This window comes from Acinetobacter sp. 1294596 (assembly GCF_000582925.1).
GTDB classification, from domain to species: domain Bacteria; phylum Pseudomonadota; class Gammaproteobacteria; order Pseudomonadales; family Moraxellaceae; genus Acinetobacter; species Acinetobacter radioresistens.
The window spans coordinates 1-57,671 of the sequence record NZ_JFCC01000004.1; the positions used below are offsets into that span (position 1 = coordinate 1).

General features: G+C 41.5%; 53 protein-coding genes and 1 riboswitch (1 of these 54 running past the window's edge). Of the genes, 39 read left to right on the top strand and 14 right to left on the bottom strand.

Annotated elements, in window-relative coordinates; genetic code table 11:
- Window positions 1-934 precede the first annotated feature (934 nt).
- Window positions 935-1,050, top strand: a riboswitch (guanidine-I (ykkC/yxkD leader).
- 30 nt (window positions 1,051-1,080) lie between these two features.
- The 10 genes from J502_RS02825 to J502_RS02865 all read left to right on the top strand — a co-directional run bounded on the left by J502_RS02825 (window position 1,081) and on the right by J502_RS02865 (window position 12,386).
- On the top strand, window positions 1,081-1,818 hold the full coding sequence (locus J502_RS02825; RefSeq protein ID WP_034683045.1) for an urea amidolyase associated protein UAAP1: 738 nt from the start codon (window positions 1,081-1,083) through the stop codon (window positions 1,816-1,818).
- A 15-nt stretch (window positions 1,819-1,833) separates the two neighbouring features.
- Window positions 1,834-2,484 (top strand): urea amidolyase associated protein UAAP2, encoded by a 651-nt coding sequence (locus tag J502_RS02830; protein WP_005015287.1) that lies wholly within the window; start codon window positions 1,834-1,836, stop codon window positions 2,482-2,484.
- A 3-nt stretch (window positions 2,485-2,487) separates the two neighbouring features.
- Window positions 2,488-6,093, top strand: coding sequence for an urea carboxylase (uca, locus tag J502_RS02835; protein WP_005015285.1), 3,606 nt, complete (start codon window positions 2,488-2,490; stop codon window positions 6,091-6,093).
- A gap of 91 nt (window positions 6,094-6,184) precedes the next feature.
- Window positions 6,185-7,447, top strand: coding sequence for an AAA family ATPase (locus J502_RS02840; protein ID WP_034683047.1), 1,263 nt, complete (start codon window positions 6,185-6,187; stop codon window positions 7,445-7,447).
- A gap of 3 nt (window positions 7,448-7,450) precedes the next feature.
- On the top strand, window positions 7,451-8,203 hold the full coding sequence (locus J502_RS02845; RefSeq protein WP_034683050.1) for an HNH endonuclease family protein: 753 nt from the start codon (window positions 7,451-7,453) through the stop codon (window positions 8,201-8,203).
- Window positions 8,204-8,213: 10 nt separating this feature from the next.
- Window positions 8,214-8,489: a type II toxin-antitoxin system Phd/YefM family antitoxin gene (locus J502_RS02850; RefSeq protein WP_034683053.1), complete on the top strand. Its 276-nt coding sequence runs from the start codon at window positions 8,214-8,216 to the stop codon at window positions 8,487-8,489.
- A 490-nt stretch (window positions 8,490-8,979) separates the two neighbouring features.
- The gene (locus tag J502_RS17195; protein WP_276528689.1) at window positions 8,980-9,111 is read left to right on the top strand and encodes a hypothetical protein; all 132 of its coding nucleotides are present in this window, start codon (window positions 8,980-8,982) and stop codon (window positions 9,109-9,111) included.
- The gene (locus tag J502_RS02855; protein WP_034683054.1) at window positions 9,104-9,547 is read left to right on the top strand and encodes a CopG family ribbon-helix-helix protein; all 444 of its coding nucleotides are present in this window, start codon (window positions 9,104-9,106) and stop codon (window positions 9,545-9,547) included. The genes J502_RS17195 and J502_RS02855 overlap by 8 nt, the downstream gene beginning before the upstream one ends.
- Window positions 9,548-9,558: 11 nt before the next feature.
- Complete coding sequence (gene atzF / locus J502_RS02860) at window positions 9,559-11,367, top strand: allophanate hydrolase (RefSeq protein ID WP_034683057.1); 1,809 nt, start codon at window positions 9,559-9,561, stop codon at window positions 11,365-11,367.
- Window positions 11,364-12,386: an ABC transporter substrate-binding protein gene (locus tag J502_RS02865; protein WP_034683059.1), complete on the top strand. Its 1,023-nt coding sequence runs from the start codon at window positions 11,364-11,366 to the stop codon at window positions 12,384-12,386. Before atzF ends, J502_RS02865 begins: the two co-directional genes overlap by 4 nt.
- Before the next feature lie 87 nt (window positions 12,387-12,473).
- Here J502_RS02865 and J502_RS02870 read toward each other — a convergent pair whose 3' ends face one another.
- From J502_RS02870 to J502_RS02890, 5 genes are all read right to left on the bottom strand, one after another.
- Window positions 12,474-12,803, bottom strand: coding sequence for a DMT family transporter (locus J502_RS02870; protein WP_034683061.1), 330 nt, complete (start codon window positions 12,801-12,803; stop codon window positions 12,474-12,476).
- A gap of 8 nt (window positions 12,804-12,811) precedes the next feature.
- A complete protein-coding gene (locus tag J502_RS02875) occupies window positions 12,812-13,693 on the bottom strand; it encodes a hypothetical protein (protein WP_034683063.1) in 882 nt (293 codons plus the stop codon).
- Window positions 13,690-14,697, bottom strand: coding sequence for an isopenicillin N synthase family dioxygenase (locus J502_RS02880; protein WP_034683066.1), 1,008 nt, complete (start codon window positions 14,695-14,697; stop codon window positions 13,690-13,692). The genes J502_RS02875 and J502_RS02880 overlap by 4 nt, the downstream gene beginning before the upstream one ends.
- Window positions 14,698-14,774: 77 nt before the next feature.
- Complete coding sequence (locus tag J502_RS02885) at window positions 14,775-15,656, bottom strand: ABC transporter ATP-binding protein (RefSeq protein ID WP_034683069.1); 882 nt, start codon at window positions 15,654-15,656, stop codon at window positions 14,775-14,777.
- A complete protein-coding gene (locus J502_RS02890) occupies window positions 15,656-16,600 on the bottom strand; it encodes an ABC transporter permease (RefSeq protein WP_034683072.1) in 945 nt (314 codons plus the stop codon). Before J502_RS02890 ends, J502_RS02885 begins: the two co-directional genes overlap by 1 nt.
- Before the next feature lie 627 nt (window positions 16,601-17,227).
- Between J502_RS02890 and J502_RS02895 the strand changes: the two genes are divergently transcribed.
- The 4 genes from J502_RS02895 to J502_RS02910 all read left to right on the top strand — a co-directional run bounded on the left by J502_RS02895 (window position 17,228) and on the right by J502_RS02910 (window position 21,883).
- Window positions 17,228-18,577, top strand: a complete 1,350-nt coding sequence (locus J502_RS02895) for a spinster family MFS transporter (protein ID WP_005015253.1) — start codon at window positions 17,228-17,230, stop codon at window positions 18,575-18,577.
- A gap of 85 nt (window positions 18,578-18,662) precedes the next feature.
- Complete coding sequence (locus tag J502_RS02900; protein ID WP_005025139.1) at window positions 18,663-19,676, top strand: AraC family transcriptional regulator; 1,014 nt, start codon at window positions 18,663-18,665, stop codon at window positions 19,674-19,676.
- 79 nt (window positions 19,677-19,755) lie between these two features.
- Window positions 19,756-20,862, top strand: coding sequence for an NAD/NADP-dependent octopine/nopaline dehydrogenase family protein (locus J502_RS02905; RefSeq protein ID WP_034683074.1), 1,107 nt, complete (start codon window positions 19,756-19,758; stop codon window positions 20,860-20,862).
- Window position 20,863: 1 nt separating this feature from the next.
- Window positions 20,864-21,883 carry a 3-hydroxybutyryl-CoA dehydrogenase gene (locus J502_RS02910; RefSeq protein WP_005015245.1) on the top strand — a complete coding sequence of 340 codons (1,020 nt, stop codon included), beginning with the start codon at window positions 20,864-20,866 and terminating at the stop codon, window positions 21,881-21,883.
- Here the strand turns inward: J502_RS02910 and J502_RS02915 are convergent.
- Window positions 21,876-22,343 carry a MarR family winged helix-turn-helix transcriptional regulator gene (locus J502_RS02915; protein WP_005015243.1) on the bottom strand — a complete coding sequence of 156 codons (468 nt, stop codon included), beginning with the start codon at window positions 22,341-22,343 and terminating at the stop codon, window positions 21,876-21,878. The genes J502_RS02910 and J502_RS02915 overlap by 8 nt on opposite strands.
- Before the next feature lie 147 nt (window positions 22,344-22,490).
- Here J502_RS02915 and J502_RS02920 point away from each other — a divergent pair, with 147 nt between their 5' ends.
- The 10 genes from J502_RS02920 (at window position 22,491) to J502_RS02965 (ending at window position 30,365) form a co-directional block, all read left to right on the top strand.
- Complete coding sequence (locus J502_RS02920) at window positions 22,491-23,603, top strand: amidase (protein ID WP_017400901.1); 1,113 nt, start codon at window positions 22,491-22,493, stop codon at window positions 23,601-23,603.
- Between the two features lie 18 nt (window positions 23,604-23,621).
- Window positions 23,622-24,791, top strand: coding sequence for an acyl-CoA dehydrogenase family protein (locus tag J502_RS02925; protein WP_005025150.1), 1,170 nt, complete (start codon window positions 23,622-23,624; stop codon window positions 24,789-24,791).
- 33 nt (window positions 24,792-24,824) lie between these two features.
- Complete coding sequence (locus tag J502_RS02930; protein WP_005015237.1) at window positions 24,825-25,184, top strand: hypothetical protein; 360 nt, start codon at window positions 24,825-24,827, stop codon at window positions 25,182-25,184.
- 12 nt (window positions 25,185-25,196) lie between these two features.
- A complete protein-coding gene (locus J502_RS02935; RefSeq protein WP_034683077.1) occupies window positions 25,197-25,724 on the top strand; it encodes a nuclear transport factor 2 family protein in 528 nt (175 codons plus the stop codon).
- A 30-nt stretch (window positions 25,725-25,754) separates the two neighbouring features.
- Window positions 25,755-27,032 (top strand): aromatic ring-hydroxylating oxygenase subunit alpha, encoded by a 1,278-nt coding sequence (locus J502_RS02940; protein ID WP_017400904.1) that lies wholly within the window; start codon window positions 25,755-25,757, stop codon window positions 27,030-27,032.
- 10 nt (window positions 27,033-27,042) lie between these two features.
- Complete coding sequence (locus tag J502_RS02945) at window positions 27,043-27,528, top strand: aromatic-ring-hydroxylating dioxygenase subunit beta (protein WP_017400905.1); 486 nt, start codon at window positions 27,043-27,045, stop codon at window positions 27,526-27,528.
- A gap of 10 nt (window positions 27,529-27,538) precedes the next feature.
- Window positions 27,539-28,276 carry an SDR family NAD(P)-dependent oxidoreductase gene (locus J502_RS02950; protein WP_034670464.1) on the top strand — a complete coding sequence of 246 codons (738 nt, stop codon included), beginning with the start codon at window positions 27,539-27,541 and terminating at the stop codon, window positions 28,274-28,276.
- 32 nt (window positions 28,277-28,308) lie between these two features.
- The gene (locus J502_RS02955) at window positions 28,309-29,262 is read left to right on the top strand and encodes a PDR/VanB family oxidoreductase (protein WP_034683080.1); all 954 of its coding nucleotides are present in this window, start codon (window positions 28,309-28,311) and stop codon (window positions 29,260-29,262) included.
- Window positions 29,263-29,279: 17 nt separating this feature from the next.
- Window positions 29,280-29,783, top strand: coding sequence for a flavin reductase (locus J502_RS02960; protein ID WP_005015221.1), 504 nt, complete (start codon window positions 29,280-29,282; stop codon window positions 29,781-29,783).
- Window positions 29,784-29,978: 195 nt separating this feature from the next.
- The gene (locus J502_RS02965; RefSeq protein WP_005404892.1) at window positions 29,979-30,365 is read left to right on the top strand and encodes an aldehyde dehydrogenase family protein; all 387 of its coding nucleotides are present in this window, start codon (window positions 29,979-29,981) and stop codon (window positions 30,363-30,365) included.
- 124 nt (window positions 30,366-30,489) lie between these two features.
- On the opposite strand, the gene J502_RS02970 is transcribed toward J502_RS02965, so the two are convergent.
- Genes J502_RS02970 through tssH form a run of 6 tightly spaced genes read right to left on the bottom strand, consistent with a single transcriptional unit; the run spans window position 30,490 to window position 38,090 of the window.
- The gene (locus J502_RS02970) at window positions 30,490-31,449 is read right to left on the bottom strand and encodes a M15 family metallopeptidase (RefSeq protein ID WP_005404247.1); all 960 of its coding nucleotides are present in this window, start codon (window positions 31,447-31,449) and stop codon (window positions 30,490-30,492) included.
- 5 nt (window positions 31,450-31,454) lie between these two features.
- A complete protein-coding gene (locus tag J502_RS02975; RefSeq protein WP_034683084.1) occupies window positions 31,455-32,066 on the bottom strand; it encodes a DUF4064 domain-containing protein in 612 nt (203 codons plus the stop codon).
- 9 nt (window positions 32,067-32,075) lie between these two features.
- Complete coding sequence (gene icmH / locus J502_RS02980; RefSeq protein ID WP_034683087.1) at window positions 32,076-32,885, bottom strand: type IVB secretion system protein IcmH/DotU; 810 nt, start codon at window positions 32,883-32,885, stop codon at window positions 32,076-32,078.
- Between the two features lie 11 nt (window positions 32,886-32,896).
- Window positions 32,897-34,261, bottom strand: a complete 1,365-nt coding sequence (gene tssK / locus J502_RS02985; RefSeq protein WP_005015205.1) for a type VI secretion system baseplate subunit TssK — start codon at window positions 34,259-34,261, stop codon at window positions 32,897-32,899.
- Window positions 34,262-34,276: 15 nt separating this feature from the next.
- The gene (gene tssA / locus J502_RS02990) at window positions 34,277-35,380 is read right to left on the bottom strand and encodes a type VI secretion system protein TssA (protein ID WP_005015203.1); all 1,104 of its coding nucleotides are present in this window, start codon (window positions 35,378-35,380) and stop codon (window positions 34,277-34,279) included.
- A 22-nt stretch (window positions 35,381-35,402) separates the two neighbouring features.
- Window positions 35,403-38,090: a type VI secretion system ATPase TssH gene (tssH, locus tag J502_RS02995; RefSeq protein WP_034683089.1), complete on the bottom strand. Its 2,688-nt coding sequence runs from the start codon at window positions 38,088-38,090 to the stop codon at window positions 35,403-35,405.
- A gap of 380 nt (window positions 38,091-38,470) precedes the next feature.
- On the opposite strand from tssH, the gene J502_RS03000 reads away from it, so the two are divergent.
- From J502_RS03000 to J502_RS03060, 13 genes are all read left to right on the top strand, one after another.
- Complete coding sequence (locus J502_RS03000) at window positions 38,471-39,157, top strand: hypothetical protein (protein WP_005015200.1); 687 nt, start codon at window positions 38,471-38,473, stop codon at window positions 39,155-39,157.
- Between the two features lie 20 nt (window positions 39,158-39,177).
- Window positions 39,178-39,681, top strand: a complete 504-nt coding sequence (tssB, locus tag J502_RS03005) for a type VI secretion system contractile sheath small subunit (RefSeq protein WP_005015198.1) — start codon at window positions 39,178-39,180, stop codon at window positions 39,679-39,681.
- Window positions 39,674-41,155, top strand: a complete 1,482-nt coding sequence (tssC, locus tag J502_RS03010) for a type VI secretion system contractile sheath large subunit (protein WP_005015197.1) — start codon at window positions 39,674-39,676, stop codon at window positions 41,153-41,155. Before tssB ends, tssC begins: the two co-directional genes overlap by 8 nt.
- 50 nt (window positions 41,156-41,205) lie before the next feature.
- Window positions 41,206-41,709: an Hcp family type VI secretion system effector gene (locus tag J502_RS03015; RefSeq protein WP_005015188.1), complete on the top strand. Its 504-nt coding sequence runs from the start codon at window positions 41,206-41,208 to the stop codon at window positions 41,707-41,709.
- Window positions 41,710-41,788: 79 nt separating this feature from the next.
- Entirely contained in the window at window positions 41,789-42,265 is a 477-nt protein-coding gene (gene tssE, locus J502_RS03020; RefSeq protein WP_005015186.1) for a type VI secretion system baseplate subunit TssE, read from the top strand.
- 12 nt (window positions 42,266-42,277) lie between these two features.
- Window positions 42,278-44,086 (top strand): type VI secretion system baseplate subunit TssF, encoded by a 1,809-nt coding sequence (gene tssF, locus J502_RS03025; RefSeq protein WP_005015185.1) that lies wholly within the window; start codon window positions 42,278-42,280, stop codon window positions 44,084-44,086.
- Entirely contained in the window at window positions 44,050-45,051 is a 1,002-nt protein-coding gene (gene tssG / locus J502_RS03030; RefSeq protein ID WP_005015183.1) for a type VI secretion system baseplate subunit TssG, read from the top strand. Before tssF ends, tssG begins: the two co-directional genes overlap by 37 nt.
- Window positions 45,045-46,466: a hypothetical protein gene (locus J502_RS03035; RefSeq protein ID WP_005015174.1), complete on the top strand. Its 1,422-nt coding sequence runs from the start codon at window positions 45,045-45,047 to the stop codon at window positions 46,464-46,466. The genes tssG and J502_RS03035 overlap by 7 nt, the downstream gene beginning before the upstream one ends.
- Window positions 46,467-46,495: 29 nt before the next feature.
- Window positions 46,496-50,284: a type VI secretion system membrane subunit TssM gene (gene tssM / locus J502_RS03040; protein WP_005015161.1), complete on the top strand. Its 3,789-nt coding sequence runs from the start codon at window positions 46,496-46,498 to the stop codon at window positions 50,282-50,284.
- Between the two features lie 34 nt (window positions 50,285-50,318).
- Window positions 50,319-51,278, top strand: coding sequence for a type VI secretion system-associated protein TagF (tagF, locus tag J502_RS03045; RefSeq protein WP_034683091.1), 960 nt, complete (start codon window positions 50,319-50,321; stop codon window positions 51,276-51,278).
- 2 nt (window positions 51,279-51,280) lie between these two features.
- A complete protein-coding gene (locus J502_RS03050; RefSeq protein WP_005015159.1) occupies window positions 51,281-52,042 on the top strand; it encodes an OmpA family protein in 762 nt (253 codons plus the stop codon).
- A 29-nt stretch (window positions 52,043-52,071) separates the two neighbouring features.
- Window positions 52,072-52,338, top strand: a complete 267-nt coding sequence (locus J502_RS03055) for a PAAR domain-containing protein (RefSeq protein WP_005015158.1) — start codon at window positions 52,072-52,074, stop codon at window positions 52,336-52,338.
- A gap of 231 nt (window positions 52,339-52,569) precedes the next feature.
- A complete protein-coding gene (locus J502_RS03060) occupies window positions 52,570-53,718 on the top strand; it encodes a YheT family hydrolase (RefSeq protein ID WP_005025200.1) in 1,149 nt (382 codons plus the stop codon).
- A 100-nt stretch (window positions 53,719-53,818) separates the two neighbouring features.
- On the opposite strand, the gene J502_RS03065 is transcribed toward J502_RS03060, so the two are convergent.
- Both J502_RS03065 and J502_RS03070 read right to left on the bottom strand, forming a co-directional pair.
- Entirely contained in the window at window positions 53,819-54,079 is a 261-nt protein-coding gene (locus J502_RS03065; protein WP_005025201.1) for a hypothetical protein, read from the bottom strand.
- Window positions 54,080-54,362: 283 nt separating this feature from the next.
- The gene (locus J502_RS03070; protein ID WP_034683094.1) at window positions 54,363-55,619 is read right to left on the bottom strand and encodes a L,D-transpeptidase family protein; all 1,257 of its coding nucleotides are present in this window, start codon (window positions 55,617-55,619) and stop codon (window positions 54,363-54,365) included.
- A gap of 216 nt (window positions 55,620-55,835) precedes the next feature.
- On the opposite strand from J502_RS03070, the gene hemE reads away from it, so the two are divergent.
- Together hemE and J502_RS03080 are read left to right on the top strand one after the other, a co-directional pair.
- Complete coding sequence (hemE, locus tag J502_RS03075) at window positions 55,836-56,909, top strand: uroporphyrinogen decarboxylase (RefSeq protein WP_034683097.1); 1,074 nt, start codon at window positions 55,836-55,838, stop codon at window positions 56,907-56,909.
- 9 nt (window positions 56,910-56,918) lie between these two features.
- A protein-coding gene (locus J502_RS03080; protein ID WP_034683099.1) for a DUF817 family protein crosses the window boundary here: on the top strand, window positions 56,919-57,671 show its 5' portion. 60 nt of this gene lie beyond the right edge of the window; the window shows 753 of its 813 coding nt (coding positions 1-753); the start codon lies at window positions 56,919-56,921; its stop codon lies off the right edge, out of view.

Here is a 57,671-nt window from a genome sequence, read left to right on the forward strand (position 1 = left end):
AGTCACTATTTATGTAATCAATTGGTCTTAAAGAATATAAAGATCCTAATTATTTCGTTTTATTAAGCCATAATGATAAAAAATAATAATTGCTATGATTTATATATAAAAACAGTCATTAAACTTCTCGAAAAGCTAATTTTATTATTTAAAATATTGGATATAAATTAATTTATTTCAAAAATTATGTTTTATCAGGTTTTTTAAAGAGAAGTGATTAAGCCTGTAATTTCTGATCATGAGTCTGTTCTATCTGCCTGGTAACAGGCTTGATTCTTAATTTGAGAATTCTAGAGCCTGACCTATAGGAGAAAGTTGAGAGAGAAAGGTTTCTATATTAAACAGGTTTAAATTTAAATTTTGATCAAGTCATAAAGAAGCGCAAGAATCAGAGCCCAGAAAGCTATCCAGAACTCACTAAAAATATAGTTTAAAATAGGCTATCTTTCATATATTTATCGCGAGAATTTAGCGGAAAATCTGTATTTAATAAAAATTTCACTAAACCCTGTCAAGCAAATAAAGCATTTCTACATCATCTTCAGAATGCTCCCCAAAGATCTTTATTTTTATTCAAGATATATTTTACCAATTTATAAATAGAAATTATTTCTCTATCTCTACAGGCTTTAGTAATTAAACCCATTTTATCGTTGAATATTTCTAATTCAGGGCTGCTTTAAATTAATCCAGTTGATGACTCTGAGTTTTAAATACGAGTCTAAGAATTGACCCTATTAAAATGTTTGAAAAAGTGCACATACACTTATCAGCATTACAGCCTTTATCAAGCATCAACTCAAGAGTTGTTTGTATATAGTGCTCAGTAACAGTGCATCATTATCGAAACGCACTACAAGTGTTATAGAAAAGTATTACGAAATACCAAATCCGTATGATTAAGTTGGCATACCCTTTGCATTTACCTCTACAGCATAAAGTGATCTAGGGTTCCGGCAGTTATTTTTTAAAGCCTGCGTCTGAGACCGAGAGTTCACGGCTAGGTTTTCCAAAACCAAAGCTACACGGAGGGATAAAAGCCCGGGAGGTAAACCGTACAAGTTAGATGCAGAGGCTGTTATGAGCACGACTACTTATCACGAAGATTCCGCACTGTGGACTGAACTTTTACCGGGTGGCCATCACTGGTCTGCGCGCATTCAACGTGGCGCAGTTTTACAACTCAAATCCTTGGGCGCAAATGCCAATGTTTCGCTGTTCTGTGTCAATGCAGAAGACAAGCTGGAAGCCTATAACATGCCAGATAGCTTAAAAGGGCAACATACGGCATTTTTAAGTAAAGGTCACATTTTGGCGTCTGATCTTGGACGTGCGATGGTTTCAATTGTCAAAGATGATCACGGCTGGAATGATGCCTTTTGTGCGCCTAGTACCGCCCAGCAAATTGAACAAAAATTTGGGACTCAAACTTTTCAAGATGCCCGTAACGATATGTACCGTAATGGCAAAGACAGTCTACTTTTAGAGATGACCAAATTTGGTTTATCGGCAACAGACCTAAGTAATAGCTTAAACCTATTCTCAAAAGTTCAACCCGATGACAACGGTAACTTGTCTTATGTGGCATCTGACAATACTGATCAGGTGATTGAACTACGTTTTGAAATGGATTGTTTGGTGTTCTTATCGAGCGCACCACATGCCTTAGATAATTCGACTGAATACACACCTGCTGATATTCAACTGTCATTATTTAAAGCGTTGCCTTTGGGCGAAACGGATATCTGCCGTGATTCGTGCCCGCAAAATCAGCGTGCGTTCCAAAACAACAACCGTTACTACGCTTTAAGCGCTTAATTGGGGGAATACAACATGACAGCTTTAGTCCATTTAGAAAAATCTGTGTTAAGTGAAGTGTGTCCTGCTGGTGAGGCATGGATGTGCGAAGTCAAAAAAGGACAGTATTTCCGTATTGTTGATCTTGAAGGCAACCAGGCGGTGGATACCTTATTTATTTCCGCACATAACCCTGAAGAGCGCTATAGCGCAACCGATACTTTGGCAATGAACCGTCAAATTTATCTAGAAAAAGGTACAACTTTATATACCAATTTTGGCAATAAAATCGCCACTATTCATGATGACAACTGTGGTCGCCACGACACCTTAGGTGGCGCATGTTCATGTGAAAGTAATACGGTGCGTTATGCCCATGATACATATCCAATGCACAGTTGCCGTAATAATTTCATGATCGCATTGTCACAACATCCGATTGCGAAAAAGCATGGCTTAAACGTGCGTCATATCAGTCCAAACATTAACTTCTTTATGAATGTGCCGGTGACATCTGATGGTCACCTGAAATTTGATGATGGTATTTCTGCACCCGGTAAATATGTCGAAATCAAAGCAGAGATGGATTTGATTGTACTGATCTCGAATTGTCCACAACTGAATAACCCATGTAATGCCTATAACCCAACCAAAATTCAACTGATTGTCCGCGAAGGTGAGGAATAAGCCATGTTTAATAAAGTTCTCATCGCCAACCGTGGTGCTATTGCCTGCCGTGTAATTCGTACCTTAAAAAAACTCGGTATTCAATCGGTTGCAGTGTATTCAGAAGCAGACCGTGATTCACTGCATGTCACTTTAGCAGATGAAGCGGTGTATATCGGTGAAGCACCTGCCAACCAAAGCTATTTAAATGTCGATAAAATCTTAGAAGTTGCCAAGCAAACGGGCGCACAAGCGATTCATCCGGGCTATGGCTTCCTCTCTGAAAATGCGGAATTCTGTAATTTGTGTGAAGCCCAAGGCATTGTCTTTTTAGGGCCAAATGCCGACCAGATGAAAGCCTTTGGTCTTAAACATACGGCACGTGAACTCGCGATTCAAGCCAATGTACCGTTACTTCCGGGTAGTCAATTGTTGGCTGATGAAGAGGAAGCACTGCTGGAGGCTGACCGTATTGGCTATCCTGTGATGCTGAAAAGTACCGCAGGCGGTGGCGGTATCGGCATGCGCTTGGTGTGGAATGCGGAAGAACTGAAAGATGCTTATGTAACGGTGTCGTATTTAGCGCAAGCCAACTTTAAAGATGCAGGCTTATACCTAGAAAAATTCGTACAAAATGCCCGTCATATTGAAGTGCAAATTTTTGGTGATGGTAACGGCTTAGTCTTGGCACTTGGTGAGCGTGATTGTTCGGTGCAACGTCGTAACCAGAAAGTGATTGAGGAAACACCTGCGCCACATTTAAACGATACACAACGTGCCTATATCCAAAATGTCGCAATTCAATTAATGCAGTCGGTGAATTATCGCTCGGCAGGGACGGTTGAATTCGTCATGGATACCGACACACAAGAGTTTTACTTCTTGGAAGTGAATACCCGTCTACAAGTGGAACACGGTGTGACGGAACAAGTCTTTGGTGTGGACTTGGTGGAATGGATGGTCACTCTAGGCAGTGGTGATTGGGTTACACCTACATCGAAACTTGAGTCTCAAGGACATTCGATTCAAGTGCGTCTCTATGCCGAAGATCCAATCAAAAACTTCCAACCAAGTGCAGGGCTGTTAACGCATGTTGAATTTGATGCCAATGCCCGTAATGAAACGTGGGTGGAAACAGGCTCAAATGTTTCATCATTCTATGACCCGATGATTGCGAAAATCATTGTGACGGCGGAAGATCGTAGCTCAGCCATCCAAGCCATGACCGACACGCTCGCTAAAACCCAAGTAGCAGGCATTGAAACCAACCTTGAATATCTACAAAACATTATCGACTGCGATGTATTTAAAGCCGGTACGCAAACCACTCGCTTCTTAAATAGCTTTGAATGGAAAACTCAAAAGATTGAAGTCTTACAAGCCGGTATTCAAACCGCCGTGCAAGATGTGAAAGGTCGTTTAGGTTATTGGGATGTTGGTGTACCACCATCAGGTGCGATTGATCCGCTGTCTTTAAATGTCGCCAACCAACTGTTAGGTAATGCACCGAATACCGCAGGTCTGGAATGTACCTTGCAAGGACCAAGCTTAAAATTCCATTGTGACAGTCAAATCGTGCTTGCAGGTGGCGATATGCCATCGACTTTGGATGGCGTAACTGTACCAATGTGGCAAACCGTGAATGTGCGTAAAGGTCAGGTGCTGAAGTGTGGCAAGATCGCCACAGGTTGCCGTACCTATATTGGGATTAAAAGTGGTCTGAATGTCCCTGAATATTTAGGCTCACAAGCGACCTTTACTTTAGGTCAGTTTGGTGGTCATGCAGGGCGTAACTTACTGATTGGCGATATGCTTCCAATCACGGCATTTACATCAAGTGATGGCAAAGCATTAAGCGAAGATCAAATCCCTGTATTCTCAAACTCTTGGGAAATTGCGGTGATGTATGGTCCACATGGCGCACCGGATTTCTTTACTAAAAACGACATTGATACTTTCTTTGCTAACGAGTTTGAAATTCACTTTAACTCAAGCCGTACCGGTATCCGTTTGATTGGTCCAAAACCTGAATGGGCACGTGAAGATGGTGGTGAAGCCGGTCTGCATCCATCCAATATTCATGACAATGCTTATGCGATTGGTGCGATTGATTTCACTGGTGATATGCCAATTATCTTGGGCCCAGATGGTCCAAGCCTCGGTGGTTTCGTGTGTCCCGCGGTGGTGATCAATTCTGAACTGTGGAAATTGGGCCAGCTCAAAGCCGGCGATAAAGTCAAATTTGTGCCTGTGAGCTACCATCAAGCTAAATTGCTGAATGAAAAATATCATGCACAATTATCAACAAATGATACTGAAAATGTGACGTTTGATGAGTCGTTTTACCCTGAAATCAGTACGCTGAAAACCGCCATTTTAGACACTTTGAAAGGTCAAAATGGTACGCCTGATGTGGTGTATCGTCCTGCGAGCAACAACTATATGCTGGTGGAATATGGCGATCTGGTTTTAGATTTAAACCTGCGTTTCCGTATTCATGCGCTGATGCAATGGGTCAAAGAGCAAAATATCCAAGGCATTATTGACCTGACACCGGGTATTCGTTCACTGCAAATCCATTTTGATTCGACCAAGCTCGATCAAATTGATTTATTGCATATGCTTCAAGTCGCAGAAGAACAATTGCCTGATGTGACGGAAATGCAAGTGCCATCACGTACTGTGTATTTACCACTGGCTTGGGAAGATTCACAAACACAGCTTGCAACTGAGCGTTATATGCAAACCGTACGTCCAGATGCACCGTGGTGTCCGGACAATATCGAATTTATCCGCCGTATTAATGGTTTAAAAGACAAACAAGCCGTGAAAGATGTGGTGTATAACGCGAGTTATTTGGTTATGGGCTTGGGTGATGTGTATTTGGGTGCGCCTGTGGCAACACCGCTTGATCCACGTCAGCGTTTAGTCACCACCAAATATAACCCTGCACGGACTTGGACACCTGAAAATGCCGTCGGTATTGGTGGTGCGTATATGTGTGTTTACGGCATGGAAGGTCCGGGTGGCTATCAGTTTGTGGGTCGTACTTCGCAAATGTGGTCACGCTACCGTAAAAACCCTGATTTTGAACAAGATATGCCGTGGTTATTGCGCTTCTTTGACCAAATTAAGTTTTATGAAGTGTCTGAGTCCGAGTTGATGCACATGCGTGAGGACTTTAAAGCAGGGCGTTTAAAACTGCGCATTGAAGAAGGCGTACTCAACCTTAAAGAATACAACGAATTCTTAACTGAAAACCAAGAATCTATTTCAGCATTTAAAGCGGTGCAACAAGCTAATTTTGATGCAGAGCGCCGTCGCTGGCATGAAGCAGGACTGGCGGAATATGTCTCTGAAAGCCTAGATGCTGTGGATGATGGTGAAGGTGTTGAAGTGCCTGAAGGTGGTTGTGCGGTGGAATCGCATATGCCCGGTTCAATCTGGAAAATTGAATGTCAGTCAGGTGATATTGTGGAAGAAGGTGCGACGCTTGCGGTGATTGAAGCGATGAAGATCGAGATTCCAATTATTGCGCCTGAGCGTATGCGTGTCGATGCGATTACGATTGAAAAAGGGCAAACGGTGAAAACGGGGCAGGTGTTGTTTACGTTGGCGCCTGTGGCTTGATGAGATAGGAATAAAAAGACCGTCCGTAAGGGCGGTTTTTTTTATTGAAAAGAGATATTATTAATCAGGATACGTAATTTTATTAATAAACATGCAGAATTTCTACCTACATTCTTTTACAGCTAAACATTACAGACATTTTAGCTCCTTATTCATTAAATTTAACAAAAAATTTAATTTTATTACAGGATCTAATGGATGTGGTAAAACAAGTATTCTGCATGGAATAATGCATTGCTTCGATCAATCAAATCATATAAATACTCGTTTTGGGGATAATTCAAGTATTTCAACAAATCTAATAATTGGGGATGATAGATTTGACCCTTTGAAAATCACTGTTGGATTTGGACAAGGCTCTTTCAGAACTAAAGAATATCGTGGTTCTACTTTATATACTTATCTTCCACCTTCGATAGTCATAGATGAATTTGAACTTTTTAATGCTAATCAATTTAAAGAAACTTTCCCTTATGTTATTCCCTTAAATATTACTTCTGATAGGAATATTAAATATAAATTTATTGAAGGTACACGACGTATATTACCTAATGATCAACAGAGAGATAGCTATTTGAATGCAGGTTTGACACCTCATTACACAGATGATGATAGATCAGTAAAGCAATGGATGATTAATCGTTATGCATGGATAGATAAGGAATGGGCATACGACTATAAGCAAAACTGGGATCATTTAATAAGATATTTACCTAAACTTGCCCCAAATGATAGTGACTTTGAATTTGTTGAAATTAGAGATGATCTAGAGCCGAGGTTCTCTATATATGGTCAAGAATGTTATCTAGAAGAATTATCAGCAGGTTTTCAAGCAATATTTACTGTCGTAGCTAATATTATCGAATGGATTGAAAACACAAATTCTGATGGTCAACGTTTCATTGGAGACGCTACGGGTACAGTATTAATTGATGAATTGGATTTACATTTGCATCCTGAGTGGCAATTTAATATTAGAGGTGGTCTAGAAGCATTATTTCCAAATCTTCAATTTATTGTCACAACCCATTCGCCACATCTACTAGCATCTGCAAAAGAAGGTGAAGTCATTATTATGAATCGTGAAATTGGAAAAACAGAATATCATTTTGAGCCTAGTAATAAGCGGTACTCAGGTTGGAATACTGATCAGATTTTGGAAGATGTAATGGGAGTTAAAAGTCTTAAGAATAAGGATTATGAAAGGCTTATAGATGAAGCTCTCGATGCTTATGAATCAAAAGATAAGACTAAACTTTTATCTGTAATGGAGCATTTGAAAAATATTACTCATTCAGATGACACGATAGTACAAGTATTAGAAATGAAGATGGCTTCTTTGGAGCTTGAATAAGTCATGATCAAGCTTGAAAAACAAAATGATATTCCTCAAATCCTTCAAGATAAACAAAGAGAATGGACAGATCATTTACTTGCATTAGTAAGTAAATATGGAACTTACAAGAATATTCCGAAAGAAGAGAAAGCTTCGGCTCTTAGCCATTATAGACATAAGGATATTACTACCCCTTTATTTGCTAGCTCACATCAAAAATGTGCTTTTTGTGAAGGAAGTCCGAAAGATAGTGGAAATATAGAAGTTGAACATTTCTATCCAAAATCTATCTATCATGATAAAGCTTTTGATTGGGATAATTTTTTACCAAGTTGTCGTAAGTGTAATGATTCAAAACTTACCCATGATGTAGGTGTTGAACCTATTTTAAATCCGTATGATGAAGATTTTGATCCTAGTCAGCAGTTTGAATTTGTCTTAGCACGTATGAAAGGTAAAACTGAAATAGCTAAACGTACAATTGATGTCTGTGGTTTAAAAAGTCGATTGTATGATCCCTACAGCAAATTGATAAAAGTATTTTGTGAATATGAACAAACTTTAGAAGAGGCTCTTGAAGAGCTAAACGAGAAAGATACTAATCGAAAACGTTTAAACCAGATACGTAGAATTTCTGATTCCATTGATAGAATCGAATCATTAATGAAACCTACTGAAAAATATTCATATTTTTGTTCTTATATCATTCGAAGTAGTGAAGTTTATAATGAAGCAAAAAGGATACTCTCTTTAGAGCTTCAACAAGTAGGCTAAGGAATTTATATTGAACAATATTATCTATTCACGCTTTGTCGCAAGTATTTCAGACCTGAAAAAGAATCAAATGGAAGTGGCGAATAACGGCTTTGGTAAAGCAGTAGCAATCCTTAACCATAACAACCCAGCATTCTATTGCGTTCCTGCGGATATGTATGAACGCCTGATAGATCTGATTGAAGACAAAGAACTGCTTAAACTTGCAGACGAAGCGCAAACTCAAGAAACTGTAAAGATAAGCCTAAATGACCTACAAGCTCGAGTTCACAAAAACCCTACTTAATAAGGTTTGAGGCGTTCAGCCACACTTTGATGCACACTTGAATCCCAATGGTGCAAAATGGGCTATTTTTTAACCACACTTAATAAAATTAAATGATCCTTATTCTAGCTTATATATGTATGTGATAGATTTTAAAAGTATTCTGCTTAAATCTATTCTATTTTATATTGTGGCACGCTTAATGCATTTATTTATATACAACATAAATAGAGGAGAGCAATACACTTGATCACTCATAAGCACAAAAATCGGTTAACCATTCATGTATAAAAAGAATAGCAAGGACATGAGCAATCAAAATGGAATAAACCGGTGAAATACAAAACTTACTTTTGCTTTAGAACAAGCCCCATCTCACTGTTATGGGGCTTTTTTTTGCCCTTTTATGTAAGTTTATTCACCTTATCCAAATAACTAAAAATTGGCACGTTTTCTGCATTTTCCTAAGTAATACGAAATTTTGGTTTTGTAATATCCCTAGGAGATGCACATGAACAATCTGACATCAAATAAAAAAATGCATCCATGGCTTCACTTTCTGGTTGAGCTTCTTAGCGTACGAGCAGGCTTTCACATTAAACAGTCTTCCCAATATCAACCCAAGGATCAACATCGTGCCTAAACAAAAATTGGCACGGATCAGTATTACCGTGCCAGAAACCACCCTACATGCAATGGATCAAAAAATTGTCGAGCAGCACTATGAAAGCCGTTCACAGGCCATTGTCGACATGATTAACCGCCACCTGATTGATGATCTGGTGATTCGCAATGAAGTCATGGTCGGAACACTTACCTTGCTCTATGACGTCAGCCTGAAACCGCTGCGCAGTCAGCTGGTCGATCTGCAGCAGCAGTATCTGGCGCAAGTGATCAACTCACTTCATATCCAGCTGGATGATGAAAAAATCCTGCAAGTCATGCTGATGCAGGGCGCGAGCAGTGATCTGAAAGAAATTAGCGAACAATTTATTGCACTGAAAGGCGTGATTAAAGGGCATCTCGAACTGATGGATGCCGTCATGCCGCCTATTCCACAAAATACCGAACACACTTAAGGAGAACAGCTGTGCACAACTTATGGACTGTACAGGACTGGCAACACGCCTACCAGAACAAGAATATCCAGCTCAATGACCTGATTGAGTATGTTGCCGGGTTGAATAATGACGATCATGCCTGGATATCAATTGCGACAGCAGCACAATTACAGGCACAAATTGATGCATTGACTGGTGCAGATATCGAAAGCTTGCCTCTTTATGGGGTGCCATTTGCAGTCAAGGACAATATTGATGTTGCGGGGTTCTATACCACAGCGGCTTGTAAAGAAGCAGCTTATCTGGCGACTTCCGATGCAACCGCAGTAGCCAAATTAAAAGCTGCTGGCGCGATTGTCGTGGGTAAAACCAATCTGGATCAGTTTGCGACAGGTCTGGTCGGTGTGCGCTCTCCATACGGTGCGGTGAAGAACAGCTTTAATTCTGAATATATCAGTGGTGGTTCGAGCTCAGGTTCCAGTGTAGTCGTAGCAAACGGATTAGTGCCATTTTCACTGGGTACAGATACTGCAGGTTCAGGACGTGTACCGGCAGGGCATAATAATATTGTCGGACTCAAACCGACCAAAGGCTGGTTCTCGACTACCGGCCTGATTCCGGCTTGCCGCACCATCGATGTGATTTCGATTTTTGCCTTAACGGTGGATGATGCTTGGCAGGTGGCGCAAGTCATGCAGGGCTATGATGCCAGCGATTATTATTCCAGAATGCATCCTCAAAATGTACCGAGCCAATTTTCAAAAAGGAAAATTGCCATTCCGGATATACTGGAATTTTATGGTGATGCTGAAACTGAAAAAGCATTCCAGCTGGCGATCACACGTGCACAAAGTTTAGGCTATACGGTTGAGCCGATTGATTTTTCGCCATTTCAACAACTGGCGACTGCACTTTACAATCGCTCTTGGGTGGCTGAACGTACCAGCGCCGTGGAAAAAATGGTGCAACGCGAGCAGACCCATCCGGTCATTGGCCAGATTATTGCGCAGGCAGACCGGTTCAGTGCGGTCGATGCCATGCAGGATGAATATGAACGCGCCCGCCTGAGTCGTGTTATTCAAAATACGCTGGCAGCGTATGATGCCTTGATGGTTCCTACTGCACCCACTATTTATCGCATTGCAGAAGTAGAAGCGGATCCCTTGGTAAAAAACAGCCACATGGGCGCTTATACCAATTTTGTCAATTTTGCCGATCTGTCGGCTTTGGCACTACCAAATGCGATTCGTGCCGATGGTTTGCCAACGGGCGTGACCTTTATTGCGCCAGCCTGGATGGATGAGGCACTGGCCAAATTCGGGCAAAAATGGCAGCAATCGAGCCAGTTAAAACTGGGCACTTCTGAACGCAACTATGAAAAAACAACTGAAATCTCATCAGGGCACAGCGTCAAACTGGCTGTCGTCGGAGCACATCTGACCGGCATGCCACTGAATTTTCAGCTGACCACATGTGGTGGCACCCTGATCAAGCAGACCCGGACTGCTTCGCATTACAAACTCTATGCTTTAAAAAATACCACACCGCCAAAACCTGGCCTGCAATACAACGCCAAAGGTTTTTCAATTGAAGTAGAGGTCTGGGACATTCCGCGTGCACTGTTCGGGAACATTGTTGCAGAAGTTCCGGCACCTTTGGGCATTGGCAATGTCCAGCTGATTGATGGTACTTGGGTCAAAAGTTTTATCTGTGAAGGTTATGCGCTTGAAGATGCCACAGATATCAGTCATTTCGGTGGCTGGCGCGAATTTATGAAATCTAGACAACTTTCAAATACCAAATTTAAATGTGAATGCATAGGGGAAGTCGCACAATGATGAAAAAACTCAGTCTGGCAGTCTCGATTTGTGGTGCTGTTTTATTTAGCGGCTGTGACAATACTGCAAAAATTCCTGCATCAAATACCAAAGCAAGTGAGAGTACGCAAAACCAGCCGATTCGGATTGGTTATAGCGACTGGCCGGGCTTTGTAGCCTGGCAGGTAGCGATTGAAAAAGGCTGGCTTAAAGAAGCAGGTATCAATGCCGATTTTAAATGGTTTGACTATTCTGCTTCACTCTCTGCATTCGCAGCGAATCAGCTGGACGCCGTACTAGTCACCAATGGTGATAATCTGGTCACTGGCTCTGGCGGTACCAAGGGTGTGATGATCATGGCGACTGATTATTCAGCTGGAAATGACGTAATTATTGCCAAGAACGGGATTAACTCGATACAGGATTTGCGAGGAAAAACTGTTGCGACTGAAAAAGGTCTGGTGGATCACTTGCTGCTATCCACTGCACTGGATGATGCCAAAGTTGGCCTGAATGAGGTTAAGCTGGTCAATACCATGACCAATGAGCTGCCACAGGTGTTTGCCACACCTGATATTGATGCGATTGCTGTATGGCAGCCGGTGGCCAATCAGGCTCTATCTGCGGTAGCAGGCTCAAAAATCATTTTTACTTCCAAAGATAAACCTGGCCTGATTTACGATACCCTGACTGTAAACCCGGCCCATCTGGAAGCCAATAAAGAGCAATGGAAAAAGGTAATTCAGGTCTGGGATAAAACCGTCAAATACATCAATGACCCGGCGACGCGTGAAGAAGCAGCACAGATCATGTCCAAACGGGTCGGTATTGACCCGAAAACCTATATGCAGTTTATTGACGGTACACATTTACTGGATCTGGCAGCCAACAAGAAAGTATTTACCAAAGGTAATGGTTTTGATTCAATTTATGGCTCAACCTATCATGTGAACAAGTTCAATGTGGCTAACGGCATTTATACAACGGAAATGAATGTGGATGGTGTGATTGTTCCAACTTTGGTGCAAGAACTCAAATAGAGCTTGCCGCCTCATTCCGGAATGTAAACTAAAGCTATAAAAAATCCCCAGATTGGGGATTTTTATAGTCAGATGAATATTAAAAAATTAAAGCTGCGTACTTTTGGAAAAGACATTGATAAAAATAATGCCAATGATCATAAACGCCAGACCGATCAGTGCAGGAAGATCCAGTTGCTGTTTAAATACCAGCAAGCCAACTGTTGAAATCAGGATAATACCAGCCCCTGACCAGATCGCATAAGCAATACCCATCGGAATGGTTTTCATAGTGAGTGACAGAAAAAACAGGGCAATTGCATAGCCGGCAATGGTGGCAAGTGAAGGCCAGAGCACGCTAAAACCATTTGAAGCTTTGAGTGCAGAAGTTGCAATGACTTCTGCAATAATAGCAATTGAAAGATATAAAAAAGACATATTTCTCCCTATAGCACCCGTTCTGCATGCTGCATCAGGTGATCCTGTTCTGACTTCAGCCAGCTTTCAGCTTGTATAGTCGTGGGGGTTGCATATTGAAATTGGTAATCCGGCTGGTATATATCCAGCTCAAAAATCAGGTCGATTTTACGGTCATCGAGAACCACATGCTGAACCAGACTGCTTTCATTGAGAACTTCAAAATTTTCCAGGTTAAAGGCTTTACCTGTCTCACTGCTGCAGGTGCTGTAAGTTTTAGCTTGACCCTCAGTCCCGATAGAAACCTCAAAACTTTCCACCAAGGCAAACATGCTCGGATCGACAGCCTTCAAATCCATTTGAGCTACTGCACTTTGCACTTCAGGCAAACGTGTCAGGGCATAAGCAATATGATCAGCACAAATAATCAGGCCACCATCCATTTCCAGTGTCTGACCAGATTGAACATCAAGCGCAGACTGAAGACGTAGGCCTAAAAATAAACCGTGCTGTACCTGCTGGCGCCAGTCTTCTACATAGACATTGCTCGGTGAAAATTCCAGAATGCAGTTGCCAATTGCATGCAACTTTGCCGGTTCCGGCCACTGCACATGATTCTGGTAATTGGCGTAGTCTTTCACTTCCCAAGACAAGAGTTGGCTGGATTCATCCCAAAGCGTATTGCCAATCCAGCCTTGGCGTTCCTGAACAGCAGTTCCCGTCTGGCTTTTTAGACGAAGATCAATGGTGAAACTGCGCGACTGAAACCAGTACACAATGGTGTTTTCATCGGTTAGGCCATTATAAAAACTGATACTTTTACGCCGAAAAGCCCCATATAAAAAGTCTGGAATAATCTCTGGCTGAGGGGTGGTGTGCTTTAAAGTCTTAATCACTTCAAACAGATTCATGATGCTGTCTCCGCCTGTTCCTCAAGTCCAAAAGAGGACAGTGGAACCGCATTTTTTAAGACCAGTTCACCGCTAGCAATGCGTTGTTTTAAATATTGAAAGGTCTGGGCGGTCTGATTAAATAGATGCTCGCCCCCGATCAGGGCAGAATATTTGGAATTTTCAGTATGAATAACCGGTTCAATCACGGTGTCATAATTGCAGGCGCAAAACAGCGGGAATGAATAACGTTCTTCCGAGACCTTTTTCACGCGGTGCTTGGTGGCGAGATATTTACCATTCGACAGAATTTCCATCATGTCACCGATATTCATCACCAGTGTGTTTTCAATCAGTGGAATATCGATCCATTCACCGGCTTTATTCAAAACCTGTAAGCCGGGTGCGGTTGGTAACAGCAAGGTAAAGCATTCATAATCGGTATGTGCGCCAATGCCTTCGGCATCTTGCACTTCCGGATTATAGGGATAGTGAATCAAGCGTAGCTGACTTGGTGCATCAGTAATTTTGCTTTCAAAAAAGTCCTCACGACCGCCCAACGCCAGTGCAAAGGCAGAAAAAATCTGCTGGCTGATCTCACGCAGATGGCTGTAGTATTGGCTGACAATAGCCTTGAAGTCCCGATGGTCTGGCCATAAGGTGGGGCCGAGTAAAGGACAGTTTTTTTGTGTACCCTGATAATCATAATTGACATCATAGGCTTCTTTTAAATCATAACTGTTGCCGGCAAACTGTTCTTCGCCAATCGGCACATAGCCACTATGGTTTTTTGATTTGCCAATATAGTGCTGCATTTTGGTGTCCAGATCCTGAGAAAAATAGGACTGGGCCATTTCAATCAGGGCTTTGGCGTAATCAAAATTAAACTGGTCGCCTTGCAGATAAAGAAATCCGACTTCTTTACAGGCATGATCCAGAGCATGAGCAACTTCAATACGATCGGCTAAATCCGGACTTTGCAATTTTGAAATATCAACCAGTGGGAGTACATATTGCGCTTGCATGATAATCACCTCTAATGTTGGTCGTCCAACACAGCGATTAAAACCTTCGGGTCGTCCCAAAGGCATTTTGAATAAGATTATTTATTGCTGCTGACCTTGGTCATACGCGGAATGACTGGCAGTTCTGCCAGTGCCGGATCCAGTTCATCTTCTTCAGCATGCACCAGATAATCGACACGTTGTCTTAACTGTTTAAATTCAGGTGTGAGCATCACATCAGGATGACGTGGGCGAGGTAAATCGACTTCAATAATTTCCTTGATTTCACCCGGATTGGCTTTCAGTGCCACAATCCGGTCGGCCAGTAAAATGGCTTCATCCATATCGTGAGTCACAAAAATGATGGTGATATCAATGTTTTGCCATAGGTCCATCAGGTGACGCTGCATTTTTTGCCGCGTATGTGGATCAAGTGCCCCAAAAGGTTCATCCATCAACAGGATTTTCGGTTCATTGACCAAAGCCCGGGCAATCGCGACACGCTGTTTCATCCCGCCAGACAACTCATGCGGATACTGGTTTTCATACTTTTCCAGACCAATGATATTGATCCATTCACGTGCCTGTGCTTCTGCCGCTGCACTACTTTGGCCTTTCATGCGCGGACCAAACATGACATTTTCCTTGACGGTTTTCCATGGAAACAGGGTATAGCCCTGAAACACCATGCCACGCTCCGGACTTGGGCCGGTAATTGGCTGGCCATCCACCAGAATCTCACCACTGCTATAAGGATCCAGACCGGCCACTACACGGCTAAAGGTTGACTTGCCGCAACCGGAAGGCCCAATCACACAGATGAACTCACGCTTATGAATTTTCAAATCAAGGGCATTTAAAACCGTACGTTCAGTTTTGCCATGACTGAATTTTTGTGTCAGTTGCTTCGCTTCCAGAATCACCGGACGGCTATAAATCTTGTCAAAGTATTCGCGGGTATTAAATTCAGTGTTTTGCATCAGTTAGCTCCCGGTTTCCATTTAAATAAGCGTTGTCCCAATTTCATCAAGATCACATCACACAGCAGACCAATCACACCGATAATCAGGATCGCGGCAAAGACATTATCAAAGTTCTGATAGCGGGCTTGCTGGGTAATAAACCATGTGATTCCTGAGGTACTGCCGATTAGTTCTGCTACGATCAGGTAAGTCCATGCCCAGCCCAGCAACACACGCAGATTGCGGTAAATTTCAGGCAGGGCGGCAGGAATCACCACATGTAACAGACTTTTGAGTTTATTTGTGCCCAGAGTAAAACCGGCTTCAATCAGGCTGCGATCGACCAGACGTGTGGTATTGGCAATAATTAGAATTTGCTGGAACAGGGTGCCGATGACAATGATGGCTATTTTGGGTGCATCATTGATTCCTAAAATAGCGACGGCAAGCGCGCCAAAGGCCGGGGCAGGCAGGTAGCGGAAAAACTCGATAAAAGGTTCGGTCAACTGGGAAAGTTTATTGGAAAAACCACATAAAATACCGAGTGGAATACCAACTAAGGAAGAAATAAAGAACGCGGTAAAGACCAGCTTGATACTGTGCCACAGGCTTTCATGAAACCAGGGCGCATTGGCCTGAGCCGGCTCCGTGGTAAAAGCTGTGATCAGTGCAATTGCCACTTGATGCGGTGCAGGCAGATAAATCGGGTTGACCAGAATACCCTGCGGCGGAGCCAGACCCTGATCTACCGCAGACTGCGCAGCAGAAAAAAACTGGTCTTTATCAATACGACTCTCGACCTGTAAATAGGCAACACTACCTGAATCAGTAATCTGGACTTGTGGATGCCAGATAAATGGCAAATAGCTGACTGCACACCAAATCAGAATTGGTATTAAAAAAGACCCCAAGCCAAACAGTAATTTATTTCTTTGACTGAGTTCACGTGCAACGTAACTCATAGTGTTGCCCCTCAATATTACAAATTTTATAAAACGTAATACTGAATAAGCAAAATGGATGCCAAGCCTACAAAGCAGAAGAGTAATTATAGAATTTCAAGCTAAAACTGGTTTATATTTTTTAATTTAACTATATGTTTTAAAATAATAAATATAATTATATTTAAGGCGGTGAAAAAACAGATTACAAGGCTAATCAAAACCATCATATTAAACAAATAATGCATTTATTTAGGGCTTTATTCTTCTAGAAATAAAATAATTCTAGATTAATTAATTTTTTCATTAACTTATTAAAACTACCAACAGGAATACTTAGAGATAAAACAAGTTAAGGTATAAAATTATACTTAAAAAGTTATGGAAAATTACAGATAAAAAGCAAATAATTATTCAGTATAGAGGGGGAGTACTTTTCATAATATAGACCCGGAGCTCAGCAGCAATTTAGCTCAATGAATAACAATAATTTTGAATAATAAGGCTTACATTCACTAGATTTTGTTATTCAAGCGCCACGGATCAGGTGTAGAGCACAGTATGAGAAGAAGATTATATAAAAATGATAAGTACTGAACAGAAAAATGGTCCTGAACCGATACACAGGACCGACATGGAGGTAAGTATATGAGTAATCTCAATATACAGACAGAAGGAAGTATAAGTAAATCAAGTGTATATACCTGGTACGTCGTACTGCTGTGTATGCTGGCCTATATTTTTTCGTTTATTGACCGGCAGATTCTGGCACTGATGATCGAGCCGATCAAGGCTGACCTGAATCTGACTGACACCCAGTTTAGCCTGCTGCATGGTTTGGCTTTTTCCCTGTTTTATGCCTTTATGGGATTGCCACTTGCCTATATTGCTGACCGTTTTTCCCGGCCAAAACTGATTTCTATCGGAATTATTTTCTGGAGTCTGGCTACAGCATTCTGCGGACTCAGTAAAAACTTCGTGCAGCTTTTCTTGAGCCGTATGGGGGTCGGAATTGGTGAAGCTGCTCTGTCACCTGCTGCTTACTCAATGTTTAGCGACATGTTTAGCAAAGAAAAACTGGGACGTGCAGTAGCAGTTTATTCGATTGGTTCTTTTGTTGGAGGCGGCATTGCCTTTCTGGTCGGTGGCTATGTTATTGGATTGCTGAAGGACACAAGCCTGATTGATGTGCCATTTTTTGGTATGTTAAAAGCCTGGCAAATGGCATTTATTATTGTTGGATTACCCGGCATTTTTATTGGCCTGCTGTTTATACTCACTGTGAAAGAGCCAAAGCGTAAAGGTCAGCGTCTTAATGCTCAGGGTGAAGTAGAAAAAGTCAGTTTTAAATCCAGCTTCAGTTTTATTGGAAAGCACCGTAAAACTTTTACTTGCCATTATCTGGGTTTTACATTTTATGCGATGGCACTGTACTGTTTAACCAGCTGGACACCTGCTTTTTATATGCGGAAATATGGAATGACCCCGACAGAAGCCGGTTATATGCTAGGTAGTGTATTGCTGGTAGCTAATACTTTAGGTGTATTCTGTGCAGGCTGGTTAAATGACTGGTTTGTTAAAAAAGGCCGTAAAGATGCCCCTATGATTACAGGTGTTATTGGAATCACAGGGTTAATTTTGCCGATCATGTTTTTTACGCAAGTTGAACCATTATGGCTCTCTGTTACCTTGCTGGTGCCTGCAATGTTCTTTGCGTCATTTCCAATGCCTATTTCCACTACGGCGATGCAAATGCTGGCACCAAACCAGTTACGTGCTCAGATCTCGGCAATTTTTCTGCTAATCAGTAATCTGGTTGCAGTAGGAATTGGAACGACACTGGTTGCATTAATTACTGACAAAATCTTTGAAAATCCATTGATGGTAGGCATGTCTTTATCAATTGTTGGCGCAATTTCATGTGTAGTGGCTTTTCTGCTGCTGAAATTTGGCTGTAAAGCGTTTGCCCAAAGTATGCAAAAGGAACATGCAGCTTAGGAAGAGAACATATCATATTTATGCCTATTGCTTGCAGTAGGCATTTTTTATTTAAAAATAAATAAAACTTAGATGGAGCTGGAATATGAGCCTGATTTCACAACTAGACCGTCTGCATTATCTTGATCATTTTTTATTGTTCAGTTCGACCGACTATCACACTATTAAACAGCAGATCAGCCATTATCTGTGCCCCCATCAGTTTGAGGTAGATTCCAGCCAGATTCTAAATACGCGTCTTAATGGTTTTAGCTTTGGCACATCAGCACTCTATGATCTGAAATACAGTGCGCCTGTGGCAATTACTATAGATGAATCTTCTGCCCATTATCTGTTCAGAGTTACGCTTGAGGGCGAGTGCAAGATCGAACATGATGCCCGGCTGATTATACAGTCACCTGGTATTATGACGGTTTCACATCCCCATAGTAAAAATCGGATTATTACCAGCCAGCACTGTCGTAATATTATTCTGAAGCTGTCCAGACAGGAGGTTGATACACAGCTCTACAAAATGCTCGGCCATATGGTAGCAGAGCCACTACTGTTTGACTGCGGTATATCCTGTACGACAGAAGGTGTCGAGGCGATTATCGAAACTCTGAACTATCTTTGTCATGCCCATTACAACATCCAGCATTGGGATACTATTTCTGAAAGCTTCGGCCGATATCTGATTGAGCTGATTTTACTGAAGGTTCCGAATAATTATACTGCGCAACTGCAGCAAAGGGGGAAAGTTATATTACCTGGCTATATGAACAAAGCCAGACAGTATATTGCCCGGCATATCCGAAATAATATTGTACTGGCAGAGCTGGGCAAGCAGTGCGGAGTATCGGTGCGGACCCTGCAAAAAGGCTTTAACCAGTATTTCCATCAAACCCCAATTGACTATATTCGAGACTTGCGTATTAAACTCATCCATCATGAGTTACAGCATAGCCAAGCGCATGAAACTGTAACTGATATTCTGCTGCGTAATGGTATTAACAGTTTAGGGCATTTTTCTACACTTTATAAAAAACGGTACGGTTGTCTGCCATCACAGACTTTGAGGCAGGCACATCCGCATTGCTCATCTTATTTCGTAAACTGAACAATCTGTTCGTAATCGGGTAAGACAGCCCGATTTCTCCTGTTTAGCATCAAGTAAAAGCAGATCAGGAAAATTACCAATGAAAATTACGGTACTGGGCGGTGGCCATGGCTGTTATGCAGCAGCAGTAGAAATGGCTGAAAAAAATCACGAGGTAATATGGTGGCGCCGTGATACACAGGCTCTAAAGCGGCTAGCAGAAGCAGGCAAGTTAAAAATCAAGGACTATCAGGGTAATCGTTCAGTCAGTGTCGGATTTCAGAATAGTCAGATCACTTTATGTGAGGATTTACAGCAAGCGGTTCAACAGGCAGCGCTTATCGTTATACCTTTACCAGCGACAACTCATGAGGATCTGGCCCGACAGATAGCGCCCTATTTGCAGGAAGGGCAAGTGGTTTTTCTGCCGCCGGGGACTTTTGGAAGTTATATCTTCGCGCAAGCCATGAAAGAGGCAGAAAATTATACCCAAGTCGCATTTGCAGAAACAGGTACGCTACCTTATCTGGTCCGTAAACACGCTGCTGACCAGATTGTGGTGAGTGGCTACGCTACCCGATTACCTACCGGTGTTTTTCCGAGCCAGTTATCTGAGCGGGCTTTTCAGATACTTCAGCAGGCTTATCCGAGTATTGAGCCACTTGAGAATAGCCTAAGTGGAGCACTGATGAATGCCGGACCAGTAATCCATCCACCCCTGATACTAATGAATGCCGGAGCACTAGAGTATTTTGAAACCTGGGATATTCACAATGAAGGGACTCAACAGTCTATTCGCAGGGTGACTACTCAGCTGGATACTGAACGTATTCAAGTCCGTGAAGCGCTTGGTTATAGTGCACCACATTTTTCTCTGGCAGATCATTATAATAAAGAAGGAGAAGGTGATGAGTGGATGTATGGCCGTGGGGCACATGGAAAATTGACCGACAGTGGAGACTGGCGTGAAGATATCGATCTGCATACCCACCGATATATGCTCGAAGATACCAAGTTGGGGTTGTCTTTTCTAGTTTCTGTTGGGCGCTGGGCTGGAGTACCGACACCAGTTGCCGAGGGTTTACTGAATCTTGCCTCGGCAGTCACAGGAGAGAATTTCTATCAAACTGGTCGTACCTTAGAAAATCTGCAGCTAGCCCAAAAAAGCCGTCAGGAAATGACTGCCATTCTACAGCAGGGAGCCTGATATGCAGTTAATCAAACAAATTGCTGTGGTTGGAGCAGGGCGTATGGGGAAGGCGATTTCGATTGCTTTTGCCTATGCAGGATTAAATATTCAGTTGATAGATGCCAGAGAACGCGATCCAGAAGACTTCCATATATACAGGCAGAAGATTATTAGCGATATTTCTCAGGAGTTGAAGCTCTTGGTTAGTATCAACTTTATTCAGGCAGCATACGTTGAAACTATTTTAAAACGTATTGAAGTAACCAGCAGAAATAAATCACAGAATTTTTTAAGTCACTGTGAGCTGGTAATGGAAGCTGTTCCTGAGCTTAAAGAGATTAAACAGGAAATATTTAAATGGCTGGATCATTATCTGCCATCAGAATGTATTGTTGCGTCTACTACTTCGACTTTCTTGGTGAGCGAGATTGCCCAGATGCTTTCTGTACCGGAACGGGTAATCAATGCACACTGGCTAAATCCGGCTTATCTGATGCCTCTGGTAGAGTTAAGCCGGACAGCAGAAACTTCAGATTTAGTGGTGGAGCGCCTTAAAGCATTCTTGAAAATTATTGGTAAGGTACCCGTCGTATGTCAGGCCAGTGCGGGCTATATTGTGCCGCGTATTCAGGCACTGGCCATGAATGAAGCTGCCCGTATGGTTGAAGAAGGCGTAGCTTCGGCAGAAGATATTGATATTGCGATTAGAACCGGATTTGGCCTGCGTTTTTCTGTACTGGGCCTGCTTGAGTTTATTGACTGGGGTGGAGGTGATATTTTGTTTTATGCTTCACAATATCTGGAAAAAGAACTGGGTACACGTTATAGTGCCCCGGCTATTATTGCTGAAAACATGCAAAATAAAAGAAATGGGCTACGTGAAAAACAGGGCTTTTATAATTATCATACGGTAGATATTGATAGCTATAAATTACAGGTATTGAAGGCCTTTACCACTCGCATTGCTGTAGCAGGTCTACAGCCTGAACCGGATATTTTAAAGCATCCGGTATCAATCAATAAGACTGGCATCAATTAGAAGGCATCAGATCAAACAATTTTTTTAACTGCTTGTTTAAGTCATGCAGCTCATCCTCTTCAAAAGCATGCAGAATTCCGGCCAAGGTTACCTGGCTGATCTGGTTGATCTGTTCAACCATCTGCTGCCCTTTTTCAGTAAGTTTCACCATAGACACCCGCTCATCAAGTTGTGAGGAAAAAACTTCCACAATATCGTCTTCAACCAGACGATAAACAGCTTTGGTTGCGGTCGTCAATTTAATTGTTGAAAGATTGGCAATTTCAGTAATACTGGCTTCACTTACTGCATTTACACTTAAAATAATTTTACGTCGGGTATTGTCTATTCCTAATTTTTTTATAGATTTTTCAATAAGTTGAGTATATTTCCCATTAATTTGAGAAATCCAGAAAAATGGGAAATTTTTTAAGCTATTTGGATCTTTATTAGGTAAAAACTGTTCTAGCTGACTCAGCATGACAAAGCCATATCTTTGAAAAAATGTAAATTCATTATAAACAAAATTATGAAATATTTTCTTTCTTATCATTCATAAAAGTTACTTGACAATTACATTAAATTTTCAGATATTAAGCTTATAAAATAAAAATACATGGAAAAGTGAATGAATATTATCGCACAGGAAGTCCATGAAGGTACAGGTGCACTGAAAGTCATGGTTAAGGACTCTATCGACATTCGGGGCCTAAGAACTATGGCAGGAAGTAAGGCACTCATGGAGGTAGAGCCTGCATTGGCAAATGCAGAAGTTGTAGACCTTATTTTGAAAGCTGATTGCGTCATAACTGCAAAAACCAATCTGCATGAACTGGCATTTGGTATTACAGGAATTAATCCTGTATTTGGTACACCTGTTAATCCAAAGTATCCAGATCTGATTCCAGGGGGATCATCCAGCGGTTCGGCTGCCGCGGTGGCTGCTGGCCTGGCCGATTTTAGTCTGGGCACAGATACGGGCGGTTCTATCCGCATGCCGGCAGCCTGCTGTGGCGTATTTGGTTTTAAACCCAGTTTTGGGCGGGTAAGCCGTAAAGGTGTTTATCCTGTGCAAAGCTCACTGGACTGTGTCGGGCCATTTGCCAGTTCAGTCGAAATGATTATTACCGCAATGCAGATTATTGACCCTACTTTTAAGTCTTCAGAAAAAATCCAGCATCAACCTAAACTGGCGGTACTTAATGTAGAAGCGGATTCAGCAGTCTGGGATTGTGTTAAAGACTATCTGACTCAGACAAATTTAAAAGTAGAGCCAGTACAGGTAACTACGTTTAGTGAAGCCTTTCAAGCCGGGATGCAGATTATTAATTATGAAAACTGGCAAGCTTATGGAACGCTTACAGAAAGCGGAAAAATCAGTCCAGATGTTCAACAGCGACTACTTAACGCGGCGAAAACGACTTTAGAGCAGGTTCGGCAGGCAGAAGATGTAAAAGCCAGGTTTACTCAGGAAATTGATGAGCTACTTGAACAGTATGATGTCCTGATTCTACCTACCTTACCGCAGATACCCCCTAGAGTGGCAGAGGCTGAAAATACTGTAGCATTTTTAAATCTTACTGCACTGGTGCGTCCATTCAATTTATCAGGTCATCCTGCTTTGAATATTCCTTTACAAACTATGACAGGTATGCCAGTGGGCTTGCAGTTGGTAGGCAGGAAAAATGCAGACGAGCAGCTATGTGCGGTCGCGGATTTTATTATTAAGGCAGCGCATTAAATAACAAGGAGTTAGCTAATGAATCAATTATCTGCCAAGGAATTGGATATAAAAGTCAGGCCAGTGGTCAATCTGGATGCCTTATGTCAGGAAATTCGTGAGCGCGCCTGCACTGGAGAATTTGATAATCAGGCGTATGTCAGCCAAGATATTATTGAGCGCTTGAAGCAGTTGGGCGTATATCGTGCTTTGGTACCACGACGTTTTGGTGGAGATGAGTGCTCACCACGTCAATTCTGCGAACTGATTGAAAAGCTGTCTATGGCAGATGGTTCAGTCGGTTGGGTTGCAAGCTTCGGCATGAGTCCGGCTTATTTGGGCAGCCTGCCTGAAACTACTCTTCAGGAACTTTACAAGGATAGCCCTGATATAGTTTTTGCAGGGGGGATTTTTCCACCTCAGCCGGCAGAAATTACGGATAACGGGGTTTTGGTCAAGGGACGCTGGAAGTTTTCAAGCGGTTGCATGGGCGCTGATATTGTCGGCGTGGGTATTGCACCACGAAAAGATAATGAAGCACATGGCCTGCCACGTATGGCAGTTATGCCCGCCAGTAAAGCTAAAATTGAAATGACTTGGGATACTGTGGGCCTGAAAGGAACGGGCAGTCATGACCTGGTTGTGGAAAATGTACTGGTACCCAAGGAATGGACCTTTGTTCGTGGTGAGCCTTCAAAATTACCCGAGCCATTTTTTAAGTACCCATCATTATCTTTAGCCACTCAGGTATTAACGGTGGTAGGGATTGGAGTGGCCGCTGCAGCCCTGGATGAGTTTAAAAAGCTTGCACCGGGTAAGGCATCAATTACGGGCGGGGCAGAGATCGCTCAGCGACCAGTCACCCAATATGAATTTTCCCAGTCAGAAGCCGAATTTCTGGCTGCCCGAACCTGGTTTTATCAGACTATGGATGTGGTATGGAAGGAAGTAAGTGAAGGGCGCAAACCAACCGCCCAGCAGGTTAGCGATATGCGGTTGTCATGCACACATGCTGCCCGTATAGCAGCCAAAGTCGCCCGAAAGATGCAAATGCTTGCCGGTATGACCGCGATCTATACTAATCATCCGTTTAGCCGTTTTGTAAATGATACCAACGTGGTCACCCAGCATGCCTTTATGGGAGACGCTACTTTACAAAATGCAGGTGCAATCAGTTTTGGGCTGAATCCGACACCCGGCTATTTATAAACTTAACGCATTATTTAAAAAAGGAATCTTGAAATGGAAGCGAAAAAGACTTTACGTGTGCTGTTCTGTATGGGGATTAACCAGAACTTTTTTGATGCAGAGCCAGCAGAAGCTAAGGCAGTCTGGGCTGCTTTTGGTGAAATGTGGCACGGTATTCATGACCTCCCGGGCGTAACCGTATATGGAAGTTTAGACGATGACCAAAGTATGGTAGGGCCAAGTGCTGGCTGGCCATGGACAACCTACTTGTTGGCAGATGTGCCAGATATAGAAACGGTTCATGCAGCCTGCAACCTGTTTAGAACCACAGTGGTAGGAGAAGGGCCATTCAAGCTCTGGAAATACTGCAAGGTTGAAGCACGTGTAGGCCGTGAACTGGTGATCCAGCGTTAAGGATGAACAGAAATGACTGATGGAGTAGTCTTGGCCTCTGTATTAATGCGGCTTGAACAGCTTGAGGCACAAAATGCGATTCGTAACTGCATAAACCGTTATATGGAAATCTGCGATGCTCTAGATGCAGATACTGACCTGAACGAGTTAATGGGCCTGTTTGACCGTCACAGTATCTGGGAAGGAATCGGAGAAAAATACTCCAGGTCCTTCGGTCAGTTTGAATCATGGCAAGCAATCTATGACATGTTCAAAAGCTATACCCAGAAAGAATCACATTTTGTCTTGAATGCGCACTTTGTCAGCTCAGAACAGATTGATATCAATGGCTATGAGGCGACAGGTCGCTGGCTGATGTTACAGACCTCGACCTTCCGTGATACCCATAGCCACTTAAATGCAGCCAGGCTCACTGTGAAATTTAGAAAACAGTCTGACGGTTTGTGGAAAATCAAGCATTTCCAGACTGAAAATATATTTAGCCGTCCTGTTTCGCATTGGAACAGTGAAGCTGAACTGCCAGTACCGGCTCAGGAATGAAGACAGGAAAAATTTAAAAGGACAGTTGCCATGAATAGTATTATTCCGATGCATAACATTGATACCGATTATAATGAACTGGTCCAGCATGACCGTGTCCATACTTCTTTGTATAAAGATGAAAAAATCTTTGAAGATGAAATGGAAAAAATTTTTTATAGCACCTGGGTCTGGGTAGCCCATGCCAGCGAAATTCCTGAGGCGGGCAGTTATAAAACGATTAATATTGGTAAGCAGCCAGTCGTGGCTGTACGGGACCGTAAAAAGAAAGTTCACGTTTTATTAAACCGTTGCCGTCATCGTGCCGCTACCGTGTGTGAACATAAAAAGGGCAAAACCAATAGTTTTGTCTGTCCTTATCATGGCTGGAGCTATGCCTTGGATGGCAGCCTGCGTGGTGTGCCCTCACCAGAGAGTTATGGCGAATGTCTGGATAAATCTGAATTCCCTCTGATCAGCCTGCGCGTTGAAGAATATAACGGTATGATTTTTGCCTCATTTAAGCAGGACATTCAATCTCTGGAAGAATTCTTGGGGCCAGCCAAGAAATGGATCGACCTGTTTATGAAACAGGGTGCCGGTTATCCGGTCAAGGTGCTAGGCGAACATCGTTTCCGCTTTCCGGGTAACTGGAAAATACAGCTGGAAAATACAACTGATGCCTATCATTTTCCATTGGTGCACAAGTCATTCTTAAGCTCGGTTGATGATAAAACTGAAGAGTTATTTAATTTTGAAAATCAGCCAGGTTTTGTAGAAGATTTAGGCAATGGCCACAGTGTTATGGTCATGATACCTGAGCTGGTTGACCTTGAAGAAGACCTGATGGAACGTCCGATTCAGGAACGTTTTGAAGAATTGGCACAGGCCCTGCGCAACGAAGGGCATGAAGAACTACAAGTGCGACGTATTGTCCGTGCAGTAGGAGGCTCGGGTTTTAACCTGAACCTGTTCCCTAACATTGCCTGCTCTATGGCATTTTTCCGCGTTTTACAGCCAGTTTCAGTCAAGGAAACTGAGATTCATCATTCGGTTATTACCATGGATGGCGGCCCACAGATTGCCAACCAGTATCGCTTGCGGTTGCATGAACATTTTCAGGGACCATTTGGATTTGGTACACCTGATGATGCAGAAGCCTGGGAACGTGTACAGCATGGAGCCAGTGCCGGAAATGATTTATGGATCATGTTAAACCGCGGCTTGCCAAGTGAAGTTAAAACTGAGGATGGTTTAAAAAGCGATGTCAGTGCTGAGACAGGTATGCGCGGTGCCTATCAGCAGTGGAAAAAGATGATGACGGCTTAAGGAGAGAGCAATGAAAATCAATTTAAACCTGTTAAATGAAGTCACTGCTTTTATCTGGACTGAGGCAGATATGCTGGATCATGCTGAATACCAGCAATGGCTTGCTCTCTGGGATGAAGAAGGTAGATATATTATCCCGATTGATCCGGCATTGACTGATTATGAAAATAACCTGAACTATGCCTATGACGATCATCATATGCGTACATTACGTGTTCAGCGTCTGATTAATGGTGAAGCCATTTCAACTTCACCTAAAGCCAATACGGTGCGCAGTATCTCGCGGATACGAATTATTGACGAGCAGGATGACCAGATTGTCCTGCGCTGTGCCCAAAATCTGCGTGAGTTCCGTAAAGAAAACCTGCGTCACTATACGGCAGATGTAACCTATCATCTGATGCGCGATCAGGATAACAGCTTTCGTATTCATCGAAAGATTATCAGCTTGGTCAACTCAACTGATACCTTGGCTGGTATTAGCTATATCCTGTAGGAGCATATAGATGAAACAAGTGGTTTTAGTGACAGGTGCTGCTTCCGGCCTTGGCAATGTAATTGCGGAGCATTTTGCCGGGCAGGGCCATCAGGTTATTCTTTCTGCCAGCACACTGGAAAAAGCTGAAAATGCAAAAAAAAATAGCCGCTTTCCAGAAAATATCTTTCCCCTGAAACTGGATATCTCTGTAGAAACAGATTTTCATAAAGCAGTTGAGTGCATCAGACAGCAATTTAACCAGCTTGATGTCTTGATTAATAATGCCACTGTAACCAAAGCTACTCCTGTACTGGAGATTTCTGCTGCAGATTTTGACTGGATCACCCAGGTAAACCAGCGCGGGACTTTCCAGGCTTGTCAAATTATTGGCAAATACATGGCTGAACAGGGCTATGGCCGGATTATCAATATGGCTTCACTGGCGGGTCAAAATGGGGGGGCGGCTACAGGCGCACATTATGCGGCAAGTAAGGGGGCAATCGTAACGCTGACTAAAATTTTCGCCAAGGAGTTCGCGGCCAAAGGCGTGACCGTAAATGCGGTAGCGCCTGGACCGATGGAATCACCCATTGTGCATAGCGTAGTGCCGGATGAAAAGATAGAGCAGTTCATCCAGAATATTCCGGTCAAGGCACTCGGCAGTATGGAGTTTATTGCTGAAACCTGTGCCTTGCTGGCCAGCCCGAATGCCCATTTTGTCACAGGTGCTACCTGGGACATTAATGGTGGATTATTTATGCGATAGCCCTGCGGCTGATGAAGTAAAAGGAGTTTGGAATGACAGCACTTTATGATGTAGTCGTGAAACATCGGCATATCGAAGGCGGTGATATTGCAGTCATGGAATTTGAATCAGCAACCGCCCAGCCTTTACCTAAAGTGGAAGCAGGCGCACATATTGATGTACACCTGCCTAATGGGATGATCCGTCAATATTCACTGTGTCAGGACCCGGCAAAGCAGGGGGTTTTTCGCTTGGGTATATTGAAAGAGCCGGCATCACGTGGTGGCTCGGTCTCGGCATTTGACGATATTCAAAACGGCATGCAGATTCAGGTCAGTGAACCACGTAATTTATTTCCGTTGGTTCAGGCTAAACATACTGTGCTGATTGGTGGGGGAATTGGTATTACGCCTCTTATTACCATGGCTTATGAATTGCTGCATCAAGGCGCATCGTTTGAACTGCATTACTGTGGCAGCAGCCCCGAACGCTGTGCTTTCGTGAAAGAAATTCAAAATGGCGAACTGGCTGCATTTACCCGGTTTCATTTCAAATCTGAAGGTGCCAGTCACCGCGAATTTTTTCAGTCAGCTATAAAGGATCTTGATCGACAGAGCCATATTTATACCTGTGGTCCGTCCGGGTTCATGGACTGGGTGATTAATCTGGCACAAATCCAGAATTTCCCAGAGCAGCAGATCCATAAAGAATACTTTCAGGTTGATACTGACACCAGCGGTGAAGTGTTTGAAGTTATGGCTCAGCGTAGCGGTAAAATTGTTCTGGTCAATGCCGAAGAAACCATTTTACAGGCCTTAGCCAGAGAAGGTATTGAAATAGAAATGTCCTGTGAGCAGGGTGTATGCGGTACCTGTATGTGTGATGTAATTGAAGGAGAGCCGGATCATCGGGATGTTTATTTTACCGATGAAGAAAAGGCAAGTAATGAACAGATTCTGGTGTGCTGCTCGCGTTCTAAGTCGGCTCGCCTGGTACTGGATATCTGATGACAAAGGAGACAGTCATGGTAGAAACAACAGATTTTCGTAATGGCATGTCATTGCTGACGGGCGCAGTCAATGTAATTACCACAGCAGGGGAAACAGGACGGTTCGGTTTTACCGCATCGGCTGTGTGTAGCGTAACTGACACGCCTCCCACACTTTTGGTCTGCATGAATCGTTCATCAAGTTCTCATTGCCATTTTAAGGATAATGGAATTTTATCGGTCAATGTGCTGGGTGCACATCATCAGCAGATTTCTCAAGCTTTTGCTTCCAGAATACCTATGGACGAACGCTTTACCCATGGAGAATGGACTACACTGCTGACCGGGTCTCCAGTTCTTTCAGATGCGCTGGTCAGTTTCGACTGCCGGATCAGACAAATGAATGATGTTGGGACACATACAATTTTTTACTGTGAGGTTGAGGCCATTAAAATGAATGAGAATAAAGAGAGTTGTCATGGCTTGATATATTTCAATCGCTGTTATCATCATATTGGTCAGCAGGAATACAAGCTTTAATTTGCCTTAAACTTGAAAATTACATGGAATAATGAATTTAAATAAGGGTGAAAACTAGTATGGTTACGGGTAATTGTGAATGAAAAAAGTCACAACGAATTCCTGGAAAAACTGATAAAAAAGTATAGTCCTTACCCTAGGGTGATCCTGCTCAAGAGAGCACCTTAACTGGGCCAATCATCAACGGTAAACAGGTTGAAAATATCGCACCTGATGGATAAAGGTATATCCCAAGGTGCAAAACTGGCTTTAAAAGGGAAAATTCAGGATAATATTATATCTCGGCATATTTTTACTGAAGTTGATCCTGAGTCTGTACGTGCCAAGGAAGAAAGCTTTGGTCCGATACTTCCAGTACTCAAAGCTCAAGACGAAACTCATGCACTGTTTCTGGCAAATTATACAGAATATGGCTTATCGAGTGTTGTATGCACTCAAGATTATGAGCGAGGCTCGAAGTTTACTTTAGGTATAGAAGCAGATATGACTCATATCAATGATACTTCAGTAGATGATCAGACCATTGCACCATTTGGTGGAGAAAACATTCAGGATAGGGACGCTTTAATGACCAGTAGGTAATTGAAGAGTTTACTCCGGTTCACTGGGTAACTTTACAAAAAACACCAAAACAGTATTCTGTATAGATAAGACAGATTTATAGAAGAGGATGATATATTTTTTCCTCTTCTTATTTATAAAATCATTAACCGTCTGTACTGATATTAACTTGGGCTTCAGCAATTAATTTCTCAGCCATCTCACGTGTTTTCTTCAGCCCTGGCATCCGGTATTCTGTATGGCCATAATCCTGAATGGACTTCCAGCGACCTCCCCAGGTAAGCCCTACAGATTCCGCAACCTCTCCATAAATCTGATAACCTCGCATTGCCCAGGGGTCACGTTCGGAAATAACTACTTTACCATTACGTTTGAATGCTACATCTGCGGCTAGGCCAAACTGATGATAGCTTTGGTAGCCTTTAGCGCGTGTTGTGTTCGGATTTCCAGCAAGTAAATTCTGTCTTGATGGGCTACGGTAACCTTCCAGCAGAACCAGTTCATAATTGTGCTGCTCTTTCATGATTTTAAAAACCATCAGCAAGCGCTGCTTGTAACGCGGATTCATTTTCTCCCATTTACGATTAACCATCGTGGTATCCAATAATCCATGATGATGATCAGCTGGATTTTCTATATTAGCAGCACTGACAGAGTTACTGTTCTGTGCCATATAGGCTTGTTCTAGTTGAGAGGCTTCTATAATAGCTTCCTGAATTAATATTTCATCAACTTCAGGGGGAGAACTCAGCATTTCACCATTGAGCAAAGCATAAATCTGTGGATCAACTTCTTTTAAATAATCCGCTTCTATCCGTGTCGAACTGACAGGTCGGGTAAAGGCAAAAATTAAAATACTGGAAAAAAGTAAAAAACCTGCAAAAAGTATCCACCATTGTTGCAAGTACCAGTGTGACTGTAATTTGTCTGGTGCAGCAGCATGGTGCATATGATGGGCGAACTGTTGAACGCTTAAAAGTTTTTTTCTGCCTTGCGGTAAAAGCATTTTAATAAACTGTGAACCTTGTGCCCGTAGTTCATAAGACATTAAAAAGCCCAGTCCGACTGCTAGGCAAATAAAACAGAAGAAAATTAGAAAAATCATACTAGTTAGGATTCATCTAAGGAAAATGGTTTTTGAGTTACTTTAATTTGTAACGACGCTTTAGGTAGCTCAGGTTCATTTTCCTTAACAGGTATGATTTCCGATTTAGCTTCAATTTTTGCATTAGCAGGAGCAGTTTCTCTTTTTTTAGTTTCCAGATGAGGTGCGGTTTTAGGAATTGTATGAAGATTTTTCACCTCAGCAGCTTTATGTTCAAAAGGTGAAACTCGCGGTGGAGTAGCAGTTGGAGTAACCGGAGGGGGAGTAAATAGCTTGCTGAGTTCACTCTCTTTAGGCTGTATAAAATCATTATCATTATCATTAGCTGAGGCTGGTTCTTCTTCAGTAGCCTGAATCTGCTCTTGTGTAACTAACAAAGTTGGCGCGGATTCTGCATGGGCAGTATGCGCTGCTAAAGAAGAGTTACTCTGGGTAAAAGCCTTTTCAGAAGATTCCACTACTGCGGGTGCAGAAGAGTCTCTAAATAAAAAGAGCATGGCTATACCACTGAATAAAATACCTAAAATAAATCCGATCAGAATATATAGAGCAGGTGATAGAGAATTTTTCTTGGATGGCTGCAAGATTCGTAAGGAGGTCGGTTTCTCTTGAATCATTTTAATCTACTAAGGTAAATGGATAGTAATATGAGCTTCTTCCGCAGGTGCTGAAATCACATTCTGATAGGGCAACAAAGCCTGCTGATTTTGTTTGGACAGCATAAAACGTAAACCGGCAAAGGTTAACAGTGCAAAAAGCAGCAGAAAAAACAGAATCCAGAAAAATGGGAGTTCGCGGTGAATAATATGCCTGATCTGGTCTGGAATAGCCGAGAAAGGTGAAAAAGCTGCCTTTTTTCCTTTGAGATAATCGATTTCGTCACCCACCCTGGCTACCAGATGATTGAGACTCTCAATGGATTCAATCCGGTATTTACCCTGAAACCCCAGTAATAGGCAATAATGAAAAACTTCCAGAGCCGCAAGGCGGTCTTTACCTCGTCTGCGCAGTTCTTCCAGTATTTCAAAAAAACGGTAACCAGCTAGCTGAGAACCAAATAAGCTCAGCTGTAAGGGGCTAATTAACCATGCATTTTGCAGATTAAAATACGCAGGATCCTGCTGGGTTACAATAGTTTCATCAATCAGTGCGCAAAAAGCATATTTCGCATCTTGAATGTCATCAGCAGAAAAATGCAGTTTTTTGGCCTGCTGTTCAAAGCGGTTAAGCAGGTCCAGAATTTTCTGACGGAACTCAGCCGGATCCCCAGGTAAGTATTGATTTCGAGTTAGAAATACAATGTAAAAACCGTCATGCATTAAATCAATCAGGTTAATAGTCTGGACTTTACTCTGTAGCTGACTGGAACTTGGTATACCTGTGCCAATTTTACCATCATCAAAAAGTGAAGGTGCCCCCATAGGATGTTGTGTCATAGCCAGCCTCTCTAAGCGTTTACAACAGCAATCAGTTCAATACTGATGTCTTGAAAGCCAGCAGGAACATAAATACAGATTGCTTCAGACTCAATCATGCGCTGATATAATTCATGATGAGCTTCAATTTCAAAATAACTTACCCCTGAGCGTACTGGAATTGCAGTCGGGACCTGTACAAGATGATGCAGTGGAATAGCCGGTAAGGCTGCAACCACGCGCTGTTCTACATCAACAGTACTACCTACTTTAAATCGTAAAGGAACAATTTGAATCAACTCATGTGTCTGCATCATGCTGCTTGATACAGCAATATAGAGTCGTGTGTCACGATTAATTTTGTCTGATTCCAGGCTACCCAGCCAATAAGATGGGCGAATTTCCTTGAGGGCAATACTAATGTAACGATTAGAAATAATGGTATCGAGTAAATCTCTTAAAATAACATCGAGCTGCTGGAAACTTTCCTGCAGCTGATGGTGTTTATATTGTGGTAAATGATCAACTTCATAAGCAGTAGAAAAAGTCAGCAATGAGCCTGTCAGCCGTAATAATTCAAAAAAGAGCCGCTCAGGATGAACCTGTGGGTTCTGCAATAGGTGGTTTAATCCTGCATGTGCAGTATTTAGTGCATTTACCAGCCAGAACGAAACAATATCACCCGAACGGAATTCAATGAGTTTCTGCTCATTTTCACGATTATTGTTCTGAATGGTTTTAATCTTGGCTTTAATTATATTTAGAGTTCGTCTTAAATTAGAAATTAAGGTTTCTGAGGCCTCAACCTGTAGAATTGGAGGAATAAATTTTCGGTCCAACTCAAATATACCGGAACTTTGTCGTTTTAATTTTCCAACAGGCAAATATAAAAAACCTTCTAATTCTTGATTCGGATGAACATGTGTCTCAAGCAGTTTAAATTCTGCACGACGCCGTAACAAAGTAATATCTGCTGGCATAGCGGTAGTAAACAAATCATGTGTTTCTACCAAATAGTCATGATAACGGCTGGACTGTGACGCCTGTTCATCTGAAACATTCTTCTTGTTTGCCTGTAAGATAGGTAAAGCCAGATAAATTGTCATCTCTCCACGTAGACTTAATTCGTCGAGTAGTACAGGAGCAGGTAACAGATCCTGAGCTGGTGCTTGGTAAATCTCGCCATCTTGCCAGATCATTTCAATATTTTCTAAAGCCAGCACATGCGTGCTGAGCTGAACTTCATCAAACTGCAATTTTTGTATGCCATACGCAAAAGGAATAGTGGCACGAATCGTATGGTTTAAACGTTGCTCATGATAAGAGTCCTGTAGCTGGAAATGCTGAGGGCGTAAAAATAGACCCTCGCCCCAAAGAACTTTTTCTGCTTTAAACATAATTAATTACCAATCTTATTCATATTCATTCTTTGGTTGTACACCTAGTATGTCCTGTACCATCTGTAACGGCTGGTCATCTTTAATCACTTGTGCCAGCCACTCATGTAATGGCATCTGGCTCCATTTAATTGTTTTTTGCAGCATATAGCTGACAGGACTGTGCGGTTCATTAGCTTGAAAATAATCAGCAATATCCTGTAAAACCCGCATAGCATGCTCACGGTTTGCTATGTGAGATTGAATCTGAGGCTGAAAGGCCAGTGAGTTCTGCAGCACAGCTGGCTCCTCAGATATAATCATATGAGAAGTCAAGGGGACAGATTCAGTGACTGTATCTGGTACAGAATGGGTCATGATGCTACCAAAAGCTTCTGCTTTATAGATTTTTCTTAATGTTGCATGAATATCAGCCAAACTTGAGTCAATTGCAGCAAAACTTGGAGCATCTAGCCCCATCAAATTATCTAATACCTGTTTGATTATGTTCCATTGCAGTAAAATCTCACTAAAATGCTGATAATTCTGGTATTGAAAGCTTTTGGAGGTATTAAAAAGTGCCTGTTCGAACTGTTCCAGTTCAGCAGCATGCTCTGTAGAGTAATCTTCATCTACCTGCTTGCGACGAATATTCTGATGATATAAAAAATTTTCATAGTCCAGCAGAGTGTAAAATGGTGCAGTATTGACCAGCGGAACTTTTTTAATTAAAGGTATTAACTGGTTAAGAAGACCCTGTAATAAACCGATACGCTGGTCCAGATCATTATCTTCAATTTCAGGATGTATGGACTGCCAATATTGCTCAAGCATGCGGTGGCTTAATTCCAGCCCTTTCGAAATACCTTCGAAACCAAAAAGATACGCCCAAGCTTCATTAATCCAAGTTAATAGACGAATATCCTTACTTTTGCTTTGTAAAAGATCACTACATTTATTGGATACAAAGTCCCAGTCTGCTTGCTTGCGTTCGGTAATCCAGTCACCCTGATCCAGCAAAAAGTCATCTTGAGTTTTTGCCTTCTTGATTTCGTGAAAATCATTAGAAAAGGAAAAATCCTCTCCACAAGATTTATCTTCACTAATGGGCTCAAGAAAATTTGAGATATTGATACTCATATAATACGTGACTCTTAATTTTTTAAGCTTCTATCTTGGTTTTCTTTACTGTACGTTTCTTTTTTACTTTCTCAATCGGATCAAATCGATAAATAATTTCATCATTTTCAACATCGATTGTAATTTTTTTAGGAAGTTGATGCTCCGCTAATGCTATTAATAAATGGGTAGCCAGAGCCGGTAATATGCTAGAATTCAAAATGTTATCTACATTACGCGCTCCACTATCGACTTCGGTGCACCGGCTAAGCAGTAACTTAATCAGATCATTTGAATATTGCACCACAGTTGCATACTGTTTCTCGATGCGGGCAGTAACTTTATTCAGCTTGTGTTCAATGATCTGAACCAGTAAATCATCATGCAGTGGGAAATAGGGCACGATGCGCATACGTCCAATAAATGCAGGCTTAAACTGTTTATACAGGCTTGGTTTTAAATATTCGACCAGTTCTTCGGTACTTGGCCATTGCTGGACTTCCTGACTCAGACAGGCCTGCATAATCGCACTAGATCCTATATTTGAAGTCAGTAAAATAATAGTATTTTTAAAATCGATTACACGGCCTTCACCATCTTCTAGTGTGCCTTTGTCGAAGACCTGATAAAACAATTCCTGCACATCACTATGCGCTTTTTCAATTTCATCAAGTAGGATCACACTATAAGGATTACGACGCACTGCTTCAGTTAGAACTCCACCCTGACCATATCCGACATATCCCGGAGGAGCACCTTTGAGAGAAGAGACGGTGTGGGCTTCTTGATATTCTGACATATTAATAGTAATTAGATGCTGTTCACCACCATAGAGTTCGTGAGCAAGAGCTAAGGCAGTTTCAGTTTTTCCTACACCACTTGGACCGATAAGCAGAAATACACCCTGAGGTTTATTGGGATCTTCAAGTTTAGCTTTTGAAGTTTTAATTCCTTGTACCAGCTGCTCAAGTGCACAACTTTGCCCCATAACACGCTGCGCAAGTTTGTTTTCTAAGGTCAAAATCTGCTTGATTTCGTCATTGATCATATTGCCAACTGGTATACCGGTCCAGTCAGAAATAATTTCATTAATTATCTGGGCGTTAACACGTTCAAAGACCAGAGGCTGTTGTCCCTGCAATGCGTTTAAATCTGCACGTAATCTGGTAATCTCATTTTGAACAGCAGTCTGTTCATCAGTATCCTGTTGTTTAAGCCTTTGAATATTTTTGACCAGTTTCAGCTCTGCTTGCCACTGGTCTTGTGTCTCCTGAATTTCCTGTTGCAGTCTTACCAAACACTGTTCAAGCTCATCTAGGCGTTCATGGTGTATAGGGATCTGGCGATGTTCATTTTGCAGAATCTGTTGTTCCAGTGTCAAATTGTGCAGTTGAGCCTTTAGCTGATCTAGTTTCACTGGCTGAGCATTATGTGTAAGAGCCACCCGTGCCGCAGCAGTATCTAGCACACTAATAGCTTTATCAGGAAGCTGCCGACCACTAATATAACGATGAGATGCCTGTACCGCAGTAATAATTGCCTGATCATCAATTTGCAGGTTAAAGTGAGCCTGCATAACGGGAATCATGGCGCGCAGCATATCAATTGCTACTTCTTCACTGGGCTCTTCTACCTTTACGACCTGAAAACGGCGGCTTAGTGCTGCGTCCTTTTCAAAATACTGTTTATATTCGGCCCAGGTCGTAGCTGCAATTGTACGTAACTCTCCTCGGGCTAAAGCCGGTTTTAAGAGGTTCGCTGCATCATTTTGCCCAGCTTGGCCACCTGCACCGATAAGGGTATGTGCTTCATCAATAAATAAAATAATAGGATGGGGTGAGGCTTGTACTTCCTGAATAACCTGTTTTAACCGGTTTTCAAATTCTCCCTTAACACTTGCTCCTGCTTGCAATAACCCCATATCAAGAACATGAAGCTGTACATTACGTAGCGCCTCTGGAACCAGTCCTTGAGAAATTTTTAGTGCCAGACCTTCCACTACAGCAGTTTTTCCAACTCCCGGTTCACCAGTTAGAATGGGATTATTCTGGCGACGACGCAATAGGATATCCAGCATTAAACGGATTTCATGTTCACGCCCAATCACAGGATCAATTTTACCGGTCTCGGCTTTTACAGACAGATTAATGGTGTACTGATCGAGTGCTGGTGTTTTAATAGCAGGTGATATAGAGGGTATGGTCTCTTGTTGAGTATGGAGATGGTTCTGCTCTGTAGAGCAAGACCGCTCAACTTTATGTTCTGTACTTGATGTACATACTTCCAGAAATTTGTGTTTCATACTGTCGATTGGCAGTAAATCAAACAGACTTGAAGCTCGAGTTGCAATCTGATAAAGATCAGGCGCCGTTAATAGAGCTACCAGTAAGTGTCCACTACGAATAACTGGAATTTGGTCAGCTGAAGCGATTAACCATGCCTGTTCAAATAATCGGATAATTGACTTGGCAAAAATAGGAGTACGAGTATTTCCTTTCGGTAAAGAACAAATAGTTTCCTTTAAATCATTGATTAGATTATCATTAGAAATGTTATATTTTTCTAATAATAATTGTATATCATTGGGCACTTCCTGATTTAATAATTCTATAAATAAATGTTCAATTTCAATTTCATAGTTCTGTAACTTAATACAAAAATTTGCTGATTTTTCTAAGGCTGTACGGGTAGGAAAAGATAATTTTGTAATTAGAATTTTTAAATTACTCATCTATAACTCGCAAATTTTTTGAATATCAAAATCTAGAAAATAATATTAATTTGATATTCTTTTAATATTTTAAATGGATAAAATTATATATTTCAATAACTTATATGCCATGGCTGAATTCTCTTATTATTCTACAATAAAAATGTGAAGTTTGTGTAAAAAAATATACATGTATATTACATAAAATAGCTTGTGGGCAGTTTTCTAGAGGAAATATGGAGATTGTTTAATAAACGTAACTCAACTTGACATTAATCGTAGTTTTTTTGTTAAATTCGGCAAATCTATTTTGTTAATGTATAAAGATTGATAGGTAAGTATTTTTTAAAAATAATTTTTAGCCCATCAATTAAAAACTTAAATAAAAAATGAGGCATGTTTTGAAGAAAGGTATTTTAATAGCGCTCCTATTTACAGGTATAAATTTACCAAGTGGAATTAATCTAGCTTATGCAGCAGATAATGTGAACTCCATCAAATTAAAAAGCAAATGTGTTAAGCAGAATCCACTGGCTGCAGGGCAAACAGATCCTAAGTTATTATCAATTTATCAACAAGTTTGTGATAAAAATAATGCTGCGCGTAAAAATGACCTGCTTGTTCAGGCTGCCTTGCGTATGTACGAGTTGAATCAGCCCGTAAATGCACTAGCGCTTGCACAACAACTCAAACAGCAAAATGTTCGAGGTGCAGGTTTAACAGATGTTACCTTTCTTGCAGGAATAGGAATTGCCAAACAGGCCTTACAGGATATGCGTACTAATGAAATGCGGTTCTTGAGTAATGACTTGACTTACCCACCTGCCAAAGAGTTAAGTGATACGATCCGTATGGCTATGCCCGTACCTGAGACGATAAATACCAAAGCTATTACTGATGAGACGATAAAAACTCGCGAAGCGCGTTCAGTAGTAAAGTCAACCAAACGTACCACCACAGCAAAGCCTTCCCGTAATAGCAACATTCGTACAGCGCCGGTGAAAGCCCGCCAAAGTACAGCAACTAAACAGCCAAATTCAGCAAGTATAAGTAAAACTGGCACGAATCCATTTGAATCACTTAAATAAATTATTCGGAATACAACATTATGGCGAAAAGAGAAAGCGTACAGAAAAAGCTTCAGCGGATTCGTCCACCACGCGTTCAGCTCACTTACGACGTTGAAATTGGTGATGGTAAAGAAGCCAAAGAATTACCTTTTGTAGTTGGAGTAGTAGGGGATTTTTCTGCTGCTTCTGAACTGGAAAAGACTAAATTAAAAGATAAGAAATTCATTAATGTTGATCTGGATAACATTGATGAAGTCATGGAGTCACTTGCTCCACGTGCTGCTTTTCAGGTAAATAACACTCTGACTGAGGAGGGCGGCCGCATGTCTGTAGAATTGATATTTAAGTCTATGGAGGATTTTCGGCCGGAGCAGGTGGCTCAGCAGGTAGAACCTTTGCGCAAACTTGTGGAAGCGCGTGAACGTTTGACAGATTTGCGTAACAAGATATCCAATAGTGAAAAGCTTGAAGACTTACTGGATGAAGTACTTAAAAGTACTGACCAGATACGTAAACTGAGCGCGGAGGCTGAACATGAATAATACTCAGGCAGCTACTGCATTTGCTCTGGAAAATGAACCGGTCAATTTGCTGGACTCTATTGTTGAACAAAGCCGCATTGCGCGAAATGAAGAAGAACATGACCGTGCTAAAAGCCTGATTGGCGAGCTGGCAAAAGAAGTAATGGCAGGAACCATTACAGTATCTGAAAATATGACGCTTTCAATTGACAAGCGTATTGCAGAAATTGATGCACTGATTTCCGGCCAGCTTAGCCAGATCATGCACAATGAACAATTTCAGAAGATCGAGTCGACTTGGCGCGGGTTATATTATTTTTGCCAAGAAACACCTTCTAATCCGATGATCAAAATCCGGATGCTGAATACTACTAAGAAGGAACTGGTAAAAGATTTTCAGGGTGCAACTGATTTTGACCAGAGCACATTGTTTAAAAAGATTTATGAAGAGGAATATGGCTCCTTCGGTGGTGCTCCATATGCAGCCCTGATCGGTGATTTTGAATTTGACCGTACTCCTTCAGACATGTATCTGCTTGAGCAGATCTCTCATATCGCTGCTGCAGCACATGCACCTTTTATTTCCGCAGCCAGTCCAAGTATTCTGGGTCTTGAGTCATTTACTGATATTGACCGTCCAAGAGATGTCTCCAAAATTTTTGAAACTGCTGAATATGTACAATGGCGTTCCTTTCGGGATAGTGAAGATGCGCGCTATGTTGCTCTAACTATGCCACGCGTATTGGGACGTTTGCCTTATCATCCTAAAGAGGGTACTGCAACAGAGGGTTTTAATTTCGCTGAGGAAGTATCTGGTCAGCATCATGACGAATATTTATGGATGAATGCAGCCTATGCATTCGGTACGCGTCTGACAAATGCTTTTGATTTATATGGCTGGTGTGCAGCAATTCGCGGTGTAGAAGGCGGTGGCCTGGTAGAAGGACTGCCTGTGCACACTTTTAAGACCCCAGATGGCGAAGTGTTACTCAAGTGCCCAACAGAAATAGCCATTACTGACCGACGTGAAAAAGAGTTAAGCGACCTTGGTTTTATCCCGCTGGTTCACTGCAAAAATACAGATTATGCAGCTTTCTTTGGTGCCCAGTCAGCTCAGAAACCAAAAAAATATGACAACGATACAGCTAATGCAAATTCTGCACTGTCTAGCCAGATCCAATACATCATGGCCGTATCACGTATTGCTCACTATCTAAAAGCAATGATGCGTGACAAGGTCGGCAGCTTTGCTTCAGCAGGTAATGTAGAGGCATTTCTAAATGAATGGCTATCGCAGTACGTATTACTTGATGATGGTGCATCACAAGAAGCCAAGGCACAGTATCCGCTTCGTGAAGCATCAGTAAAAGTTGTAGAAGATCCGGCGCAACCGGGACACTACAAGTCGGTGGTCTTTTTAAGACCGCATTTCCAGCTGGATGAGTTGTCTGTTTCTTTGCGACTCGTGACTGAATTACCCCAGTCTTCCAACTAAAAAGAACCTAACCACATAATAACTTTAAATTAAAAGAGGAAGTTTATTAAATGAAAGATATTTATATCGAATTTAGAGGTAAATATAAAGTAGATGGTGAGTCACGTGACAGTGAGCATAAGGGATGGCTTGAGGTTAACTCTTGGTCTCATAATATTCGTCAGCCTAAATCTGCAACTTCAAGTAGTGTAGGGGGGCATACGGCTGAACGTGTTGAGCATTCAGATATGATATTTGTAAAAGATCTGGATGCAACCAGCCCTAAATTATGGGAAGCATGTTCTGCGGGCTATACCTTTGATGAAGTACAGATTGACTTTTATCGGGCCAATGGCGATAAACGTATTAAATATCTGCAAATCAAGTTAAAGCATGTACTTGTTTCAAGCGTAACACCCACTGTAAATGAAGAGGGGGTGCCAACAGAAGCGTTTGGTCTGAAATATGCCGCTGTTGAGTGGACTTATAACCAACAGGATATTAATGGTACAGCAAAAGGCGCAGTTACTAAGAAATGGTCACTTTCTAATAATACAGCATCTTACGCTGCATAATAGTCAAGTGATTACCCTGAATAGAGGTTAACACCTGGTTAACCTCTATTTCTATTAAGCTTTTATTTATAACTAAAAAATGAATCTAGACCATTTATACCCTTATGGATTCCGTTCGACATTGTTTGATCGCCTGATTCCAGAGCAAGACCGCTATTTACAGGGACTTTCAATCCAGCAGTTACGGGAATCTGTTGCTCATGATCTAGAAGATTTATTAAACAGCCGTGTGGCAAAATTTGATCAAGAGATGACAGCTTATCCACTGGCCCGTAAATCTGTTTTACAGTTTGGGATTATTGACTTTGTGGGTCTTTCTACCGCTAATCCACTGGATCGGGAGACAATTTGTCATTCTATCGAGCAGTCTATTGAAGCACATGAGCCACGTCTTAAGCAGGTCAAAGTAGAAATGTTACTTGATGGGCATAATATGGGGTCACTTTGCTTGAGCATTCAGGCTTATTTAAATATTTATCCTCTATATGAACCTGTACTTTTTGATGCTTTATTAAAACCAACAACACAACAATACGTTATCTCTGCAAGAACTTAATGTGGGCCTCCTGTGATAGAACAACTCTTACCCTATTATGAAAAGCAATTACAAGAATTCAGTCAGCAATCACGAGAGTTTGCACAGAAGTATCCTAAAATTGCCCAGCGTTTATCATTAAACCAGGAACAGATTGATGATCCGCATATTGAACGGTTAATTCAGGCTTTTTCTTTAATTGCAGCTCGGATTGATAAAAAGCTTGAAGATAGTTATGACGTATTTACTCGGGCATTATTTGAAGTAATGTTTCCGCAGTATTTGCGGCATTTTCCAGCCTGTACGATAGTAAGTTTTGAAGACGAAAATAAAATCAGGCAGTTGACTGGCCGACATATTATTCCTAAACAGACAACCCTGAAGTCGCGCAGTTTTAGAGGGGTACAGTGTGAGTTTAATACCAGTCAACAGGTAATATTGCTTCCTGTTGCCTTAAGTCAACTTGAATTTAAAACATCACCAAGCGCACATATACATTTAAGCCAGAATGCAAGCTTGAGCTTAAAATTTGACATTTTTAATAATGCACAAGCTGTTCTGATACAGGAAAGATTACCTATCTACCTGGATGCAATCTCAAATTTCCCTTTACAGGTTTTAGACAGTATTTTTAGGCCTGAGACTGGATTTGCCTTGCGAATTGGTCAACAGATCTTAAAAATAGATAACCCCTTTAGTATCATAGGTTTTGCAGAAGAAGAATGCCTGTTACCAGTAGACCAGCATACCCATCATGCCTATCGTCTACTGATGGAATATTTTTGTTTTCCTGAAAAATTTAATTATTTAAATCTTGATCTTGGTATTTTAAAAGGCCGTATTCAGCAGTATGAGAGTTTTGAGGTTCTAATTTATTTTAAGCTGAACCTGAATGACCAATCAATGATTCGTAATTATTCTGAACTGAATGTTGCAAATTTTAAGCTGTTTACTTCACCAGCCATCAACCTGTTTGAAAAGCAAGCTGAACCACAGAAAATCACTCATACCCAGCTATATTATCCATTAATTACGGATACACATCATCCTGAATCTTATCAAGTATATTCAATTCTTGAAATGAATATGGTGCGTGAGAAAACCAATCAGGAGCAGGTCTATACTAGTGTTTTACCATTTTTTGCTATCAGTCACTATAAAAATGAACAGGTACAGTTTTTTTATGCGCTGGATTATCAGCCAATACAAACCAATTTTGTCGAGATGCGCTACTCAATCATCTCTAAACATTTAAAACCCTTTGAGATTAAATCTGATTTTATCAGTATCCGTTTATTATGTTCGAACCGTGATTTAGCTCATGAGGCATTAAGCCAGTCTAATAATATTTTAAATCTGAATGATAGCAGTCTGGCACGCCGGGCATTAATACTTAAACGTCCAACGGTACCTTATAGTTTCGATCAGAATAAAACTGAACAGTGGCGTATTATTTCTCATCTTTCACTGAATACGCTAGCTTTAATGAAAGGCGACAGCCTAAGCCATGTTAAGGAATTGCTTGCATTATATAATCTGCCGTCTTCTAAAGAAAATCACTTAATTATTAATGCAATTGATCAATTAGAGTTTTCATTAACCCATAAACTGGTTGATGCAAAACCTTTTCCCATGTTTATTCGGGGTGTTAAAGCAGAGTTAAGTATAAATAGCAGTGTCTTTAAGGGCCATAGTTTATATATATTCAGTTATTTACTTAGTCATATCTTTAATTTGAAGGTCCAGATCAACAGCTTCGTTGATGTGGTAATCACAGACAGTTTAAGTCAGCAGGAGTTATACCAATGCGTGCAGAACGTTGGTGGCAAAACTCTTCTGTAATTGACCAGTTATTTAATAAAGCAGGTACTTTTGAGTTTATTCAGACAACACGTCTGTTGAGACATGTTCCGTATTTACGCGACAATTCTGCGTGGGCAGATACTTTTAAGTTTGAACCTGCTTTTAATCTAAGTTTCCCTGCGTCCGAAGTAGAGCAATTGGAATTTAAAGAGCAGCACCTGCATTTGACTAATCTGGTAGTAGGACTTACTGGTATCCAGGGTGCTTTACCTTATGCCTATACCTGTAAGGTTAAACAGGGTACCCGGCAGCAACGTCTGGAAGTTAAAGAGTTTTTGGGCTTATTTAATCATAAACTGGCCGCACAGTACGTAGACTCGAGTATTAGCTATAATTTACCTGTACGTTATGAAGTTGAACAGGAAAACCGCTATCTGGATATCTTGCATGCATTAAATGGTTATATTCGTACCCAGCATCAGCAAACTGAGCTGGACGAGTATTTTGCGGAATTCGCGGGCCTGATGCAGGGACAGAATAATACTCCTCATGCGCTGAAAACCATGCTGAGCTGTATCTTTAAGCAGAACATACATATACGGGAATTTATCAGGGAAACCTTTAAATTAGCCGATGAACAAAAAACCTGTCTCAATAGTCATAAACCCAGCCTTTTAGGACTGAATACATTTTGTGGCGATACCGTTCAGCAGGTTGATGGAAAAATTGAAATACAGATAGGCCCTATGAAACGGGCACAGTATCTGGAATTTTTACCACAGCAGCCGCTTTATATAAAACTTAAACGTCTGGTGCAGTCTTGGTGTAGTCCAACATTATTTATTGATGTGCGATTAATCTTGGACCGGAGTGAAATTGAGGCCACGCATCTGGAGCATCAACAGTCTGCTGGTCTGGGACAAGGTAGTTTTCTGATGCCACCGGAGCAACCCCAGCATAACTATGAAACCTGCTATAGTCTGATAGGAGCGGTTTCATGTTGAAAAAAATCCTGGCGACTTTTATTGGTGTATTTTTAACGCTAAGTAGTTTGATCATTCTGTACTGGAGAGATGTTCAATATGAGCCAGAACGTCAGGATTTCCTGATCTATTTCGGGCTCTTACCTCTTGCTATAACATGTCTTTTACTCTCGCCATGGTTGATTTATCTAGCTTATCAGGCCTATCAGAGTAAAAAAAATCAGGCTGAATTGGCACAACAGAAAGCACAAGAAGCACCAAGTACTCAGGTGACGCAACAGATTGAGTGGCTAAAGCTGAACATTTATGCTGCGCATGTTTACAGTGCTTTAGGTGAAGATGGAGCCATTCTTGAGCAGTTAAAAGAATATACAAGTCCTGAACTGGACCTGAAATTACAAAATAGCAATGGGCTGCCAATTCTCTCTTACCGTATTGAAAAGCTGGATGAAAAACTTGGACCGGAGCAAGATGCAGATGGGCTTACCACATTTTCGGTACGCCAACAACGTATTATGGCTTTAGTAGAGCATCAGCTTGAAAAAAATTTTGAGGTACTTCGTCAGGTTGCTGAACATCTAAAATACTCCAGTCTGTTCTATGAAACTCAACAAATTCATGACTACCGTATGCATCCTGCCTGGATAGACCCGGGCGCAGAATATGATCCAGATGAAGTTGCTGTACCAGAACTTAAACAGGTGGAAAGACTCGATCGTCTTAATCTGCATATTCTTTTATCTGAAGATTTACAGCACGTCTGGAACGAAACGGCTCACCAAAACCGGTTACAGGAGTTTTTCAGTAACCTTGGCATTATTCCGCAAAAAATACATCTGGAATATCATTTTCTTGGCGCAGAAACGGTAGTATATGATTTTTTAATTTTATTGAAACAGCAGCAGGATCAGACCCAGGAAATTTCTCTGATCATTAGTGCTGATTCTGAAATTGATCAGGAGATAATTGATGAGCGCATCTGGATCTCTGACCATTATCTGCCAGCAGAATTTTCGAGCAGCTGTTGTATAGCATCTACAAAGGTCAATTTTGAACAGCTCTTACCTTTAAAAAGGTTAGTGCTGGCTATAAACCAGAATCAGGTCAGACATATTCTGAAAGAACTGAATATTGATGAACTACCACAGTATAAAAATGAAGAACCTTTTGTGGTGGTACTTGATGATATTACACAGATCAAGACATTAAAGAGAATAGAGCAATATTTTGAGCAGAGTCCGATTGAGCCACACCACTATTTATACTGTAGAGCAAGTTTAGGTCATACACAAAATCTGGAAAAAATTTATGGAATGATGCTTGGTATGTTACTGCCGCCGGAACAGGTCGCTGTGGTATTTGGACAGGATATACAGGCAATTATCCAAGATATTCCTGAGGAGATAGGACCTCGGGAAGCAATAACTGATAGCTGATTAATTATTTTTAGAAATACGAGAACTCAATGTATATCATTTTAGGTTACTTGTGGCAGTACATTACCAATCCTAGGGCTATTATTGCCTTATCATTGTTTGTTGCTCTGGTATCATCTTACTCTGTTTTACCACGACACATTTTCTGGGCACTGGCAGCCAGCTACATGCTGGGACTTATTTGCTATGGTATTTACTGGCTGGTACAGCGCAGACGTCATACGGTGCAAGGGGAAGAACTTGCTAATGCAATTCAGCAGGATACAAAAGCCGAGTATGGCCAGCAAAAAAATAAAGAAGAACTTCAACTGATTAACCAGCAGATGAAAGATTCTATCCAGTTAATTCGCAAGTCAAAGCTGGGAGATAAAAAAGGTAATGCCGCACTTTATGAATTACCTTGGTATATGGTTATTGGTAATCCGGCAGCAGGCAAGAGTTCAGCAATTTACAATTCGGGGTTAAAGTTTCCATTTGAGGAGACGCACCAGAAAATGATTTCAGCAGGTTTAAGCGGCACACGAAACTGTGACTGGTTCTTCTCTACTGAAGGCGTTTTACTGGATACTGCTGGACGTTATTCTGTCTATGCAGAAGATCATTCTGAATGGCTGGGTTTTCTTAATATTCTCAAAAAGAATCGCTCTAAGGCACCAGTAAATGGGCTCATTGTTATTGTCAGTATTGCTGAATTGATTGGTCAGAGCCCAGAAAATTCACTTAAACTGGCAAAAAACTTGCGCGCCCGAATTCAGGATTTAACCGAGCGTTTGGAAGTAGTGGTGCCAGTATATCTGGTCTTTTCAAAAATGGATCTGATTGCAGGTTTCACTGAGTTTTTTGATTGTTATGAAGCACAAGAATATAACCAGGCTTGGGGTGCAACTCTGCCGTATGAACAGAATTCATCACAAAATGCGGTTGAGCTTTTCGAATACCATTACAATTTACTTTATGATGGATTAAAGGGGGTCAGTACGACGCATCTGAGTCGTCGTCATTCACAGAATATTTCACCAAGTGTAATGACATTCCCGCTCGAGTTTAAAACTTTAAAACCGGCATTAAAAAGCTTTATCAGCACATTGTTTGAAGATAATCCTTATCAGTTTCAGCCCGTATTCCGGGGGTTTTATTTCACCAGTGCCTTGCAAGAAGGTATAATTGAAAGTCCAATGACAAAGCAGATTGCACAGGAATTTCATCTTTCTCAAATTCCTCAAGCTGAACCTGGTGATCATAACATTGCTCCACAGAATCATGGATATTTTCTGAAGGGACTATTTTCTAACATTATTTTAAAAGATAAAAATCTGGTAAAACAGCATATTAATCCAGGCAGAAAACGTCAGCGCTATCTGGCATTTATAGGAGCTCTGCTTGGTGTATCTATTATTCTCGGTTTATGGGTATGGTCATATCGTAACAACCAGCAGCTGATTGCAGATGTGCAGGCTGATTTAGATAAAGTGGTACATTTAGAAAAGGCTTCTGGCCAGCAGCTTCCTACGCAGCTTGAGGCTCTACTCATCTTGCAGGAGCGTTTACAGCAGCTCGATGAGTTTGATGAACATCGCCCTTTAAAGTTCCGCTTTGGCCTGTATCAGGGAAACCAACTCCGTGAGACTTTAAAGGCTGAGTATTTAAAAGGTATTCGTCAGATTGTGTTGCAGCCCACCCAGCAAAATATTGCGCAATATTTGCAGCGGGTTAAAAATAATGAAGAAACACTTAAAGCTAATCATATCAATGTTGAAGTCAAGCAGGTGGCTAAGACTGGGCAATATCTGGAACCTTTAGATACCAATCCACAAGATGCTTATAATGCTTTGAAAGCTTATCTGATGATGAGCAACCCGCAATATATGGATGCAGGGCATTTAAGTGATCAGGTTACGCGTTTCTGGCGGTCATGGGTGGATGCTAACCGTGGTCAAATGTCTCGGGGAGATATGATCCAGCAGGCTGAACAGGTACTCTCTTATGCTATGACATTAACTGGTGATCAGCAGTTTCCGGTACTTGATGCAGATACTCAGCTAGTAGATCAGACCCGTCAGGTCTTATTGTCTGTCATTCGCGGTATGCCTGCACGTGACCGTGTCTATAATGAAATCAAGATGCGTGCGGCTGTACGCTTTCCTGCCTTAACAGCGGGTCAGATTGTTGGCGAAAATAATAAAGGTGCTGTGCTCGGCAGTTATGCTCTTCCAGGCGTTTTTACCCAAAAGGCATGGGATGAATATGTTAGTAGTGCAATTGATGAAGCAGCCAATAAACCGACAGATAGTAAAGACTGGGTACTCAACAGCCGTCAGTCAGATGACCTGACTTTCTCTGGCAGTCCAGAGCAGATCCGTAAGCAGCTAGTTGCTCTCTACAAGCAGGAATATATTGCAGAGTGGAGAAAATTCCTGAATGGTATTTATTATGCAAAAGCTCCCCAGTTCAGTCAGCAGTCTAAAAATATTGACATACTGGGTGAACCACAGAACTCACCAATTCGTATTCTATTTGAGCGTATTGCTATTGAAACAAATTGGGATAACCCGGTAGTACAGGCTGAACTGGCTGTGCCACAAAAAGGTTTTATTGCCTGGTTTAAACGTAAAGTGCTAAACCGCAGTGATGCGCAAATGTCACAACAGGTATCAAATAAAGCTCAAGGACCAATCTCACAGGAATATCAGATGTTCTATCAACTGGTACGTAAACGTGACGATCAGCAGAATAAATCCTTGCTTGATGAATACATGCAGAATCTTGCCCAGGTGCGAAGTAAATTTAATGACCTGAAGAATGCTGGTGAAATTGGTCCGAGTGCTATGGCACTGGTTAAACAGACTATCAGTGATCAGAACTCAGTTTTTAATACTGCACAAAAGCATATTGATGAGAGAATGCTGGTAGGACTGAACGATATTGATCAGCAGATGATACAGAAACTTTTAGTGAGTCCTTTGACCCAGTCTTTTGCTAGCTTAATTACACCTGCACAAGAAGAGCTTAATAAGCTTTGGATAATTCAGGCATATCAGCCATTTCAAGCGAACTTAAGCCAAAAATATCCATTTAATTCCTCTGTCTCATTACAAGCTACCAGTAATGAAATCGGGCAAATTTTTGGGGATACCGGTAGTATTGCCCGTTTTGTAAAAGAAATATTAGACCCCTTGGTCATTCGCCGTGGTTATACTTTAACGTCCAAGACCTGGAAAGATTTGGGTATTAGCCTGAATCCACAATTTGTCATGAACTTCCAGCGTTATGTTGCTCCAATCAATGGTATGGCAACAGGTACACTTGACCAGCCGACTGCTACGCCCGCAGCGAACCAGTCGAATTTCCAGTTCTATCCGTTACAGAATCCACAGCTTCTGTCCTATACCATCGATATTGATGGTCAACGTATGCTCTATGAAAATGGAATTCAGCAGTGGGTAAACTTTGTCTGGCCGAACCGTAGTGCAATTCCTGGAGCGCGTATTACTGCTGTAGACCTGCAAGGGCAAACCCATACAATTTTTGATGAGCCAGGTGAATATGGCATTAACCGCCTGATCGATTCTGCTCAGCGTAAGGAGCAAAATGGCAGCTTTGAAATGGTATGGCGCAGTAAAACCGATCCATCGGTATTTGTAAAAGTGAATTTCCGCCTGATTAGTGGAAGCAGTTCAGGAGGAATCGGTTCAAGTCGTGGATACTCAGGTTTGCAGCTGGTCGATAAAGTCACAACTGACAAGGCAGTACGAGTTGTTTCTGCACAGCCTGCACCGGCAGTATCTGCTGTCGTACCGCGGACAGGAGGTACTTCCTGATGCAAGAGAATAAGGATATTCAAGGGGCGAAACAATGCAGTATTTAAAAAGTACGCCTTTATATTATGGAAAAACTCCTGCACGCGGCGACTTCCTGAAATCAAAGGGGCAGTATGCACTGATACAGGTTATTGATCAGTGGATTACAGAAGCTCTGGAACAGGCCATGCATAATACTGGTTTTAAGCAGCACTATGCAGCTTTACCATCTTTAGATTTTTTTATCGCTAACCCTCACGAAAAAATGTTTTTGGTGGCTAATCTCATCACCAGTGAAGATAGCTCGGGCCGGCCTTTTCCTATGGTATTAAGTCACTTACTGGAAGTTGAACAACCCTATCAGAATCTACTCCTAGCACCTTATTGTTATAAACCGGTTTTAGTTGACCTATTCCAGAGAAACAGGGTACTAAGAACAATTCATAATAGCGATATCATGCTGAATAAATTGGCAAATCTCCCTGACCAGATTCAGTCATTTACCATAGCTGAAGCACAGGCATTTTATGAAAATCATACGATGCATACATTTGCTCAGTTAATGAAAATTAGTGTATATGAACTGGTACAAAGTATGATTGGTTTAGGTCTGTTATTACAGCCCATTTTGAAAAATGGAACCAGTCGATTAAATAAGATACTGATTCTTCCAATTAATAGCCATATATATTGTTATGAAGTGGCGACCCTATGGGTAAGTATGATCGGGCATTTTTTAAAAAAAGCCCAAACTGAAGTTCTCATTGGTATTTTGCATCAAGAAAAGCCAGTCCTATTATTTGGCTTTCAAGGTGCTGACATATTGGCCCTCAGTGATATTTTTGTTAACAATATGCAGAGTGAACACTGGGTATCATTAGTTCAGGCCCAATGGATTGATCCATATCTGGAGCAGAATGCTGGTTTAGCTACTCTAGAACAGGCTTTATGCCAGCGGCAATTAAGTTTAAATCAAGGCTTAAAACTCTTTCGCCAAACTTTTTTAGATGAATAAATATGCGATCTTATAAAAAATTAAAATATGCTGTAGTCTGTGTTATTGGCTTGGGAGGAGGTTCGCTAGTCTGGGCAGAACCTGTAGTTGTAGAGGGAGTGGTACCAAATGAAGCCAGTAAACAGGCGATTCTGATGAGAATGCAGTCTGTATATGGTGCAAACCAAGTGATTGACAAAATTCAGGTGCGGCCTGTAGCAGCCCCAAATGGCTGGAGTGATTCTGTGGCTCGTGTAATTACGCCAGAACTTAAAAAAGTCAGACAGGGACAGCTGCGCGTACGAGGTACACAAATCGAGCTTAATGGTAAGGTTAGTCATCTAAATGATATTCAACCTACTACTGCAAATTTTCAAATGCTTATACAGCAACCATATCGCTTTAATGCCCAATTATCTGTAAATCAGGCCGAGCAGAAAATTATTGATGATGCTTTAAAAAACCGGATTGTTGAATTTGAATCAGGCAGTGCGGTGTTGACAGCGGCTGGACGTCAGATTCTGGAAGAAATGGCAGTAGCCTTACATAAGGTAGGCGGAAAAAAAGTTAAAATCATTGGTCATACAGACAGTTCGGGAGATGGCAATAAAAACTTTTTACTAAGCCAGGAACGTGCGATGGCTGTATGCAATTATCTTATTGCTAAAAATATTAAAGCAGAAAATCTGAGTACGGAAGGTATGGGTTCAAGCAAACCGGTTGCTGATAATACAACTGCAGAGGGCCGCAAGAAAAATCGTCGTATTGAGTTTGAGGTACTTTAGTACCTCTTAAAAAATAAAGGAAAACTAAAATGGCAACTCCTTATATTGTAGTTGGTTGTCCGACCACTGGTGGTGGAAAAGTTATCAGCGGAAATAATACTTTTCTGGTGGAAGGTATTCCAGTAGCGTGTGTAGGAGATAAAGCAACTTGTCCAAAACATAAAACCGTTACTACAATTATATCAGGTGACTCGCACATGCAAGTCATGGGCAAAGCTGTAGCACGTGCAAATGATGCATTAGCATGCGGATGTAAACTATTGCCAAAACAGAATAGCGTAATAGGAGAAAATTAAAGTGCTACAAATTAAACCTAAAACTGCCTAAAGAGTAAAAGAATAAAAATAAATAACTGTGGCAAGATTCACATAATAAGCCCAGAAAATTACAATTAGATCAAACTGGACCGTGTCTTTATCGTTAATAATCATCCTAAGTCTAGGAAAGACTCAAAGTCGGCCCGTTATAAGCGGCGGGTGACAAAGTAATAGCGTTCTTACTAATAAAAAAGAGATAAGGAGCCTGCTATGTTACACCTACAATTAAATACTCAGTCTCTGTATGAAAAATTAAACACGGTAACCCAGCTTTTTGAAAATTTTAGTGGAGCTGCACAACCCACTTTATACTATAACCCTACAGGACAGGCCAAGAGATGGGCCGAGCAGATTGCTCTCCTGAATCAGCCCTATATACCTACACCTTGGCTATTTAATACTCATCTACAGCTCTTCTACTTTGATATGATCCGCAAAAAAACTACCCAACTAGAATATGATCATGAAGAACTTCTTACCATGCAAGATGGAGGTACAACCGCGCTTTACTGGTCGGGTTATGATTTACCGGATGATGTACCTACGGTTTTTGTACTGCACACTATAATGGGAACGCCACAAAGTATGCGAGAACTGGTACGTGATCTGCGTTTGATGACAGGATGGAGGGTAGTACTATGTTTACGGCGAGGACATGCTGACTTAAAATTGACTACTCCACGTTTAAGTATTGTCGGCTCTACCGATGACTTGCGTGAGCAAATATCTGTTGTGCGGGAACGTTTTAAAACGTCCTCACTTTATTGTGTTGGCGTGTCGGCAGGAACAGGTCTGCTGGTCCGGTATTTAGGAGAAATGGGCAAGAAATCTGCCTTTAAAGCTGCCTTCGCCTATTGTCCCGGTTATAACTTAAATGAAGTATTTAAAGTTGCACATAAAGCTTACAGTCAATATATGACGCATCAGCTTATTAAAACATTTGTTTTAGCTCATCAGGATCAAACCTCTCAGCTTTCAACTTATCAGGCGCTAATATCCGCCAGAGATTTGCATGAATTTCAACTTGCGGTTTATGAGCTGGCAGGGTTTGAAAGCTATGAAGTTTATGAGAAAGCAGCAAACCCAATTTATGTTTTTGATCAGGTAACCAGCCCACTGATGATGCTCAATTCAGGAGATGATCCGGTCTGCCGCCTGGAAAATGCTCAAGCCTATCTGGATAAAATTTGCGAAAAAGATAATATCATGCTGGTCACTACACCAAAAGGAAGTCACTGTGCCTATTATGAAGGCTGGAAAGCCAGCTCTTGGGCTCATCGCTTAATCGCAGATTTCTTTACACAATTTGGTGATACACAAGACAGACTATCTGGTCAGCAAACTGTACAGGCAGCTTGATGAAAGAAATAATATTAAAAACTCTCCTGCATATAAGGCTCTAGCTAAGCAGCTTATGCAGGAGAGTTTTTCTATCTAAAACTGAACTTTTAAGTTGATTCTAAATTTGTCTGGTGACTTGCTGTAGATATGCCAGAATCTGATCTTTGTGCTGCTGGAAAGTATCCATTCCAATATTCTCGGTTTCACCATTAAAGGTGATATAAGTGGTTTCACCATCACGGTGGAAGGAATAAGGCATACCTTGGGTAATCAGATAATAATCTTCGTTATCTTCACTAATTTCAGCTTTAGCTGTCATATCCAGGTGATCAGGTTGATGACCAATAAATTCTTTAAATTTTTCATATACATTTCTCATGGCTGACCTCTTCTATATCTAGGATGAGTCATTTCTACTGCTTGAATAACCATTTTGATAACTGGTTAATCAAGAGTCATTATGAAATATTAAGCATCAGGTGCAGTATTCTAATTACTATAGGTTTAGGTCTAATCTAGCATCAAAGCATTTTAAAGAAATTGCCAAGTTGTCTAAAAACGTGAAAGTTGATAGCAGTTTTGTAAGAGAATACATCTGGTATCTATAGCTATGTTCTTTAAACAAAAAACCACCCGAAGGTGGTTTTTTTAACTGATAGTAATTATTCAAGGAATTTGACAGTAACGCCAGAGCGTACTTTTTTACCTAAATCATTAGCGTCCCAGTTGGTCAAACGAATACAGCCGTGTGAAGCTGTTTTAGAAATGAGTGATGGATTCGGGGTGCCATGAATACCAAAGGACTTTTTGCTCAAGCCAATCCAGATATTACCTACAGGACCGTTCGGACCAGGCGGCAATGATAAAGGCTTTTTGTTATTACCCTGAACGAAGTTGCTTGGTGAATAGCTATACCATGGATTCGGTGCTACACCTGTAACTTTATAGGTACCTGCTGGAGAAGGAGTATCCGTACTACCAATAGTTGCCGGGAAAGAAGCAATCATCTGATTACGGCTATTAAACAGATACAACTGTTTTGCACCTTTGTGGGCAACGATTAAGTGAATATCTTCAGGCAAGTCATTACGTACATTTGCTACAATAATTTTCTCACCAGCTTTTTTAAAAGTCGCTTTCGGATTAAGTTTCTTTAAGAAATCTTCATCCATGTGAAACTTTTCGCCCAGCATTTCAGAAACACGTACATAATATAAACCTTTCATTTTCGCCTGTAGCGCGTAGTCTGAAGGTATTGAGCTGGCGTATGGCCCTTTTAGGTCATCTTCCGTAATTGTATATTCAATAAAAGCTGGTTTACCGGCAGTTTTAGCAACTAATGCATCCCAGGTTTCTTTGGTTAAAACACCTGTAGGTTTTAAACCATTCATTTGCTGAAAAGAGGCAATTGCTTTTAATGTATTTTTACCACTCATACCATCGATTGCACCAGGTGAAGCATGTGCATTATTTAACATGACATGGGCACGGGCATAGACTGGAAATTGGCCCTTGCCAATTGCATCATACCACTCGGCATTATTCAGTCCTTCCAAAGTCCACGAAGCAGTTTTAGCGGCTTGATTTACGTTAGCCGGAGTATTGGTGGTCTTGCTTGCAGCAGAAGGAGCGGTACCAACATCCGCCTTTTTATCTTCAGTACGGGCCAGATTTTGCAAGGTGGTTGAAGCGCGGTCCAGATCACGCTCTTCTTGAGCAGTAATGCGGGAATCAGTCGTTGCAGTTTCTGTTTTATTCGCTGGTGTATCTTCACCGACTTCTAGAGGGTCGATTGGATCTTCGACCGTATTTGTTGCGACAACTTTAGGATTGAGCGGCTGTTCAGCAGTTGGAGCAGCCAGGGCTGTACCAGTAATAATACAGCTTAAACTCATAGCGAGTAATGAGCGAACAAACATGGAAATCAACCTTAAGAATTATTCATATGCTGGGTGTAAATTTAGTTAAGTATTGCAGAAAAATTACGGAGATGCAGTATTTGTTTTGTGTAATTCATACTTTTAAAACTGTTTTTAAGTGATTTTATGAAACTGTATAAACATGGCAAGAAGTTATTCAAAATGCGGTCTTTTTGCTATGATGGCAACAAGACCAAGACCATGTTAGGAAAGTAAATGACGACCCTGAAAAATGATCGTTTTCTCCGTGCCCTGTTACGTGAGCCTGTAGATTCTACGCCAGTATGGATGATGCGTCAGGCAGGTCGCTATTTACCTGAATATCGTGAGACCCGGGCCAAGGCTGGTGATTTTCTGTCTTTATGTAAAAATACCGAGTTTGCCTGTGAGGTAACTCTACAGCCTTTACGCCGTTATGAACTTGACGCAGCGATTTTATTTTCCGATATTTTAACTGTTCCTGATGCTCTGGGACTAGGTCTGTATTTTGAGGCAGGTGAAGGGCCAAAATTTAAAAAGACAGTACGTACAGAACAGGATGTGGCAAATCTGCCCGCATTTAATGCCAAATCGGATTTAGACTATGTCATGAACGCAGTCAGTACTATCCGTTCTGCTCTAGGCGGCCAAGTGCCTTTAATCGGTTTTTCGGGAAGCCCATGGACGCTGGCAACTTATATGGTAGAGGGCGGCTCAAGTAAGGATTTTCGTTTTACCAAACAGATGATGTATGCGCAGCCAGAGGTATTACATGCTTTGCTGGATCGTCTGGCAGTAGCAGTCACTGAATATCTAAATGCCCAGATCGACGCCGGGGCACAGGCGGTTCAAATTTTCGATAGCTGGGGCGGGGCTTTAGCACATCGTGAATATCTTGAATTCTCGCTAAATTATATGCAGAAAATTATCACTGGCTTGCAACGTGAAAAAGATGGCCGACGTGTTCCGGTGATCTTGTTTACCAAAGGCGGCGGACAATGGCTTGAACAGATGGTTGCGACTGGCGCAGATGCATTTGGACTGGACTGGACCACGCCACTTCATGTAGCACGTCAGACTGTAAATGGCCGGGCTGCGCTACAGGGAAATCTTGATCCGGCGACTCTATATGGTTCAGCAACTACAATTGAGAAAGCCACCAAAGCTATGCTGGATGATGCCTATCTGAATGGTGAAAAAACTGGTTATATTGCAAATCTTGGACATGGAATTACCCAGTGGGTAGACCCAGCACATCCGAAAGTATTTATTGATACTGTACACGAGTACAGTACTAAATATCTGGGATAATATGTACGGATGATTCTGCTTCTTAAAAACATACTTGAATTTCTTTATAAGGCAGCTTCGGCTGCCTTATTTGGAGTTTTATTGCTATTGGCTTTTATGTTGACGGCAAATATGGGGAGTGAGGCTTTCTATAGTTTGTTCCGATATGACTATCTGCTGTTATATGCCCTGATCATTCAATTTTGTCTGCTGTATTTAAAGCTTGAATCTTGGGCAGAAGCTAAAGTAATAGCCTTGTTTCATGTCATGGCAATGCTGATGGAAATTTTTCTTACCCATCCTGCGATTGCTTCTTGGCAGTATCCACAGCCAGCTGTTTTTAAAATATTGACTGTTCCACTGTTTGCCGGGTTTATGTATTCTGCCGTAGGCAGCTTCTTTGCAAGATCGTTACGATTATATCAAGTCGTCTTTACACATCTGCCAGGCTTTTTACCTATGCTGGTTTTGGCTCTCTTGTCTTATATTAATTTTATGAGCAAATTTTTCATTCCAGATATTCGTTATCTTCTGTTTTTCTGGAGTATAGCCTTATTCTGGAAAACCCGGGTGTATTTCCAGTTGAGCTATAGCCGTTTTGAACTACCGATGTTGCCAGTTCTTCTGATTTTGGCTTTTATTATCTGGATTGCCGAAAATATCAGTACATTTTATAAAATCTGGTTATATCCGAGCCAAGTCGATGCATGGCATATGGTAGGGTGGGGCAAGCTGGGTTCTTGGTATTTACTGCTACTGTTGAGTTTGGTACTGGTATTAAAA

What these genes read in the sequence shown, in the direction of transcription:
- J502_RS02870 (WP_034683061.1), bottom strand. Translation starts at nt 12,803, where the DNA reads ATGTCTTTTTTATATCTTTCAATTGCTATTATTGCAGAAGTCATTGCA.
- J502_RS02970 (WP_005404247.1), bottom strand. Translation starts at nt 31,449, where the DNA reads ATGATTTTTCTAATTTTCTTCTGTTTTATTTGCCTAGCAGTCGGACTG.
- tssG (WP_005015183.1), top strand. Translation starts at nt 44,050, where the DNA reads ATGCGTGCAGAACGTTGGTGGCAAAACTCTTCTGTAATTGACCAGTTA.
- J502_RS03050 (WP_005015159.1), top strand. Translation starts at nt 51,281, where the DNA reads ATGCGATCTTATAAAAAATTAAAATATGCTGTAGTCTGTGTTATTGGC.
- tssM (WP_005015161.1), top strand. Translation starts at nt 46,496, where the DNA reads ATGTATATCATTTTAGGTTACTTGTGGCAGTACATTACCAATCCTAGG.
- tagF (WP_034683091.1), top strand. Translation starts at nt 50,319, where the DNA reads ATGCAGTATTTAAAAAGTACGCCTTTATATTATGGAAAAACTCCTGCA.
- J502_RS02955 (WP_034683080.1), top strand. Translation starts at nt 28,309, where the DNA reads ATGACAGCACTTTATGATGTAGTCGTGAAACATCGGCATATCGAAGGC.
- J502_RS03065 (WP_005025201.1), bottom strand. Translation starts at nt 54,079, where the DNA reads ATGAGAAATGTATATGAAAAATTTAAAGAATTTATTGGTCATCAACCT.
- tssK (WP_005015205.1), bottom strand. Translation starts at nt 34,261, where the DNA reads ATGTTTAAAGCAGAAAAAGTTCTTTGGGGCGAGGGTCTATTTTTACGC.
- J502_RS02825 (WP_034683045.1), top strand. Translation starts at nt 1,081, where the DNA reads ATGAGCACGACTACTTATCACGAAGATTCCGCACTGTGGACTGAACTT.
- J502_RS02890 (WP_034683072.1), bottom strand. Translation starts at nt 16,600, where the DNA reads ATGAGTTACGTTGCACGTGAACTCAGTCAAAGAAATAAATTACTGTTT.
- J502_RS02875 (WP_034683063.1), bottom strand. Translation starts at nt 13,693, where the DNA reads ATGAATCTGTTTGAAGTGATTAAGACTTTAAAGCACACCACCCCTCAG.
- J502_RS02900 (WP_005025139.1), top strand. Translation starts at nt 18,663, where the DNA reads ATGAGCCTGATTTCACAACTAGACCGTCTGCATTATCTTGATCATTTT.
- J502_RS02880 (WP_034683066.1), bottom strand. Translation starts at nt 14,697, where the DNA reads ATGCAAGCGCAATATGTACTCCCACTGGTTGATATTTCAAAATTGCAA.
- J502_RS03070 (WP_034683094.1), bottom strand. Translation starts at nt 55,619, where the DNA reads ATGTTTGTTCGCTCATTACTCGCTATGAGTTTAAGCTGTATTATTACT.
- J502_RS02910 (WP_005015245.1), top strand. Translation starts at nt 20,864, where the DNA reads ATGCAGTTAATCAAACAAATTGCTGTGGTTGGAGCAGGGCGTATGGGG.
- J502_RS17195 (WP_276528689.1), top strand. Translation starts at nt 8,980, where the DNA reads ATGAACAATCTGACATCAAATAAAAAAATGCATCCATGGCTTCACTTT.
- tssH (WP_034683089.1), bottom strand. Translation starts at nt 38,090, where the DNA reads ATGAGTAATTTAAAAATTCTAATTACAAAATTATCTTTTCCTACCCGT.
- J502_RS03055 (WP_005015158.1), top strand. Translation starts at nt 52,072, where the DNA reads ATGGCAACTCCTTATATTGTAGTTGGTTGTCCGACCACTGGTGGTGGA.
- J502_RS02830 (WP_005015287.1), top strand. Translation starts at nt 1,834, where the DNA reads ATGACAGCTTTAGTCCATTTAGAAAAATCTGTGTTAAGTGAAGTGTGT.
- J502_RS02960 (WP_005015221.1), top strand. Translation starts at nt 29,280, where the DNA reads ATGGTAGAAACAACAGATTTTCGTAATGGCATGTCATTGCTGACGGGC.
- J502_RS02940 (WP_017400904.1), top strand. Translation starts at nt 25,755, where the DNA reads ATGAATAGTATTATTCCGATGCATAACATTGATACCGATTATAATGAA.
- J502_RS02865 (WP_034683059.1), top strand. Translation starts at nt 11,364, where the DNA reads ATGATGAAAAAACTCAGTCTGGCAGTCTCGATTTGTGGTGCTGTTTTA.
- tssB (WP_005015198.1), top strand. Translation starts at nt 39,178, where the DNA reads ATGGCGAAAAGAGAAAGCGTACAGAAAAAGCTTCAGCGGATTCGTCCA.
- J502_RS02845 (WP_034683050.1), top strand. Translation starts at nt 7,451, where the DNA reads ATGATCAAGCTTGAAAAACAAAATGATATTCCTCAAATCCTTCAAGAT.
- J502_RS02945 (WP_017400905.1), top strand. Translation starts at nt 27,043, where the DNA reads ATGAAAATCAATTTAAACCTGTTAAATGAAGTCACTGCTTTTATCTGG.
- J502_RS02905 (WP_034683074.1), top strand. Translation starts at nt 19,756, where the DNA reads ATGAAAATTACGGTACTGGGCGGTGGCCATGGCTGTTATGCAGCAGCA.
- J502_RS03015 (WP_005015188.1), top strand. Translation starts at nt 41,206, where the DNA reads ATGAAAGATATTTATATCGAATTTAGAGGTAAATATAAAGTAGATGGT.
- J502_RS02840 (WP_034683047.1), top strand. Translation starts at nt 6,185, where the DNA reads ATGCAGAATTTCTACCTACATTCTTTTACAGCTAAACATTACAGACAT.
- J502_RS02930 (WP_005015237.1), top strand. Translation starts at nt 24,825, where the DNA reads ATGGAAGCGAAAAAGACTTTACGTGTGCTGTTCTGTATGGGGATTAAC.
- J502_RS03060 (WP_005025200.1), top strand. Translation starts at nt 52,570, where the DNA reads ATGTTACACCTACAATTAAATACTCAGTCTCTGTATGAAAAATTAAAC.
- J502_RS02925 (WP_005025150.1), top strand. Translation starts at nt 23,622, where the DNA reads ATGAATCAATTATCTGCCAAGGAATTGGATATAAAAGTCAGGCCAGTG.
- hemE (WP_034683097.1), top strand. Translation starts at nt 55,836, where the DNA reads ATGACGACCCTGAAAAATGATCGTTTTCTCCGTGCCCTGTTACGTGAG.
- J502_RS02935 (WP_034683077.1), top strand. Translation starts at nt 25,197, where the DNA reads ATGACTGATGGAGTAGTCTTGGCCTCTGTATTAATGCGGCTTGAACAG.
- tssC (WP_005015197.1), top strand. Translation starts at nt 39,674, where the DNA reads ATGAATAATACTCAGGCAGCTACTGCATTTGCTCTGGAAAATGAACCG.
- J502_RS02915 (WP_005015243.1), bottom strand. Translation starts at nt 22,343, where the DNA reads ATGCTGAGTCAGCTAGAACAGTTTTTACCTAATAAAGATCCAAATAGC.
- J502_RS02950 (WP_034670464.1), top strand. Translation starts at nt 27,539, where the DNA reads ATGAAACAAGTGGTTTTAGTGACAGGTGCTGCTTCCGGCCTTGGCAAT.
- J502_RS02885 (WP_034683069.1), bottom strand. Translation starts at nt 15,656, where the DNA reads ATGCAAAACACTGAATTTAATACCCGCGAATACTTTGACAAGATTTAT.
- icmH (WP_034683087.1), bottom strand. Translation starts at nt 32,885, where the DNA reads ATGACACAACATCCTATGGGGGCACCTTCACTTTTTGATGATGGTAAA.
- J502_RS02920 (WP_017400901.1), top strand. Translation starts at nt 22,491, where the DNA reads ATGAATATTATCGCACAGGAAGTCCATGAAGGTACAGGTGCACTGAAA.
- uca (WP_005015285.1), top strand. Translation starts at nt 2,488, where the DNA reads ATGTTTAATAAAGTTCTCATCGCCAACCGTGGTGCTATTGCCTGCCGT.
- J502_RS02895 (WP_005015253.1), top strand. Translation starts at nt 17,228, where the DNA reads ATGAGTAATCTCAATATACAGACAGAAGGAAGTATAAGTAAATCAAGT.
- J502_RS02975 (WP_034683084.1), bottom strand. Translation starts at nt 32,066, where the DNA reads ATGATTCAAGAGAAACCGACCTCCTTACGAATCTTGCAGCCATCCAAG.
- tssE (WP_005015186.1), top strand. Translation starts at nt 41,789, where the DNA reads ATGAATCTAGACCATTTATACCCTTATGGATTCCGTTCGACATTGTTT.
- tssA (WP_005015203.1), bottom strand. Translation starts at nt 35,380, where the DNA reads ATGAGTATCAATATCTCAAATTTTCTTGAGCCCATTAGTGAAGATAAA.
- J502_RS03035 (WP_005015174.1), top strand. Translation starts at nt 45,045, where the DNA reads ATGTTGAAAAAAATCCTGGCGACTTTTATTGGTGTATTTTTAACGCTA.